The 55,299-nt window shown below is 40.5% G+C and carries 67 protein-coding genes and 1 pseudogene (2 of these 68 cut by a window edge); 50 read left to right on the forward strand and 18 right to left on the reverse strand.

Going from position 1 to position 55,299, the window contains the following annotated elements:
- The 3 genes from aroE to ribA form a co-directional block, all read right to left on the reverse strand.
- Positions 1-567, reverse strand: the 5' portion of a protein-coding gene (gene aroE / locus MKX14_RS08210) for a shikimate dehydrogenase (protein ID WP_240282239.1). 222 nt of this gene lie to the left of the window's left edge; the window shows 567 of its 789 coding nt (coding positions 1-567); the start codon lies at positions 565-567; its stop codon lies beyond the left edge, outside the window.
- Between the two features lie 179 nt (positions 568-746).
- Entirely contained in the window at positions 747-1,697 is a 951-nt protein-coding gene (gene hemF, locus MKX14_RS08215; RefSeq protein WP_005067232.1) for an oxygen-dependent coproporphyrinogen oxidase, read from the reverse strand.
- Between the two features lie 128 nt (positions 1,698-1,825).
- Entirely contained in the window at positions 1,826-2,428 is a 603-nt protein-coding gene (ribA, locus tag MKX14_RS08220; protein ID WP_002116908.1) for a GTP cyclohydrolase II, read from the reverse strand.
- 303 nt (positions 2,429-2,731) lie between these two features.
- Here ribA and dxs point away from each other — a divergent pair, with 303 nt between their 5' ends.
- From dxs to MKX14_RS08265, 9 genes are all read left to right on the forward strand, one after another.
- The gene (gene dxs / locus MKX14_RS08225; RefSeq protein WP_240282240.1) at positions 2,732-4,636 is read left to right on the forward strand and encodes a 1-deoxy-D-xylulose-5-phosphate synthase; all 1,905 of its coding nucleotides are present in this window, start codon (positions 2,732-2,734) and stop codon (positions 4,634-4,636) included.
- A 121-nt stretch (positions 4,637-4,757) separates the two neighbouring features.
- A complete protein-coding gene (gene suhB / locus MKX14_RS08230) occupies positions 4,758-5,588 on the forward strand; it encodes an inositol monophosphatase family protein (RefSeq protein WP_002117045.1) in 831 nt (276 codons plus the stop codon).
- A 406-nt stretch (positions 5,589-5,994) separates the two neighbouring features.
- Positions 5,995-7,857: a DEAD/DEAH box helicase gene (gene deaD / locus MKX14_RS08235; protein WP_108010020.1), complete on the forward strand. Its 1,863-nt coding sequence runs from the start codon at positions 5,995-5,997 to the stop codon at positions 7,855-7,857.
- Positions 7,858-7,963: 106 nt separating this feature from the next.
- A complete protein-coding gene (locus MKX14_RS08240) occupies positions 7,964-8,173 on the forward strand; it encodes a hypothetical protein (protein WP_086265766.1) in 210 nt (69 codons plus the stop codon).
- Between the two features lie 90 nt (positions 8,174-8,263).
- A complete protein-coding gene (locus tag MKX14_RS08245) occupies positions 8,264-9,082 on the forward strand; it encodes an ABC transporter ATP-binding protein (RefSeq protein WP_002116999.1) in 819 nt (272 codons plus the stop codon).
- Positions 9,079-9,855: a lipid asymmetry maintenance ABC transporter permease subunit MlaE gene (gene mlaE / locus MKX14_RS08250; protein ID WP_002117010.1), complete on the forward strand. Its 777-nt coding sequence runs from the start codon at positions 9,079-9,081 to the stop codon at positions 9,853-9,855. The genes MKX14_RS08245 and mlaE overlap by 4 nt, the downstream gene beginning before the upstream one ends.
- Positions 9,855-10,535 (forward strand): outer membrane lipid asymmetry maintenance protein MlaD, encoded by a 681-nt coding sequence (locus MKX14_RS08255; RefSeq protein WP_005067241.1) that lies wholly within the window; start codon positions 9,855-9,857, stop codon positions 10,533-10,535. The genes mlaE and MKX14_RS08255 overlap by 1 nt, the downstream gene beginning before the upstream one ends.
- A gap of 26 nt (positions 10,536-10,561) precedes the next feature.
- Complete coding sequence (locus tag MKX14_RS08260) at positions 10,562-11,203, forward strand: MlaC/ttg2D family ABC transporter substrate-binding protein (protein WP_002116826.1); 642 nt, start codon at positions 10,562-10,564, stop codon at positions 11,201-11,203.
- Between the two features lie 11 nt (positions 11,204-11,214).
- The gene (locus MKX14_RS08265) at positions 11,215-11,502 is read left to right on the forward strand and encodes an STAS domain-containing protein (protein WP_057074645.1); all 288 of its coding nucleotides are present in this window, start codon (positions 11,215-11,217) and stop codon (positions 11,500-11,502) included.
- A gap of 73 nt (positions 11,503-11,575) precedes the next feature.
- Here MKX14_RS08265 and MKX14_RS08270 read toward each other — a convergent pair whose 3' ends face one another.
- Positions 11,576-12,589 (reverse strand): magnesium and cobalt transport protein CorA, encoded by a 1,014-nt coding sequence (locus MKX14_RS08270; protein WP_002116978.1) that lies wholly within the window; start codon positions 12,587-12,589, stop codon positions 11,576-11,578.
- A gap of 158 nt (positions 12,590-12,747) precedes the next feature.
- Between MKX14_RS08270 and MKX14_RS08275 the strand changes: the two genes are divergently transcribed.
- The gene (locus MKX14_RS08275) at positions 12,748-13,329 is read left to right on the forward strand and encodes a TIGR00730 family Rossman fold protein (RefSeq protein WP_005067248.1); all 582 of its coding nucleotides are present in this window, start codon (positions 12,748-12,750) and stop codon (positions 13,327-13,329) included.
- Positions 13,330-13,343: 14 nt separating this feature from the next.
- Positions 13,344-13,745, forward strand: coding sequence for an NUDIX hydrolase (mutT, locus tag MKX14_RS08280; RefSeq protein WP_002116701.1), 402 nt, complete (start codon positions 13,344-13,346; stop codon positions 13,743-13,745).
- 1 nt (position 13,746) lies between these two features.
- On the opposite strand, the gene comF is transcribed toward mutT, so the two are convergent.
- Together comF and recG are read right to left on the reverse strand one after the other, a co-directional pair.
- Positions 13,747-14,376, reverse strand: coding sequence for a ComF family protein (comF, locus tag MKX14_RS08285; RefSeq protein ID WP_046811836.1), 630 nt, complete (start codon positions 14,374-14,376; stop codon positions 13,747-13,749).
- Positions 14,369-16,414: an ATP-dependent DNA helicase RecG gene (gene recG / locus MKX14_RS08290; protein ID WP_240282241.1), complete on the reverse strand. Its 2,046-nt coding sequence runs from the start codon at positions 16,412-16,414 to the stop codon at positions 14,369-14,371. The genes comF and recG overlap by 8 nt, the downstream gene beginning before the upstream one ends.
- A gap of 20 nt (positions 16,415-16,434) precedes the next feature.
- On the opposite strand from recG, the gene MKX14_RS08295 reads away from it, so the two are divergent.
- Both MKX14_RS08295 and MKX14_RS08300 read left to right on the forward strand, forming a co-directional pair.
- Positions 16,435-17,250 (forward strand): NAD-dependent epimerase/dehydratase family protein, encoded by an 816-nt coding sequence (locus MKX14_RS08295; RefSeq protein ID WP_108010028.1) that lies wholly within the window; start codon positions 16,435-16,437, stop codon positions 17,248-17,250.
- Between the two features lie 79 nt (positions 17,251-17,329).
- Positions 17,330-18,313: a putative solute-binding protein gene (locus MKX14_RS08300; RefSeq protein WP_046811887.1), complete on the forward strand. Its 984-nt coding sequence runs from the start codon at positions 17,330-17,332 to the stop codon at positions 18,311-18,313.
- Positions 18,314-18,359: 46 nt separating this feature from the next.
- Here the strand turns inward: MKX14_RS08300 and plsB are convergent, their stop codons facing one another.
- A complete protein-coding gene (gene plsB / locus MKX14_RS08305; RefSeq protein WP_240282242.1) occupies positions 18,360-20,933 on the reverse strand; it encodes a glycerol-3-phosphate 1-O-acyltransferase PlsB in 2,574 nt (857 codons plus the stop codon).
- Between the two features lie 276 nt (positions 20,934-21,209).
- On the opposite strand from plsB, the gene tesB reads away from it, so the two are divergent.
- Positions 21,210-22,082 carry an acyl-CoA thioesterase gene (tesB, locus tag MKX14_RS08310; RefSeq protein WP_002116924.1) on the forward strand — a complete coding sequence of 291 codons (873 nt, stop codon included), beginning with the start codon at positions 21,210-21,212 and terminating at the stop codon, positions 22,080-22,082.
- 109 nt (positions 22,083-22,191) lie between these two features.
- Positions 22,192-23,457, forward strand: coding sequence for a dicarboxylate/amino acid:cation symporter (locus MKX14_RS08315; RefSeq protein ID WP_240282256.1), 1,266 nt, complete (start codon positions 22,192-22,194; stop codon positions 23,455-23,457).
- Positions 23,458-23,502: 45 nt separating this feature from the next.
- Here the strand turns inward: MKX14_RS08315 and MKX14_RS08320 are convergent, their stop codons facing one another.
- The 7 genes from MKX14_RS08320 to metC form a co-directional block, all read right to left on the reverse strand.
- On the reverse strand, positions 23,503-24,453 hold the full coding sequence (locus MKX14_RS08320; protein WP_240282243.1) for a metal-dependent hydrolase: 951 nt from the start codon (positions 24,451-24,453) through the stop codon (positions 23,503-23,505).
- A 124-nt stretch (positions 24,454-24,577) separates the two neighbouring features.
- Positions 24,578-25,354, reverse strand: coding sequence for a ribosome biogenesis GTP-binding protein YihA/YsxC (yihA, locus tag MKX14_RS08325; protein ID WP_240282244.1), 777 nt, complete (start codon positions 25,352-25,354; stop codon positions 24,578-24,580).
- 100 nt (positions 25,355-25,454) lie between these two features.
- A complete protein-coding gene (locus MKX14_RS08330; RefSeq protein ID WP_002116968.1) occupies positions 25,455-25,892 on the reverse strand; it encodes an RrF2 family transcriptional regulator in 438 nt (145 codons plus the stop codon).
- An 87-nt stretch (positions 25,893-25,979) separates the two neighbouring features.
- On the reverse strand, positions 25,980-26,744 hold the full coding sequence (locus MKX14_RS08335; RefSeq protein WP_014207751.1) for a globin domain-containing protein: 765 nt from the start codon (positions 26,742-26,744) through the stop codon (positions 25,980-25,982).
- A gap of 2 nt (positions 26,745-26,746) precedes the next feature.
- A complete protein-coding gene (locus MKX14_RS08340; RefSeq protein ID WP_014207750.1) occupies positions 26,747-26,899 on the reverse strand; it encodes a hypothetical protein in 153 nt (50 codons plus the stop codon).
- Positions 26,889-28,424, reverse strand: a complete 1,536-nt coding sequence (yjgR, locus tag MKX14_RS08345; RefSeq protein ID WP_240282245.1) for a helicase HerA-like domain-containing protein — start codon at positions 28,422-28,424, stop codon at positions 26,889-26,891. Before yjgR ends, MKX14_RS08340 begins: the two co-directional genes overlap by 11 nt.
- A 42-nt stretch (positions 28,425-28,466) precedes the next feature.
- On the reverse strand, positions 28,467-29,657 hold the full coding sequence (metC, locus tag MKX14_RS08350; RefSeq protein WP_240282246.1) for a PLP-dependent transferase: 1,191 nt from the start codon (positions 29,655-29,657) through the stop codon (positions 28,467-28,469).
- Positions 29,658-29,825: 168 nt separating this feature from the next.
- Here metC and yfeJ point away from each other — a divergent pair, with 168 nt between their 5' ends.
- The 30 genes and pseudogenes from yfeJ to hapE all read left to right on the forward strand — a co-directional run bounded on the left by yfeJ (position 29,826) and on the right by hapE (position 46,039).
- Entirely contained in the window at positions 29,826-30,554 is a 729-nt protein-coding gene (gene yfeJ / locus MKX14_RS08355; RefSeq protein ID WP_002116949.1) for a type 1 glutamine amidotransferase, read from the forward strand.
- 253 nt (positions 30,555-30,807) lie between these two features.
- Positions 30,808-31,119, forward strand: a complete 312-nt coding sequence (rpsJ, locus tag MKX14_RS08360; RefSeq protein ID WP_000070912.1) for a 30S ribosomal protein S10 — start codon at positions 30,808-30,810, stop codon at positions 31,117-31,119.
- A 58-nt stretch (positions 31,120-31,177) separates the two neighbouring features.
- Entirely contained in the window at positions 31,178-31,816 is a 639-nt protein-coding gene (gene rplC / locus MKX14_RS08365) for a 50S ribosomal protein L3 (protein ID WP_014207747.1), read from the forward strand.
- Between the two features lie 11 nt (positions 31,817-31,827).
- Positions 31,828-32,430: a 50S ribosomal protein L4 gene (rplD, locus tag MKX14_RS08370; RefSeq protein ID WP_002049755.1), complete on the forward strand. Its 603-nt coding sequence runs from the start codon at positions 31,828-31,830 to the stop codon at positions 32,428-32,430.
- Entirely contained in the window at positions 32,427-32,747 is a 321-nt protein-coding gene (rplW, locus tag MKX14_RS08375; protein ID WP_002049693.1) for a 50S ribosomal protein L23, read from the forward strand. The genes rplD and rplW overlap by 4 nt, the downstream gene beginning before the upstream one ends.
- Positions 32,748-32,758: 11 nt before the next feature.
- Entirely contained in the window at positions 32,759-33,583 is an 825-nt protein-coding gene (gene rplB, locus MKX14_RS08380; protein WP_002049686.1) for a 50S ribosomal protein L2, read from the forward strand.
- A gap of 13 nt (positions 33,584-33,596) precedes the next feature.
- Positions 33,597-33,872 (forward strand): 30S ribosomal protein S19, encoded by a 276-nt coding sequence (gene rpsS / locus MKX14_RS08385; RefSeq protein WP_001138119.1) that lies wholly within the window; start codon positions 33,597-33,599, stop codon positions 33,870-33,872.
- Between the two features lie 11 nt (positions 33,873-33,883).
- Entirely contained in the window at positions 33,884-34,213 is a 330-nt protein-coding gene (rplV, locus tag MKX14_RS08390) for a 50S ribosomal protein L22 (protein ID WP_001982638.1), read from the forward strand.
- A 1-nt stretch (position 34,214) separates the two neighbouring features.
- A pseudogene (gene rpsC / locus MKX14_RS08395) lies at positions 34,215-35,031 on the forward strand (30S ribosomal protein S3).
- Entirely contained in the window at positions 34,971-35,384 is a 414-nt protein-coding gene (gene rplP / locus MKX14_RS08400; RefSeq protein ID WP_002049688.1) for a 50S ribosomal protein L16, read from the forward strand. The pseudogene rpsC and the gene rplP overlap by 61 nt, the downstream one beginning before the upstream one ends.
- Complete coding sequence (gene rpmC, locus MKX14_RS08405; protein WP_000849928.1) at positions 35,384-35,581, forward strand: 50S ribosomal protein L29; 198 nt, start codon at positions 35,384-35,386, stop codon at positions 35,579-35,581. The genes rplP and rpmC overlap by 1 nt, the downstream gene beginning before the upstream one ends.
- Entirely contained in the window at positions 35,578-35,835 is a 258-nt protein-coding gene (rpsQ, locus tag MKX14_RS08410; RefSeq protein WP_002116661.1) for a 30S ribosomal protein S17, read from the forward strand. The genes rpmC and rpsQ overlap by 4 nt, the downstream gene beginning before the upstream one ends.
- 92 nt (positions 35,836-35,927) lie before the next feature.
- Positions 35,928-36,296: a 50S ribosomal protein L14 gene (rplN, locus tag MKX14_RS08415; protein WP_001982634.1), complete on the forward strand. Its 369-nt coding sequence runs from the start codon at positions 35,928-35,930 to the stop codon at positions 36,294-36,296.
- 9 nt (positions 36,297-36,305) lie between these two features.
- Positions 36,306-36,623, forward strand: a complete 318-nt coding sequence (gene rplX, locus MKX14_RS08420) for a 50S ribosomal protein L24 (protein WP_002116820.1) — start codon at positions 36,306-36,308, stop codon at positions 36,621-36,623.
- A 15-nt stretch (positions 36,624-36,638) separates the two neighbouring features.
- Positions 36,639-37,175, forward strand: coding sequence for a 50S ribosomal protein L5 (rplE, locus tag MKX14_RS08425; protein WP_002116961.1), 537 nt, complete (start codon positions 36,639-36,641; stop codon positions 37,173-37,175).
- A gap of 9 nt (positions 37,176-37,184) precedes the next feature.
- Complete coding sequence (rpsN, locus tag MKX14_RS08430; protein ID WP_002049689.1) at positions 37,185-37,490, forward strand: 30S ribosomal protein S14; 306 nt, start codon at positions 37,185-37,187, stop codon at positions 37,488-37,490.
- 11 nt (positions 37,491-37,501) lie between these two features.
- Entirely contained in the window at positions 37,502-37,897 is a 396-nt protein-coding gene (gene rpsH / locus MKX14_RS08435; protein ID WP_002049732.1) for a 30S ribosomal protein S8, read from the forward strand.
- Positions 37,898-37,910: 13 nt separating this feature from the next.
- Positions 37,911-38,444, forward strand: a complete 534-nt coding sequence (gene rplF / locus MKX14_RS08440; RefSeq protein WP_002116801.1) for a 50S ribosomal protein L6 — start codon at positions 37,911-37,913, stop codon at positions 38,442-38,444.
- 14 nt (positions 38,445-38,458) lie between these two features.
- The gene (gene rplR / locus MKX14_RS08445; RefSeq protein ID WP_002049741.1) at positions 38,459-38,809 is read left to right on the forward strand and encodes a 50S ribosomal protein L18; all 351 of its coding nucleotides are present in this window, start codon (positions 38,459-38,461) and stop codon (positions 38,807-38,809) included.
- A 2-nt stretch (positions 38,810-38,811) separates the two neighbouring features.
- Entirely contained in the window at positions 38,812-39,309 is a 498-nt protein-coding gene (gene rpsE / locus MKX14_RS08450) for a 30S ribosomal protein S5 (protein WP_001141025.1), read from the forward strand.
- Between the two features lie 6 nt (positions 39,310-39,315).
- Complete coding sequence (gene rpmD / locus MKX14_RS08455; RefSeq protein WP_000849088.1) at positions 39,316-39,492, forward strand: 50S ribosomal protein L30; 177 nt, start codon at positions 39,316-39,318, stop codon at positions 39,490-39,492.
- 3 nt (positions 39,493-39,495) lie between these two features.
- Positions 39,496-39,936 (forward strand): 50S ribosomal protein L15, encoded by a 441-nt coding sequence (gene rplO, locus MKX14_RS08460; protein WP_002116985.1) that lies wholly within the window; start codon positions 39,496-39,498, stop codon positions 39,934-39,936.
- Positions 39,937-39,981: 45 nt separating this feature from the next.
- Positions 39,982-41,301 carry a preprotein translocase subunit SecY gene (gene secY, locus MKX14_RS08465; RefSeq protein ID WP_170249219.1) on the forward strand — a complete coding sequence of 440 codons (1,320 nt, stop codon included), beginning with the start codon at positions 39,982-39,984 and terminating at the stop codon, positions 41,299-41,301.
- A gap of 20 nt (positions 41,302-41,321) precedes the next feature.
- A complete protein-coding gene (gene rpmJ / locus MKX14_RS08470; protein WP_000867907.1) occupies positions 41,322-41,438 on the forward strand; it encodes a 50S ribosomal protein L36 in 117 nt (38 codons plus the stop codon).
- A 106-nt stretch (positions 41,439-41,544) separates the two neighbouring features.
- A complete protein-coding gene (gene rpsM, locus MKX14_RS08475) occupies positions 41,545-41,901 on the forward strand; it encodes a 30S ribosomal protein S13 (RefSeq protein ID WP_000090816.1) in 357 nt (118 codons plus the stop codon).
- A gap of 19 nt (positions 41,902-41,920) precedes the next feature.
- Positions 41,921-42,307 (forward strand): 30S ribosomal protein S11, encoded by a 387-nt coding sequence (gene rpsK / locus MKX14_RS08480; protein WP_001040166.1) that lies wholly within the window; start codon positions 41,921-41,923, stop codon positions 42,305-42,307.
- A 12-nt stretch (positions 42,308-42,319) separates the two neighbouring features.
- Positions 42,320-42,946, forward strand: coding sequence for a 30S ribosomal protein S4 (gene rpsD / locus MKX14_RS08485; protein ID WP_000135204.1), 627 nt, complete (start codon positions 42,320-42,322; stop codon positions 42,944-42,946).
- Between the two features lie 17 nt (positions 42,947-42,963).
- A complete protein-coding gene (gene rpoA, locus MKX14_RS08490) occupies positions 42,964-43,971 on the forward strand; it encodes a DNA-directed RNA polymerase subunit alpha (RefSeq protein WP_002116730.1) in 1,008 nt (335 codons plus the stop codon).
- Positions 43,972-43,989: 18 nt separating this feature from the next.
- Positions 43,990-44,367: a 50S ribosomal protein L17 gene (gene rplQ, locus MKX14_RS08495; protein ID WP_002049717.1), complete on the forward strand. Its 378-nt coding sequence runs from the start codon at positions 43,990-43,992 to the stop codon at positions 44,365-44,367.
- A 181-nt stretch (positions 44,368-44,548) separates the two neighbouring features.
- A complete protein-coding gene (gene hapE, locus MKX14_RS08500; protein ID WP_032057377.1) occupies positions 44,549-46,039 on the forward strand; it encodes a flavin-containing monooxygenase in 1,491 nt (496 codons plus the stop codon).
- Between the two features lie 50 nt (positions 46,040-46,089).
- Here the strand turns inward: hapE and MKX14_RS08505 are convergent, their stop codons facing one another.
- Positions 46,090-47,262 carry an acyl-CoA dehydrogenase family protein gene (locus tag MKX14_RS08505; RefSeq protein WP_046811827.1) on the reverse strand — a complete coding sequence of 391 codons (1,173 nt, stop codon included), beginning with the start codon at positions 47,260-47,262 and terminating at the stop codon, positions 46,090-46,092.
- A gap of 188 nt (positions 47,263-47,450) precedes the next feature.
- On the opposite strand from MKX14_RS08505, the gene MKX14_RS08510 reads away from it, so the two are divergent.
- The 5 genes from MKX14_RS08510 to MKX14_RS08530 all read left to right on the forward strand — a co-directional run bounded on the left by MKX14_RS08510 (position 47,451) and on the right by MKX14_RS08530 (position 53,013).
- Entirely contained in the window at positions 47,451-47,708 is a 258-nt protein-coding gene (locus MKX14_RS08510; RefSeq protein ID WP_002117064.1) for a succinate dehydrogenase assembly factor 2, read from the forward strand.
- Positions 47,709-47,714: 6 nt separating this feature from the next.
- On the forward strand, positions 47,715-48,104 hold the full coding sequence (locus MKX14_RS08515) for a hypothetical protein (protein WP_046811826.1): 390 nt from the start codon (positions 47,715-47,717) through the stop codon (positions 48,102-48,104).
- A 770-nt stretch (positions 48,105-48,874) separates the two neighbouring features.
- Entirely contained in the window at positions 48,875-49,963 is a 1,089-nt protein-coding gene (locus MKX14_RS08520; RefSeq protein WP_014207738.1) for a hypothetical protein, read from the forward strand.
- Positions 49,964-50,047: 84 nt separating this feature from the next.
- A complete protein-coding gene (rrtA, locus tag MKX14_RS08525) occupies positions 50,048-50,623 on the forward strand; it encodes a rhombosortase (RefSeq protein ID WP_046813602.1) in 576 nt (191 codons plus the stop codon).
- A gap of 179 nt (positions 50,624-50,802) precedes the next feature.
- Entirely contained in the window at positions 50,803-53,013 is a 2,211-nt protein-coding gene (locus MKX14_RS08530; protein ID WP_046813601.1) for a TRAP transporter large permease subunit, read from the forward strand.
- Positions 53,014-53,183: 170 nt separating this feature from the next.
- Here MKX14_RS08530 and MKX14_RS08535 read toward each other — a convergent pair whose 3' ends face one another.
- The 3 genes in view from MKX14_RS08535 to prlC are tightly spaced (at most 40 nt apart) and all read right to left on the reverse strand, a layout consistent with a single transcriptional unit that may run on beyond the window.
- Complete coding sequence (locus tag MKX14_RS08535; RefSeq protein WP_240282247.1) at positions 53,184-53,615, reverse strand: hypothetical protein; 432 nt, start codon at positions 53,613-53,615, stop codon at positions 53,184-53,186.
- A gap of 11 nt (positions 53,616-53,626) precedes the next feature.
- A complete protein-coding gene (locus MKX14_RS08540) occupies positions 53,627-53,836 on the reverse strand; it encodes a YheV family putative zinc ribbon protein (RefSeq protein ID WP_002117042.1) in 210 nt (69 codons plus the stop codon).
- A gap of 40 nt (positions 53,837-53,876) precedes the next feature.
- Positions 53,877-55,299, reverse strand: the 3' portion of a protein-coding gene (gene prlC / locus MKX14_RS08545; RefSeq protein WP_240282248.1) for a M3 family metallopeptidase. Its footprint extends 632 nt past the window's final position; the window shows 1,423 of its 2,055 coding nt (coding positions 633-2,055); its start codon lies off the right edge, out of view; its stop codon occupies positions 53,877-53,879.

Raw genomic sequence — 55,299 nt, forward strand, 5'->3', positions numbered from 1 at the left:
ATTAATTACAATATCAAATTTCCCTTCTAGCTCATTTAGAGAAATGGCTTGTAATTGAGCTTGCGGAACTGTCGCTTTTAGGTCATCTACAAGTTGTCCAGCACGAGCAAGAGTTCGGTTTGCAATCACAATCTTTTTAGCACCAGCCTGCACAAGCGGGTAAATAACACCACGAGTTGCACCACCAGCTCCTAAAATTAAAATGGTTGTATTTTCTAAGTTCCAATCTAAAGCTTGAATTGCGGCAACTAAGCCTTGGCCATCTGTATTGTCACCATGCAATTTGCCATCTTCCATCCAAAGTGTATTTACAGCTTTGGCAATTTGAGCACGTTCAGTCAGCACATCACACAAAGCAAAAGCCTGTTCTTTAAATGGTACGGTAACGTTCATGCCACTCCCGCCATTTTCAAAAAAACTACGCATACTCGGCTCAAAACCATCAAGAGGGGCAAGACGTTTTTGATAGTCGAGATCGACACCTGTTTTTTGAGCGAAAGCATGATGCAATTCAGGAGAGCGTGATTGTTCGATGGGGTTGCCAATTACTGCAAACTGTTTGGTCATTCTTATATCCAAAATTTTAAAATGGCATGAGGCAGATAAAGTCTGTACTGAATTTTCAGCAGGTCTCACTATAAGTCAAATTTTAATAAGAAAAAATATTTGAATGAGATTCAGAAAAGTGAAAATAAAAAAGGAGATTCTTTAGGGTGGAAGCCAAAGAATCTCCAAAAAGCAAAAAATTAAGCGACTTTTTCTTTTAGGTTTAACCAATCACGTGGTTTTAAGTAATAATCGGTTAAACGTTTCTCTGGTGAGTCTTCATCCCATTCTGGACGATATGACCAAGCTGCAAGATTAGGCAGGCTGACTAAAATAGATTCGATCCGTCCACCTGTTTGTAAGCCAAACAATGTTCCGCGGTCATAGACTAAATTATATTCGACATAGCGACCACGACGGTAAAGCTGGAACTCTCGTTGAGCTTCGGTATAAGGCTGTTCACGATGTTTTTCAAAAATTGGCAGAATGGCATTTAAATAACCATTACCTACAGCTTGAATATATTTAAAGCAGGTTTCGAAATCCCAGCAATTTAAATCATCAAAGAATAAACCACCGACACCACGCTGTTCATCTCGATGTTTTAGATAGAAGTAATCATCACACCATTTTTTATGTTCAGCGTAGACATTGTCGCCAAAAGGCTGGCATAGGTCATGTGCGGCTTGATGCCAATCGATAACGTCTTGTTCATCTGGATAGAACGGGGTTAAGTCAAAACCACCGCCAAACCACCAAATTGGATCTTGTCCTTCAGGTTCTGCAACAAATAAACGTACATTGGCATGGGAGGTTGGAATGTTTGGATTTTTGGGATGAATGACTAATGACACACCAAGCGCTTGTGCTTTAGCACCAGCAATTTGAGGATGTCTTTCTGTAGCAGAAGCGGGCAGTTTACTAATGTTGATGTGAGAAAACATCACACCACCTTTTTCAATCACGGTGCCATTTTGTAAAACTCGTGAACGACCACCACCACCTTCTGGACGTTCCCAATCATCAATAATGAATTCACCCGTACCACCGCCAGCTTTTTCTTGTTGTTCTAAACCAGCACAAATACGGGCTTGTAAATCGAGGAGAAATTCGCGGACACGTTGAATATCTGTTGAAGTCGGATGTTGCATAGTGACCCTCAAAGATGATTGAGATAGGAGATAGATACATCAAAACACAAAACCATAAAAAAAGTAAGGGATTTTTAAGAAATGTCTTAAGAATCCCTTCCAATTATTTTTAAGTTTATAATTTTGTTTTAGAAATCATCTTTTTGATAAAGGTGATCCATGCGTTCACGTTTAGTTTTTAAATATTGTTCATTAAAAGGATTACGTCCAACCGTTAACGGAACACGACCAACCACATTAATACCTTGATCCTTGAGTGCCTGAATTTTCAAAGGATTGTTAGTAATTAACTTAACTTCTTTTACTTTTAAGTGATCGAGCATAATGCTACACATGTCATAACGGCGCGCATCAGCTGGCAAATTTAAAAGTAAATTTGCATCTACCGTGTCATGACCTTGATCTTGTAAGGCATACGCACGAATTTTATTCGTAAGCCCAATACCACGGCCTTCTTGGCGTAAATATAAAATAACGCCTTGACCTGCTTCGTTAATGAGCTTTTGAGTTGCCTGTAATTGAGGGCCGCAGTCACATTTTAATGACGCAAAAGCATCACCTGTTAAGCATTCTGAATGAACACGTACTAAAACAGGGCCTGTGGGTGGATTTTCTAACCCTTTAGACAGTGCCACATGTTCTTCACCTGATACTGGATCTTGAAACACAGAAATATTGAATTCACCAAAAGCGGTCGGGAGTTTTGATGTTGCAATGAACTCTATAGGCACAGATTAACTCATCTTTTAACCGAAAACGGTTTAAAGTATAGCGTAATGCTGGGAGATTGGTCGAATTGTCATAATCATTTTGAGCACTAAGGTTTTCTTTTTTGTATAAAGAAGACGATAATAGTTGATAAATAGTCAGATTATTCAGGATAATCTGCCAACCATACCCATACTGTATGAGAGACTGCTTTGCATGACCTCGTTCGCAAATGTGGCTGATTGAAGGTGACTTCATTCGATTGTATGATCGACCCATTTTGACCCAGCTTAGGATTTGCCAGGCTTATAAAGGCTTTGCCACATATGTTGTATACCGAAATTCCAACTCAACGCCCTGTTACGCCATTGTTAGATGCAATTGATCATCCTCAACAATTACGTCAGCTCGAGCATAGCCAATTGGTTCAAGTGGCTGATGAGTTGCGTCAATATATTTTATATGCAGCAGGCCAGAGTGGTGGCCATTTCGGTGCTAACCTCGGCGTGGTTGAGCTGACGGTTGCGCTGCATTATTGCTTTAATACTCCAAATGACCGATTAGTTTGGGATGTAGGACATCAGGCGTATCCACACAAAGTCTTGACTGGTCGCCGTGAGCAAATGACAACAATCCGTGCTAAGAACGGTTTAGCAGCATTTCCAGCTAGAGAAGAATCAGTTTTTGATACTTTTGGTGTAGGGCATTCATCAACTGCAATTTCAGCAGGTTTAGGAATGTCTTTAGCTCGTCGCTATCAAAATGACCCATGTGAAGTGGTTTGTATTGTGGGTGATGGCGCAATGACAGCAGGTATGGCATTTGAAGCCATGAACGATGCTGTGGCACACGATGCCGATTTAATTGTTGTACTTAATGACAATGACATGTCGATTTCTTGCAGTACAGGTGGTTTTGCTAAGCATTTAGCTGCAATTTGGGAAAAAGGCCATTTAGTTAACGTCGATGAACATGGAGAGGCTTATGTACAGCCACATCCGAAATGGACGTACAACTCTCGTTTACATCAATCGGCAACAGATGCGGCCGATAATTTATTTAAAGCGATTGGTTTTGACTACTTCGGTCCTTTCGATGGACATGATGTAAATCAACTCGTTCAAGTATTTAACGCATTAAAAAAACGTAAAGGTCCACGCTTAGTCCACGTCTATACTAAAAAAGGTAAAGGCTTTACTCCGGCAGAAGCTGACCCAATTACCTATCATGCAATTGGCAAAATTAATGCGACTTCAGCAGGTAAAACGCCACCAAAATATTCTGATGTATTTGGTCAATGGTTGTGTGATGAAGCTGCACAGGATGAACGTTTATTAGCGATTACTCCAGCCATGTGTGAGGGCTCGGGCATGGTTAAGTTTGCTAAAGAATTTCCAAAACGTTTCTTCGATGTTGCAATTGCCGAACAGCATGCAGTAACACTTGCAGCAGGAATGGCGTGTGAAGGGTTAAAACCTGTTGTTGCAATCTATTCAACATTCTTGCAACGTGGTTACGACCAACTTATTCATGATGTTGCATTACAAAATCTTGATGTAACTTTCGGTATTGACCGTGCTGGTTTGGTTGGTGAAGATGGTCCGACCCATGCTGGTGCATATGACTATGCATATATGCGGACAGTTCCGAACATGGTCATCATGGCACCAAAAGATGAAAATGAATGCCGCCAGATGTTGCATACTGCCTATGCTTATAATGGGCCAGCAGCAGTACGTTACCCTCGTGGTGCGGGGGTAGGCGTTGAAATTCAGCAAGAGCTAACTGCTATTGAATTAGGTAAGGCAGAAATAGTCGCTGAAATTAAACCTGCTTGTGATGAGCAGATTACGATTTTAGCGTTTGGTAGTCGCGTTATGGTTGCGATAGAAGCTGCTGAGCAGTTTGCACAAAAACATGATGTTGGTGTGCGTGTTGTAAATATGCGTTTTGTGAAACCACTTGATGAAAAAATTATTCGTGATTTGGCTGAACATACACAATTATTTGTAACTGTTGAAGAACACGCGATTATGGGTGGTGCAGGCAGTGCAGTAAATGAGTTCATGGCACAAGAACAAATTGTTAAACCTATCATTAATTTAGGTCTGCCAGATTTGTTCTTACAACAGGCATCACATGGTCAAATGCTACAAGATTGTGGGCTAGATGCTAAAGGTATTTTGAGCTCAATTGAACGAGCTTGGCTTAAGCTAAATCAGGTGGTTTAAGCCTTTAATAAAATTTTTGAAACATTTTTTCCCATAAAGCGCATTCATTTGCTAAAATGTATGCGCTTTTATGCATTATTCTTTGTCAAAATCTTCAAATTTGTATTGTAGTGGGTGTTCAATGGAACCTATGGTGGTTATGGCTGCGCGTGCGGCTCAAACAGTTGGTCAAGAGCTTTTAAAAGCGCATCAAAATCGTCATAAACTCGATTTGCAAGTTGAAGAGAAAGGCATTGATGGCCCAGTAACACGTGTAGATCGTTATTTGGAACAATTGACGATTGATACATTACGTAAAAGTTATAAAAACCATAGCTTCTTAGGTGAAGAGTTCGGTTTGCAAGAAGGCAAAGGCCACGATGCAGACTGGTGCTGGGTAATCGACCCACTTGATGGCACGCAAAACTTTATTAATGGTTTCCCTCATTTCTGTATTTCTATTGCAGTTCAGCATAAAGGCGTTACTCAACACGGCGTAATCTACGACCCAGTACGTGACGAATTATTCTCTGCAAGTCGCGGTCGCGGTGCGGTGATGAACCAACGCCGTATTCGTGTAAATGTAAAAGATACTTTAGAAAATACATTCTTGGCAGTAGGCCATCCATACCGTGCTAAACGTGCTGGTGAGATCGTGTCTTATGCAGAACAACACTTTGCTTCGTTATTAGCTGTTACTCAAGCAGGCGCACAAATTCGTCGTGGTGGTTCAGCTGCCCTAGATTTAGCATATGTTGCTGCTGGTCGTTTTGATGGTTTCTTTGAACTTGGTTTAAAACCATGGGATATCGCTGCTGGTGAGCTTATTATTAAAGAAGCGGGCGGTGTAGTGGTTGACGCACGTGGTGGTAATGAGTCTCTTGAAAACGGTCAAGTGCTTGCAAGTTCACTCAAAATGCTAAAACCTTTAATGCAAACTGTAGTTCCAGCTTGGGGTCAAGCTGCAAAATAATTTAATTATTTATAAATAAAACCCTCTATTATCAGAGGGTTTTATTTTTTAAGTAATTGGTAAATTTTAGTTAGTTCAATAAATATAAAGAAAGTTGATTAAAACACATGACTTTTAATTTCTTTCTGCTATAATCCGCCCACGCACTTAAATTTCCGTTCATTACCTGAACATTCTGTTCTATTCATTGTAAGCGCACGCTGTCCATAGAGAGGACCATTTCTTGCGCCCCGATCGCTCAGCGATTCTTCAGGTTCGGCCGTAATCAAGCGTGCGTTTAGTCCACATCGTCGTTACTCGGATTGCTGCTGAAAAAAACGTTTCAGCTAACTTTGCTTTGCCGCTTTGTGCCGATGTCTATTTTGTATTTATTAAAAATGGAGCACCCACTAGGGTGAAACTCTCTATGAGCAAAACTTTTGCCGAATTTTCTTTGCATGAAACCTTACAACAAGCGCTTGAAGGTTTAGGTTTTACTACCCCGACTCCTGTGCAAGAACAATCTATTCCTGCAGCTTTAGAAGGAAAAGACCTTCTAGTATCTAGCCAGACTGGTTCTGGTAAAACTGCGGCATTTTTATTACCGACATTACATAATTTAGCTGGTCAAGAAACTTTTGTTCCGTTCAAAGAACGTATGAAAGCTGTGACCCAACCTAACATTTTAGTTTTATGCCCAACACGTGAATTGGCTCAACAAGTTAGCCAAGATGCGATTGCTTTCGTACGTCACATGAAAGGTGTTCGTATTGCTGCAATCATGGGTGGTATGCCTTTTGGTAAGCAAATCCAACAGCTTAAAGGCGCGCAAGTTATTGTTGCGACTCCTGGTCGTTTATTAGATTTAGTTAACCGTCGTCAATTAAAGTTAGACAAAGTTGAAGCTTTAATCGTTGACGAAGCTGACCGTATGTTAGACCTCGGCTTTTCTGAAGATTTAGAAGCGATCAGCGATTTAGCTGGTAACCGCCGTCAAACATTAATGTTCTCTGCAACTTTCGCTGACCGTATTATTCGTCTTGCTGAGCGCATGATGAATGAACCTGAGCGTATTGCAATTGAAACAGGTCACAGTACAAACACTGACATCACCCAAACTTTACACTGGACAGATGGTTTCGAACACAAGAAGAAACTTCTGACTCATTGGTTGGCTGATGAAACTCTTGATCAAGCGGTTGTATTCGCGAGCACTCAAGAAGATACAGATATGTTGGCTGAAGAACTTGCAGAAGCAGGTCACTCTGTAGTTGCACTTCACGGTGCAATGCCACAAACAGTTCGTAACCGTCGTTTACGTAGTATTCGTGAAGGTCGTGCAAAAATCTTGGTAGCAACTGACGTTGCTGCACGTGGTCTTGACGTACCGACAATTTCACACGTAATTAACTTCGGTTTACCAATGAAACATGAAGACTATGTACACCGTATTGGTCGTACAGGTCGTGCTGGTCGTACAGGTCAAGCAATTACTTTAGCGACTTATCGTGAACGCGGTAAAATCCGTGCGCTTGAAGACTATTTAGATGCACGTTTAAGTGTTTCTGAAATTGAAGGCTTAGAGCCATCTCCACCTCCTGCTCGTTCAGGTCGTGATGGCGGTGGTCGTGGTCGTGGCGGCAACGGTGGTCGTGATGGTCGTCGTGGTGGCGGTTTTGGCGGTGGTCGTCGTTTTGAAGGCGAAAGCAACTTCAAACGCCGTGAAGGTGGTCGTGATGACCGTCCACGTCGTAGCTTTGATGACAAACCACGTGGTGAACGTCCATTCGGTGGTGAAGATCGTCCACGTCGCGAGTTCAATTCAGATCGCCCACGTCGTGAAGGTGGTTTTGAAGATCGTCCACGTCGTGAGTTCAACTCAGATCGTCCACGTCGCGAAGGTGGTTTCAACGATAAACCGCGTTTTGACTCAAATGATGACAACCGTGGTAACCGCGTAGATTACAAACCACGTCGTGAAAATGGTTTTGGTGATCGTCCAAAACGTAATTTCGGTGGTGAAGATCGTCCACGTCGTAGTTTTGATGACAAACCTCGTGGCGAGCGTCCATCATTTGGTGGCGAAGATCGTCCACGTCGTGAGTTCAACTCAGATCGTCCACGTCGCGAAGGTGGTTTTAACGATAAACCGCGTCGTAGCTTTGATGATAAACCACGTGGTGAGCGTCCAGCGTTTGGTGGCGAAGATCGTCCAAAACGTAGCTTCGGTGGTGAAGATCGTCCACGTCGTAGTTTTGATGATAAACCGCGTCGTAAATTCGACCGTTAATCAAAAGTTCGTTTAAAGAAGGGCCAGTAGAAATACTGGCCTTTTTTATTTTTCAGTTTTGTTATAAAATAACAAAGTGTGAATTGGTTCAATTTTTTATTAAATAATGAGTAAAAGTAAGCGAAAACAAACAATAATGGCACAGTTGAAGAACTTATTAGTTCAGCACGGCTTGCCTTATCTTTTTATTGCACTTGTTTTGTGTAATGGGGTTTATTTTGCCTATGCTTTTATAACTGGAAGTTCTATTGAGCAGTTTCAAATTTCTGAATTAACCTCTTTTTACGAACATACCTCTTCTATTTCTACCAATTAAGTCAGTTTTGCTTTTGTCAAAATAACAACAAGTTTGCCAATTTTCAGTGTTATAGTATGCGTGCATAAAAGTGCAGGAACGATTGCCATTATGAATAATAAAACTCCTCTCTCGACTCAACCACTTATTGAAGTGAAAAATTTGAGTTTTAATCGAGGGGAACGCGTCATTTATGACAATATTAGTTTAAATATACGTCGTGGCCAGATTACGGCTATTATGGGACCTTCTGGTACAGGTAAAACAACATTATTACGTCTGATCGGTGGACAGTTAGTTCCTGATCAGGGCGAAGTTTTGCTCGACGGTAAAGATATTGCAAAAATGTCTCGTCAGGAACTTTTTTCAGCCCGTGCACGTATGGGAATGTTATTTCAGAGCGGTGCTTTATTTACGGATATGTCTGTCTATGAAAATGTAGCATTTCCAATTCGAGCACATACCAAGCTTCCTGAAAATCTAATTGCTGAACTGGTTGCATTAAAACTGGAATCAGTTGGTTTGCGTGGTTCTGAGCAATTAATGCCTACAGAACTCTCAGGCGGTATGAACCGTCGTGTCGCTTTGGCACGTGCGATCGCGCTTGACCCCGATTTAATCATGTACGATGAACCGTTTGCAGGGCAAGACCCTATTGTAAAAGGTGTTTTGACACGTTTAATCCGTTCATTGCGAGAAGCTTTAGATTTAACCACAATTATTGTTTCGCATGACGTTCCCGAAACCCTTTCTATTGCTGACTACATTTATGTTGTAGCAGAAGGAAAAATTCAGGGGGAAGGAACACCAGAAGAATTACAGGCATATGCTTCTCCATTTGTGCGCCAATTCTTAACAGGTTCGGCAGAAGGACCAGTTGAATACCAATTTAGTCATCAAGCCTATTTAGATAACGAGGTTCGTCCATGAATACGATTGCCTGGTTAGGTAGACTCGTTATTGAGCGGATTCGAGGGATTGGTGTTGCGGCACTAATGCTCTTACAAATTGTTTTTTCTTTTCCTTCATCTGGTGGTTTTGGACGATTTATTTACCAAATGCATCGGGTAGGGGTGATGTCTTTGTTAATTATCACTGTGTCGGGCCTATTCATTGGTTTGGTACTGGGTTTACAAGGATACTCAATTTTAGTGAACGTCGGCAGTGAATCAATGCTAGGCACAATGGTGTCTTTAACATTGCTGCGTGAATTGGCACCTGTGGTTGCTGCTTTATTATTTGCTGGTCGAGCAGGTTCTGCATTAACAGCAGAAATTGGTTCAATGAAGCAAAGTGAACAACTTGCCAGCATGGAAATGATCGGGGTTGACCCCTTAAAACAAATCGTATCACCACGTCTTTGGGCGGGAGTGGTCAGTTTACCGATGCTAACTGTCATTTTTGCTGCGATTGGTATTGTGGGCGGTAAAATGGTAGGTGTCGATTTTCTTGGCGTCGATGAAGGCTCATTCTGGAGCGGAATGCAAAACAACGTGCAATTTGGGCATGATGTCGTAAATGGCATTATCAAAAGTATTGTGTTTGCTTTGTTATGTACATGGATTGCGGTATATCAAGGATATGCGTGTGATCCGACTCCAGAAGGAATCGCAACTGCAATGACGAGAACAGTTGTATATTCTTCATTATGTGTTTTAGGTTTTGATTTCGTGTTGACTGCGGTCATGTTCGGAGGGATTTAATGAAATCACGTAGTAGTGAGCTGGCCGTAGGTATCTTTGTTATTATCTTCGGTATTGCCTTGTTCTTTTTAGCCATGAAAGTTAGTGGTCTTGTTGGTACTAACTTAAATGATAGTTATACCATGAAGGCTCAGTTTGATAACGTCAATGGTTTAAAGCCTCGTGCTAAAGTAACGATGAGCGGTGTCACAATTGGCCGTGTTGATTCAATTACCCTTGATCCAGTTACGCGTTTGGCTACAGTAACCTTTGGTTTAGATGGAAAATTGACAAGTTTTAATGCTGAGCAACTAAAAGAAGTTCAAAAAAATGCTTTAGATGAACTACGTTATAGTTCTGATTATACGCAGGCTTCTCCAGAGCAACAAAAAGCAATGGAACAGCAACTGATCAGTAACATGTCCTCCATCACCAGTATTGATGAAGATGCTTATATAATGGTTGCAACCAATGGTTTGTTGGGTGAGAAATATTTGAAAGTCGTTCCAGGTGGTGGTTTAAACTATCTTAAACGTGGCGATACAATTTCAAATACCCAAGGAACTATGGATTTAGAAGATTTAATTAGTAAATTTATTACTGGTGGTGGCGCAGGTAAAGTTGCCGCTGGTTCATCCTCAGCAGAAGAAAAAGCTCCTGCAAGTACCGACAGCAGTGCACAGCCGTCATTTGTTGAGTAAGAGTTTATTTGAAGGAGTGGTTCCAGGTGAATACGTTGTTTAAACAAACCCTGACAGCAAGTCTTTTGTCTACTATGATTGCAGGTACAGCTTTTGCTGCACCTTCAGAAGCACCACCTGATTTTATCAAGCGTGTTGCTGATGGCTTGATCGCTCGTTTAAAAGCAGATCATGCTAAGTTGCAGAACAATCCTGCTTTAGTAAAATCAATTGTACGTCAGAACTTAGACCCGTATGTTGATTCACAAGCGTTCACTCGTATTGTGATGGGTACTTATGCGACGAATCAGTATAGTACAGCTGCACAGCGTGCTCAGTTTGAAACAAACTTCCGTAATACATTAATTGAAAATTACGGTAGCGCATTTGCTAAATATACAAATCAAAGCTATACCATGCGTCCTTACAAGGCAACTGCGGGTAAAAACCCTGTAGTGACATTGGACTTTAATCACAATGGTGAAAAAATTCCTGTTTCTTTCCAGTTAGCTGACAAAGGTACTCAATGGAAAATCCGTAATATCAATGTCTCTGGTATTGATCTAGGATTACAGTTCCGTAATCAGTTCGCTGCAACAGTGAAACGCAATGGCGGTGATTTAAATAAAGCAATTGCTACGTTCCAACCTGATGCAGACGCGGCTGTTAATCAAAACAAAAAGAAATAAGTAGGTGACGTGTGGTTCAGTATCTCAACCAACAATTGGTTGTTTCGGGAAAAATTGATTTTGAAAATGCGGAACAACAGTATCAAGCAGGTTTGGCCATCATAAAGAAGCAGCAAAGCTTCCCACTTGTGGTGGATTTAACTGAACTTGAGCATGGTAGTACTTTGGCATTGGCTGTTTTAGTTCAATGGTTACGAGAGACTCCAAAAAATACTGGTTTGCATTTTAAAAATGTTCCTGAAAAAATGCTGAAGATCATTCAAGCCTGTCATTTGCAGGAAGACCTGCAAATAATCTGATGTTTTTGATGTAAAAAAAGCACCTATATTTAGGTGCTTTTTTATGCTCGAAACTAGCATTTTATTACAAAGCTTAGATCCATTTTTTCCAGCGGAAATAAATGATCGGCCCAATAAAGAAACCCATAATAATCAGCAAAACAACGAAGAAACTGGTCGTACCATGTGCAAAAGGTAATACGTCTGTGTTCATACCGTAAATACTGGCAATAAGCATTGGAGGAGCTAACATACTTGGTAAGATCGAGAATCGACGAATCGTGTCATTCTGTTCGGTGTTAATGAATCCGGACGTCGTATCAAGTAAGAATCGTACTTTTTGGAATAAGAACGCATCATGTTCTACCAGTGAGCGCACATCTTCACTGAGCTCTCGAATGTCTGCATCATAAATATGACTGCCTAATGCACGTGGACGCGATAAAAAAGTAAGTACACGTCGTAAGTCAATGAGACAAAGCTGTGCTTTTCCTAGCATGTCTTCTTGTTGAGCTAGGCGCGTAATCATGTCATCGAGATCTAGAATTTTTTCACGTTGGTGGTTATTAAGAACCTCTGTGGAGTATTTTTCTAAATCTTTGTGGATATCTTCTAAGATATCCGCAAGCTCATCGAGTTTTGCTTCAAGAAGGCCTAATAAGATCCAGGTAGGATCTTTATAGTCCATGTCATAGTCATTTCGGCGAGCACGGGCACGAAAGGCACGAAACGCAACTAGTTTTTCTCCGCGCATCGTAAAGAGGCGGTCTTTATGTAAAATGAAAGCTACGGTTTGCACCATGGCAAGCATATGTGATGACTCTTCAGCGTCTCCATCCACCTGATAATTTTTATTTTTCGTTAAAAAATAAGTACTGATGTGCAAAATACCATCATCATCACGGTAAAATCGTGCAGAAGATGAAATGTCTTCAAGCGACTTTAGTGTTGGTAAATTTTGGTCATAGGCATCTAATACCCATTGTTGCTCTTCTTGCGAGGGTGCAATAAGATCAAGCCAGACTAATTCGGGATGTAGATCAAATCCACCATTGATGGTGGCATCTTCCAGACTTCCGCGTTCTGTGGCATAAAAGGCTTCAAGCATGTGTCTTTTTTCCTCACGCAGTCTGATGGAAATGGATGGGTGTATTTTAGACAAGGATTTGCCGAAAAACACTTGCCAATACGCTATTTTGCAAAAAAAAACTCTATCGATAGTTTAGTTTGTCAGCATGACAGTTCAATAAAACGGTTTTTTACACTATGAAATCAATTTGTATTTTCTGTGGTTCATCTCTTGGTTCAAACCCAATTTTCCAAAAAATTGCCCAAGCTACAGGCGAGGCTATTGCAAAACAAGGGAAGACCTTGGTTTATGGTGGTGGTCGCTCAGGCCTAATGGGTGTAGTTGCCGATAGCGCCTTACAAGCAGGTGGACAAGTCATTGGCGTGATCCCTCGTGCTTTAGTTGATCGTGAGTTAGCTCATCCGGGCCTAACCAGATTATATGTGGTTGAAAATATGCATGAGCGTAAAACCAAGATGGCGGATCTTTCAGATGGCTTTATTGCTTTGCCGGGTGGCGCTGGTACATTGGAAGAAATCTTTGAACAATGGACGTGGGCGCAATTAGGGATTCATCAAAAGCCATGTGCTTTCTTAAATGTAGCGGGCTTTTATGAAGATTTACTTAAAATGATTCAAGGAACGGTGGATAATGGATTCAGCCAAGCACGGTTCGTTGATAAATTGATCGCATCAGACAAAATTGAAGATATTCTTCAACAGTTTGAGCAATATCAGGCTCCTGCTCCAAAATGGACAAATGCAGATGTTCAACCATAAACGAGGTTAAATAGGTGAAAACAATTACGGTCGCTGCCGCAGTGATCTTAAATGAGCAAAATCAGTTGTTGCTTGTAAGAAAGCGTAATACACATGCTTTTATGCAAGTGGGTGGCAAGCTGGAACCTAATGAGGCACCAGAGATCACCATGCAACGCGAAATTTTAGAAGAAGTCGGAAGCTCTTGTGTGATTGAGCAATTTATTGGTCATTTCGAAACAGCAGCTGCGAATGAGCCAGATCATATTTTGGTGAGTCATTTATATCTAGTTCAGCTCGACCAAGCACCTAAAATTGCAGCCGAAATTGCAGAAATGAAGTGGATAGATTTAAATGATTCGGAAACTCAACTTGCACCATTGACCCGAGAAATTGTCATTCCTTGGTGTGAAGAGTATTTATCTACGGTGCAATAGCTTAACTCTTTAGTGTTGCCGCTAGGCACGCCGTATGAATGGATGTGCAGCCTAATTGTTTAAGGGCTTGACTGAGCGCATGAACAGAGCTTCCTGTGGTTATCACGTCATCAATAATGAGAACGCGGCGATAACGTCGTTTCTCTTGATGATGGGGTAAAAATTGTTGTTCTATATTTTCAAAGCGTTCTAGCCGAGTAAGTCCTTTTTGAGAGTGCTCATTTAAGCGTTGAATTGGTTGCCAAACAGGTATTTTTAAGTGTTTGCTTAAGATATTGGCGAGTACTAAGGATTGATTGAAACCACGCTCGATTAAACGTTGATTGGAAATGGGCATAGGTACGATCGCTTGTACCTTGGGAAATTTTAATTGTTTTAAAATTTCCCCTAATAAGATTTGATAATGTAATTTTTGTTCATATTTAAACTGCTGAATAATACGGTTAATTGGATAAGCATAGTCACAGGCTACAAGGACAGATTGATTATTACGTTGAATCGTTTGTTTAAGCCAAGGCAGCTGTTCCCAACAGTCTTTACAAAGTGAATATTTTTCTCGCGTACCTAACTCGCACAATGAGCAAGGTGAAAATAACTGAATAAGAGGTTGGAAGTTTAAAAAACTAAACATACGCGTAGCGAGGCGCCTCAGGAAGCCAACGTTTTAATAGAGCATCTGCCTGTTCTGGATAATCTTTTAAAACTTGCTGTGCCACATAGTGGGCTTGACTCAGTAGATGATCATCTCGCTCTAATCGGGCCACCCTAAATCCCATATCCCCAGTTTGTTTAGTTCCTAGTAATTCACCCGGCCCACGTAATTCCAGATCTTTTTCCGCAATCACAAAGCCATCATTACTTTCTCTTAAAATAGAAAGTCTCTCTTGTCCATTTTGAGAGAGAGGCGTTTTATATAAAAGTACGCAAAAACTAGCTTGAGCACCTCGACCTACGCGACCTCGTAATTGGTGTAGCTGAGAAAGCCCTAAACGCTCGGCATTTTCAATCACCATAATGGAAGAGTTAGGAACGTCTACTCCAACTTCAATCACTGTTGTTGCGATAAGAAGTTGTAATTCATTATTTTTAAATGCTTGCATGACGGCTTGCTTTTCATCAGCTTTCATTTTGCCGTGTACCAAACCAATATTGAGTTCAGGAAAGCGTTCTTTCATCTCTTGGTAAGTTGCTTCTGCTGCTTGAGCATCTAAAGTCTCAGACTGCTCAACCAATGTGCATACCCAATAGGCCTGTTTCCCATCTCTGCAATTTGAAGCAATACGTTGAAGCACTTCCTCTCGACGATCAAGAGGAATCGTAACTGTTTGAATTGGGGTACGGCCTGGAGGTAACTCATCAATTATGGATGTGTCTAAATCACCATAAGCACTCATTGCTAGAGTTCTTGGAATCGGAGTGGCTGTCATCACGAGTTGATGTGGAGTGAACTGCTCAGCACCTTTATTACGTAGAGCTAAGCGTTGATCGACACCAAAGCGATGTTGTTCATCAATAATCACTAGCCCCAATTTAGCGAAGCCAACATTGTCTTGAAATAAGGCATGGGTACCCACAATAAGTTCCGCGTGGCCTTCTTTAATTTGTTGTTCTGCTTGGGCACGGGCTTTACCTTTTTGTTTACCAGATAGCCATGCCACGGTTACACCTAATGGTTCAAACCAACGTTTAAAGTTTAAATAATGTTGTTCTGCAAGAATTTCAGTCGGAGCCATTAATGCAACCTGCCAATCTGCTTCTAAAGCATGGCAAGCAGCTACAGCGGCAACAAGGGTTTTTCCAGCACCTACGTCGCCTTGTACTAAACGTAGCATAGGTTGGTGTTGTTTTAAGTCATTTAAAATTTCTTTAGATACACGTTTTTGTGCATTGGTCATTTGAAATGGTAAAGCTTCTAATAGTTTTTTAGCTAATACTTGACTGCTTGAAAATGCAGGTGACGCAATTTGTCGAATATAAGCACGGCGATTAAGTAAACTAATTTGGTGCGCAACCAACTCTTCAAAAATAAGCCGTTGCTGTGCAGGGTGCGAGCCTTGAGCCAATTGCAGCATGTTGGCATCCACAGGAGGCTCATGAATGTAATACAAAGCCTCTTTAAGCGCATAGCCATTGGTATATTGCTTTGGGAGTAGCTCTGGTAAGGCATCACTATGATGCTTTAAAGCTTGTTTAACGTATTCGCGTAATTTGGGTTGAGTTAATCCATCCGTACTTGGATAAATTGCTGTCAGCTGAGTTTTTGGAAGGGGTGTATGTTCATGAATGAGCTGAATTTCAGGATGATACATCTCAAGGCCGCGAGCACCTACACGGACTTCACCAAAAATACGTAAGCGATGATCGGGTTTTATTTTATCAGTCAGGTTTTTATAAATATGATAAAAGCGTAAGGTGACTTTACCGAATTCATCTTGCACCAAGGCTGCCATAGATTTTCGCTTTCCGGGAGGGAAATCAATTGATTTGACTTCTCCTTCGAGTAAATAGCTCCGCCCAACCACCAGTTGATTCATTGGAATAATCGTACTGCGGTCTTCATAATCACGTGGCAGATGAAACAGTAAATCATCTGTGGTAAAAATATTTAGTTTTTCGAGTAGGGCTGCTGAAGCCGATCCAACGCCTTGTAACTGATGGACTGAAGTCATGTCCCCTCAACGAGTTTTCTATGCATATATTATTTATCGGTTATGGTAAAACATCTCAGCGTGTTGCTAAACAACTATTTGAGAAAGAACATCAAATTACCACAATCAGCCGTAGTGTAAAAACGGATAGTTACGCAACACATCTTGTTCAAGATATTTTTTCGCTCGATTTAAGTAAAATTGAACCTGTGGATGTCGTATATATTTTACTTTCTCCAAATGAGAGTACGGTTGAGGGCTATCAACATACTTATGTAGATAGTATTGAACCGATTCGAGAAGCATTAAAAATACATCCAGTAAAAAAAATAATTGTTGTCTCTTCTACGCGGGTGTATGGTGAAAATGCAGGGGAGATCATTGATGATTTTAGTGAAATTCATCCAAATGATGCACAAGGCCATATATTGCGTAATATGGAGTTACTCTGGCAAAAATATTATCCAACTCAATCTGTAATTGTTCGTCCTACAGGTATTTATGGAACTTCCATTGCCCGCTTAAAGAAAATGGCTGAAAATAATCAAAGTTATCCAAATATACATTATAGCAATCGAATACATATTGATGATTTAGCAAGATTTTTGGCTTTTATGGCTGATTACGAAAGTCATCAAGCAAGCTATATTGTGACTAATAATCAACCATTGCCTTTGCATGAAATTATTGTGTGGTTTCAAAAACAATTGGGATTGCCAGAATTAACTTTAGAATCAAACCAAATTTCAGGTAAAAGAATTTATGCAAAACATTTATCTACAACAGGTTTTCAGTTGGAACATCCAATTTGCTTTAATGACTATTTATTATGTTTAAATGTTCATAGCACTAAATGAAATTTTGATTAAACTTTAAATAAGAACATAAATACCTGATGAGGCAGTCAAATTGCCGATAAAGATAAAAAGGTTGAAAGTGAAAAAAATTTGTTTAGCTCTTATCTTGAGCGTAACAGCTGTTGCGAGTTGGGCTGAGGATCAGGTGTGGTGTGCCTATGATCCTATCGGGTCCCAAGGGGATATTACTCGCCGTTTAAATGACATTCGACTTTATGCCCAGCAATACCAAGTCAAATTTAAAGTGGTTACCTATCAAAAAGAACAGCAGGCCATACAAGCTTTTGATGATGGAAAATGTTCAGGTTTAGCTGCATCCAATTTCAATACTTATCGTTATAACCAATTTATGGGAAGTACTGCGGGTATAGGGCTTATTCCTAATAACCGTACGGCCAAAAGCTTTTTGCAGCTTTTAAATCATCCTACAATCGAGAAAAGGTTAGTTTCTAAGAATTATGAAGCTATAGGAATGATTCCAATTGGAACTGCTTACATGGTTCTAAAAAATAAGAACCTCTCTAGAGTCGCTCAATTAAGAAATCAGCGTATTGGGGTGCTACCTAACAATCCACCACAACAAGCACTGGTACGGAGTGTAGGTGCTCTGCCAGTTTATGTTGATTTATCTAACGCGATTGCGCAGTTTAAGCAAAATAAAATCGATATTATTGCTGCTCCCGTGTATGGTTTATTGCCATATAACTTACAAAAAGAATTTGGGCCGGATACTCAAGTCATCAATTTTCCGTTGGCATATTTCGGCGTCAATTTAATTATTAAGCCGCAAGCTTATCCTGCTAATTTTGGCCGGAAAATTCGAGGATGGTTTGTTCAAAATAGCCAATTGCTGACGAATCGTGCGACACAATGGGAAAATCATTTACCTGCTTATTATTGGGTAGATGTCTCTTTTTATGAGAAGCAAAGTTATGACGTGATGGTTGCCAAAATACGTAATCAGTACGTTCTTTCAGGTTATTACGATGCTTATTTCGTTCAGCTTATGAAGCGCTTACGTTGTATGGACGATCCACGTTATTTTGAATGTCCAATTCGCTAATAAAATAAAAGGCAACCGAAGTTGCCTTTTATTTTGAGTGAAGAATTTAAGCTTTTTTGCGTTTTAAACGACGTTTAGCTTGTTGAGATGCCATTGCTTCAAGAGCATCTTTCAATTCTTCGTCAGTAAAGGTGGTGATGTGCTGCAACATTTGCAAGGTTACTTCATCAAGCACCAACTGTGCGCCAGCAGCCATTTGACGGAAATTATCATCAAACTCAATTTGTCCTTGGTCATTGGTGCGAATGTAATTTTGTTGTGTAAGTACTTTTAAGAAGCTTTGGAATAAAGCTTTATCGAAGAACTCTGGCGAATTAAATTCATAGAGAACTGATAAACGTTGTCCAAGTAAATGACTTAATTCTTCAACTTGTTTAGCAGAGATATTACCTGAACCACGTTGGGTAATGAGCGCAAGCGTCATGTAGTAACGCTCAAGACTTTGCTTAACAGGAGTAGCTAAAACAACAAGCTGATTATGCTCTTCAGTATTTGGCGCAGAGCTAATCAAGTTACCTTCATCATCTTGTTGAATAAGGTTAGATTGAACTAGAGCATCTGCATATTGCTCAACTTGTGCCTTAAGCTCGCTACTCTTCCATTTAAGGAATAACTCAGCTTTCAAGAATGGATAGAGCGTATAGATGACATTGGTTAAATCTGAACGACTGATTTTTCCATTATGCTCAACAAGTGATGCTACTAGAGAAGGTAAAACAAAGGCGTGCAAGATATTATTACGGAAGTAAGTCAGAAGAACAGCTTGGTTATCTTCAATCGCAATAATATCGCCCAGTGCATGCTGAACGCGTTTAATGAGTTTAAGCTTTAAACCATACGCAATAATTTCTTTACCAGAAAGTGGTGTTACTTCCATACGTTGGTCATATGGGAAGTTTGATGCCAAGTTGCGGTAAGCTTCAAGTTGCTTAATACAAATTTCTTCATCAAGCGTATGCTTTGGAGTTGCAAGCAAAATAATAGAAAGTAAAGAAACAGGGTTTATCACCACAGCTCGGTTAATATTTTCTAAAATTGCATGTGCAGAGCTATTTACTGCATCTGAAACAGCTTGAGGAATTGGGTCGTCATTTTTCTCGATATAAACGTTTTCTGCATTATGTTGCTTAAGCAGATCATCAAGGAAAACGGGTTCACCAAAGTTCACGTGGACTTTACCAAAGATACGTTCAATTTTTCGTAAGGTTTTCACAATACCAAAAATAGATTCGGCTTCTTTTGGCTTACCTTGCATTTCGCCTACGTAAGTTGAGCCTTCCATAAGTCGTTCATAACCAATATAAGTTGGTAAGAAAACGATAGGTTTAGCACGGCCACGTAAATGGCTGTGAACTGTCATGGCAAGCATACCGGTTTTAGGCGGTAATAAACGTCCAGTACGTGAACGTCCACCTTCAATAAAGTATTCAAGAGGCGTGTTGCGTGACAAAATACTATATAGATATTCTTTAAATACAGTAGTGTAGAGTCCATTTCCACGGAAAGAGCGGCGAATGAAGAATGCACCGCCACCACGTAGAAGCTGTCCAACAAAAGGTAAGTTTAAGTTATCGCCCGCAGCAATATACGGAACCATTAAGCCACGTTTATAGATGACATATGACAATAGTAAATAGTCAATGTGACTACGATGGCACGGTGTATAGACAACTTCATAGTCTTTCGCTAGTTCACGAACCGTACTAAAGTTATGTACTTCTACGCCGTCATAAAGCTGGGTCCATAGGCGTGTTAAGGCAAGATCGGCAAAGCGCACTGCTGAGTGCGAATAATCCGATACGATTTCATTCACATAGCCAATCGCACGGCGTTCAGCTTCAAGCATGCTCACTTTTCCGCGAATACTTTCACGGCGGATTGCTTCTTGCACATCACGAGATTTAACAACCGATTGCATGACATTGCGGCGATCCGACAAATCGGGGCCTAACACGACTTCACGCTGACGGTCTAAATAATCATTTAACGTACTTACAATATAAGTTGCTGGTGAAAGATTTGGATAATGCTGCTGTGCATATTCAACCAATTCACGTAGCGATTGTGGTTCATGAAATTCTAAATAAGACTGACGGCCATGCAAACCAATATTAACCAGCTGCTTAACTGTGCTTGGTGTTGCCCATGTGTCTGAAAATAATAATTTAAACCAAGAATCTTCTTTATCTGGCGAACGGCCCCATAAAACTGTAACCGGAACAAGCTCTATATCAAGTTCAGGGTTTTCTTGTAAAACTTCAATCAGTTTTATTAAACGCGGTGGAAAAGCATGAGGAGGCGGATTCAGTAAATTATTTTCATCATTGTGCTGTAAAAATAAAACTGATGCTTTTTCCTGATGAGTACCCACAATGAGTGGGTCTAACGCAGGTTTTAAATTTAAACGACGCGTTTCTCCATCAACCACTAAAGCATTGCTTCGAGAGTGGTTTTGTAAGACGTAACAAACCACTTTTTGGCGGTTAGTTTTTGCTTCTGTTTCTGTTGTTTCTGATACTGGTTCAGTAGGAACTTCCCCAAGAACATGTGGTGTTACCACGAGGTCAAGTAGTTTACTCGAAAGCCGACGATACATTTGACCAAACCCACTCTTGGACATAAGAACTCCTACTTCTTAAAGACAAATCCCAGCACCAAATGCAGAGGGTAATTATTTTGCGGCATTTATTAAAAAAAACAATATGCTACTTTCTTATAAATTATAATGCTTTTGGCATATTTTATCGTTAAAAATCGTATTTTTAGCTGTTATATGAGCAATCTTCGTCAGAAGTTGACTGATTGTTCCATGTTCAAATAGTTTTTTATGGCACAATAGATTCTACACATCTGTACTTTAATACGATTTTTTACCTGAAATATGAAGGTATCTCTCATGAATGCGTTAACCCAAGAACTTGTCGATCTTCTTACTTTAGAAAAGCTAGAAGAAAATATTTACCGTGGCATAAGCCGTAATCTCGTCGGTAAACGTGTCTTTGGTGGACAGGTTTTGGGTCAGGCTTTACGTGCAGCATCTTATACAACCGATCGTCCAGCGCATTCTTTGCATGCATATTTTTTATATGGCGGCGATATTAATGCCCCAATTATCTATGAAGTAGACCGTTTACGTGATGGGAAGAGTTTCGTAAGCCGTCAGGTTCGTGCTATTCAACACGGACGAGTTATCTTTTCGGCGATGGTTTCTTTTGCTAACCCCGAAGAAGGCTTGAACTATCAACATCAAGAACCAGAGTACCCTGCACCAGAGACTCTTAAATCTGAAAATGAGCTCAAAGAAGGTATTTTAAACTTCGTACCTGAAAATGTTCGTGCTAGTTTTATGCGTGAGCGCCATGTAGAAATCCGCCCAATTGATCCGGTAAATCCGTTTCAACCGCAACCTGAAGCGCCGTATAATGCGCACTATATCCGCACACATGACCGTATTCCAAAACAATTAGATGATATTGCTTTGCATCAAGCAATTGTTGCGTTTTATTCAGACTTTACCTTAATGACAACTGCTTTAAGACCGCATGGGCTTAGCTATATTTCTCCAAGTTTGCAGTGTGCGAGTATTGATCATGCCATTTATTTCCATCGCCCGCTGCGTGCTGATGAATGGATGCTTTACGATATGGAAGCCACGGTCAGCGCAGCTTCTCGCGGCTTAAACTTTGGACGTATGTGGCAAAATGGTCAGTTGGTATGCAGTACCGTACAAGAGGGTTTAATTCGTTTGCGGGAAATTGAAACGCAATAAGCTTATTTATAAAGCCATCTGATTAGATGGCTTTTTTATTTTTAATTGAAATGATGTGACAAAAAATTGCTCGTATGAAAAGCGCGCTCATGTCATATTTGCAAAAGGATTGCCAACTGAAAAAAATAATGCTGATATGAACTTAAACACACAAATTCTTATTGCGGCCATTTTAGGCTTAGCCTTTGGTTTTATATTAACGTTGTATCCTGATACTGCGTTTGTAAAACATAGTTTATATGGGCTGGGCATATTAAGTAGTGTCTTTATTGGTCTGCTTAAAATGTTGTTGGTGCCTTTGATTTTTAGCTCGATTGTTGTGGGTGTCTCTAATTTGCAGGCTGGTGGGCAGTTAGGTCCAGTCTGGAAAATTACCTTTTTATGTTGTTTGACCACAACAACATTGGCTTTAATTTTAGGTATAAGTTGTGCTCATCTATTTGAAGTAGGGCGGGGTATAGATATCTCTATTTTTCAGTCATCTATGCAGAATTTTCAGACACCAGATAGTTTGAATCCTGCAAGTTTTTTCACTAATTTTATTCAAAATACATTAATCAACCCATTTAAAGCATTTAGCGATGGTAACGTTTTAGCTGTTGTGGTGTTTGCACTATTTGTTGGTGTTGCTTTAGTCCATGGCGGTGAGCGTTTTAAAAGTATTCGCGTATTGAGTCATCAATTTTTTGAAATGATGATGATGCTAGTCGGCTGGGTAATGAAGCTAGCACCTTTGGGTATTTTTGCTTTATTAGCAAAGTTAATGGCAACGGAAGATATTTCGGTACTAAGTCGTTTGGCTGAGTTTGCTGTTGTAGTGACAGGGACTACCATTTTTCATGGTGCTGTTGTTTTACCATTACTACTTTGGATTTTTGGCCGCATGAGTCCTTGGACTTTTTTCAAAGGAACACGTACAGCGCTAATTACAGCATTTGCAACCAGCTCTAGTTCTGCCACGATGCCACTTAGTATGAAATGCGCACAGGAAAACTTAGGCGTTCGTCCGCAAACAGCTGGTTTTGTGATTCCTTTAGGTACACAGCTTAATATGGATGGCACTGCACTATATGAAGCAGCCGCTGCATTGTTTGTCGCAAATTTGGTAGGGCTAGACTTAAACCTGACACAACAAATTATTGTGTGTTTAACAGCAATGATTGCATCACTAGGGGCCCCTGGAATTCCAAGTGCTGGTATGGTTACCATGATTATGGTTTTACAGTCTGTAGGTTTGCCGGCTGAAGCAATTGCAATTTTACTTCCGATTGACCGCCTATTGGATACGGTAAGAACAGTGGTAAATGTGCAGGGTGATATGATGATTAGTGTGGTTGTAGATCGATATACCAAAGATAAAGATATCAGTGTCTAATCTCCTAAATAAAAAAGCAGGATTTTAAATCCTGCTTTTTTATTTTTAAGCTGCTTGTAACTCGGCTCTTTTTGCTGCTGGAGATTGCGATAAATAACTTACCGCATCTTCAGTGCTGCCTTCCTTGACTGGATCATACCAAGGCATGAGGTAATCAATTTGTTGGGCAATCAGCCAAAATGGATTTGGTAAAACCTGATTATCTTTTCTGCTAATTTTATACCACTCTACAGCAACCCATACTGGGAAAAATCTAGATTTAGCCGCGTCTGCAAAACGTGGATCTTGTTTCATAATATGTGCAGCACCATCTACCCATAATCCAAGTACCAGTACAATCACTGCGAGGCTTAAATAGTAGCGTGGAATATATCCACCACCCAAATGGCGATATAAATCAAAAGCAACGGTACGGTGTTCAATTTCTTCTGAACCATGCCATTTAACCAGATCGACCATTTCAGGGTCAGCACCTAATTCTTCCCAACGCTTGTTATAGAGTGCATATTTCCCTAATACACAGGTCATATGCTCAACAGTTGCAATAACGCCTAAACGGAAAAGGTCCCATTGTCCTTGTAGAAATTGAGGGACTTCTTTATCAAATGGTTTATCTGCTAAGGCAGTAGTAAATAGATAATTCATAATGTCCAGATTTCGCTGGATATCAATATTACGTCCACTTAAATATTCTTTATTAGCAGACGTATGGGCGTTGGCGTGCATAGCTTCCTGACGGATAAATGCTTGCACATCCTGTTTAAGTTTTTCGTCTTTAATTTGCGGTAAAACTTTATTGTACAAACGACAAAACCAGAACTCTCCGGCAGGCAAGATGTTATTAATTTCATTAATAAAATAACTTGCGAAAGGCTGATTTGGAATCCAGTCAACAGGGGTATCTTTCCAGTCAAATTTTACTTTACGTGGAAGAATTTTATAGTTAATAGAAGAACCTAAAGCCTTGTTCTTCAAAAAAGATAACAATTTCATCATTTAGTCCTGATTTTTAACTCGATGAAGTTATAACGAGTATAAAAAAAGCCCCTACATTTGTGTTTAGCAATAGGGGCCAATTTGAAAATAAATTTAATAAAGAAATTGTATCTGTTTTGACGATTTACTCTTCAGTATCCTCATCTGATGCTTCAGGGATCGCGTCAACGTCAAATTCCGGCTCTTGATCAAGCGTAAAATGCAGGCGTCCAGCCATAACACTTGCTAGCTCTTCTAAACCTAATTTATTAAGTGATGAGAAAAGTTGAATCGAGAAATCAAGCTTCATTTTTTTCAGTTGTTGCTTAACTTCTAATAGCACTTTGTTTGCAGGGCCACGATTAAGTTTGTCTGCTTTCGTTAAGAGAATATGAACAAAGAGATGACGTGAATAAGCCCACTCTAGCATCATCATGTCGAAATGCTGTAGGGGATGGCGAATATCCATAAGTAATACTAAGCCTTGTAAGCTTTTACGATGGATTAAATAGTTCTCTAATTCTTTTTGCCACACCTTTTTCATATCTTCAGGTACAGCTGCATAACCGTAACCTGGAAGATCGACTAAACGCTGATCAGGATTACCTAGACTAAAGAAGTTAATCATCTGCGTACGACCAGGTTTTTTAGAGGCGCGCGCTAACTGTTTTTTATTGGTTAATGCATTGATAGCACTAGACTTACCGGCATTTGAGCGCCCTGCAAAAGCGATCTCGTAGCCACTATCTTCAACACAAAGTGCCAATTTAGGTGCACTCATTAGAAACTCAGCTTGGCGTAACCAGTTGAGTGATTGCACAGCATATGCCGTGATCGCTGGATCTGGTTTCTTTTCATAGCTGATCTTTTGCTTGGGTGCGAGTCTGGCTTTGGTGTCTTTCGATTTTTCACTACGACGCATAAAAAATAACTTTTTAAATGAGAGGGCTCGCGCCTAGTATAAAGGAGCTTGGGTATTCTTGCTAATTTTCAATAAGTCGACTTATCAAAATCAGTAGAGCTTAGATTTGTAAAAATGCAATAGGGGAGTTGGCAGGAGCGGATTTTGATTGCTGCAAAACTTCTCCGAGTGTGTATTGATCTAGGCTTTGATAAAAGCTTTCTAAAGCCTGATCTAAAATACCTTTTAAACCACAGTGACTACGTAATACGCAAGGTGGCGTATTACATTCAACGATTTGATTGTCGCCCTGTAATATTCGAACAATTGAACCTAAATTTGAGTTAAGTGCATCTGGATTTAAGCGAATTCCTCCACCTTTTCCACGAATGGTAATAATCCATTCCTGCTTGCCCATGAAGTGAACAACTTTAACTAGATGGTTTTGTGAAACATGCAAATCTTTCGCGATTTCTGCAATCGTGTAGGGTGCATCACTTGGGCGTGCAACATACATTAAGAGACGTAATGCATAATCGGTAAATTTATTAAGCTGCATGATCACCAAAAATGGAAGAGATTAAAAGGATGATCATCTTAGCCTGAAAGTCTAAATAAGAAAACTTTCAGGCAAGAGGTTTTTACATTACAGCGTTAAAGGGGCTGAAACCTGTACTTGATCACCCACTCTATAATGCTCAAGTAAAATATTAGCAACCGAAAACTCAGTATGATTTTCTTCAGGCTGCACTTCAAAATGATATGAGTTATCTTCTTGAGCTTCAGTAAATTTAAAAGCTTTCGGTTGTTCAAGTTGTTGTTCTGGAACTTGTACTTTAACTGAAATAAAAGCGTTTGCAGGACTGGTTAGTACGTCCTCATGATCAGTTGCTTTTAAAGTGAAGCGTTTGCCAGATTCCAGAGGATCAATTTGAGTAATTTCAAATGAACGCCAGCCAGCCCATCCACCTTTTAAACTTTCAAGTTGTTCGTATTTTTGTTTTTCAACACCAATCAAGATATCAGCCAACTGTAAGTATGCTTGTTTCCACGCTTCAATAAGCTCTGATTCGAATGGTACGTTGAGTACTTCACTAATTGAATGAAGCAAGTTGTCCCCAACAATTGCATATTGGTCTGGTTGAATATCTAAGCTCACGTGTTTAGTGGTGATGCGTTCTACCGCTTTAGCTAGAACAGTAGGGTTCTCAATATTTTCTGCATAAGCAAGCACAGCAGCTGCAAGAGCACGTGGCTGACGTAAGCTGGTTTGGTCATCTAAATTAAAAACATTTTTTAATTCGGGGTTGTTATTAAGCATGCGCTTATAAAAGTATGTAGTCAGCGTAACGCCGTGTTCACGTAAAACCGGTACAGTAGATTTAACAAGTTCAATTTGTTGTGGAGTCATGGCTAGACCTTATTTATCTGGCTATATAAGATGTATTTAAAATACATCTTTAAAAAATTAATGGCAATAACTTTTTTATAAAAAACCATAAAAAAATTAGGGGATATAAAATCCCCTAAAATTAACGCAATTTTTTTAATATTTTTATTTACCAAATAAAGAGCCGAGCAAGCCCCTTACGAGTTTTTGGCCGGTACTTCCTCCTAAACTGCGTGCAGCACTTTTGGCAAAAGTTCCCACAATGTCTTGTGTAAGTTTAGCTCGTTCACGGGCTGCTCTTTCTTCCTCTTTTAATTGCTCACGTGCCAAACGTTCCTGCTCTTTAGCTTGCTGTTTTGCTAAAGTTTCTTGTTGTTTTGCAAGTTCGGCGTCTTGCTGCTGTTGTTCGCGTTCAGCAACTTTATTCTGTAGCATTTCATAGGCACTATCACGATCTACAGCTTGTTCATAAACCCCAGCAATAATACTTTGCGAGATTAAGGCCTGACGCTCTTCTGGAGTGATCGGTGTAAATGCAGAGTACGGAGGCATAACCCAACCACGTTCTACAATCTGTGGTGTACCTTGCTCATCTAGACAGCTAATTAATGCCTCACCAATACCAAGTTGGGTAATAGCTTCATCAACTTTAAACTCGGGATTAGCACGGAAAGTGTCTGCTGCGGTTTTTACAGCTTTTTGATCTTTAGGGGTGAATGCACGTAATGCATGTTGAACGCGATTACCAAGTTGACCAAGAACGCTTTCGGGTAAATCGAGTGGGTTTTGAGTAATAAAGTAGATACCCACCCCTTTGGAGCGGATTAAACGTACCACTTGTTCAATTTTGTCTTGTAGAGCTTGGCTGGCATTATCAAATAACAAGTGAGCTTCATCAAAGAAAAACACGAGTTTAGGCTTATCCATATCACCCACTTCTGGTAGCTGTTCAAATAACTCTGAAAGCATCCATAAGAGGAAAGTGGCGTATAACTTAGGCGTATTCATGAGCTTGTCAGCAGCAAGAATATTGATATAACCGTGACCGTTTGCATCGGTTTGGATAAAATCCAGAATATTTAAAGCTGGTTCCCCAAAGAACTGTTCTCCACCTTGGTCGGCAAGAGCGAGTAAGTTGCGCTGAATGGCACCTAGGCTGGCTGGAGATAAATTGCCATATTCAGCTTTAAATTCGGCTGCATGTTCACTCACAAAAGTGATCATGGCTTTTAAATCTTTAAAGTCGACTAAAAGTAAACCTTGGTCATCTGCAATACGGAATACAGCAGATAAAACACCTTCTTGGGTATCATTTAAGTTGAGTATGCGAGCCAATAAAATTGGCCCAATTTCAGAAATAGTGGTTCGGATAGGATGGCCTTGCTGACCAAATAAATCCCAAAAAACAACTGGGCTTGCTGCAAATGGAACATTATCAATTTGTAAAAGTTTTAAGCGTTCATTAAATTTATCCGAAGCTTCACCAGCTTTTGCGAGGCTCGAAACATCGCCTTTAGCATCGGCAAGAAATACCGGCACACCGATTCGAGAGAAACTCTCTGCTAAAACTTTTAACGTAACTGTTTTACCTGTACCTGTGGCGCCTGCAATAAGTCCATGACGGTTAGCAAACTGGGGAAGTAAAACAATTTCTTTTGATGTGTCCTTAATATTTTTAGCAATAACAATCGGTGTACCCATATATTTTTATCCTATGGCTTGAGTCACTATAATGTTGTCGTTTTACAGTTGTTTCAGTGCATTTTCGATATCTTGTATCAAATCTTGCGGATCTTCTAGTCCTATACAGAATCGAACCAATAATCCTTGTTGTAAATGTGTATTCTCAAGTTTTCTCATCATTTTTAAATCATAAAGCATAATCAGGCTAACGGGTCCACCCCAGCTAAAACCGAGCTTAAATAACTCTAATGCATCGCAGAAACGACGTACTGCTGTAATGTCATATTCAGGTTTAAAAATAACACTCACTAAACCTGCACTTTGATCAGTTGTGCATATTTCTTGCCAGTATTGATGGCCTGGTGAGGATTCATCACTTGGGTGTAGAACTTGTGTAAATTGGCGTTGGTCCTTTAGCCACTTAAGTAAAGTTTGAGCATTGGCTGACTGTTGTGCATAGCGTAAAGACATATGAGCAAGGCTGCGTTGAACTTGAGCCGCATCATCTCCTGAAACTGCAATACCTAAAATGGCATGTGTGCGGAATAGGCGGTGATGAAGTTTCTCATCACGAGTTACAATGCTGCCCATTAAAATGTCACCACCACCACTTGGATATTTTGTTAGTGCGTGAACGGTTAAATCGACTGATAGATGTTCATCAGAAAAATTAAAAGCATTAAACGCAAGCCCAGCTCCCCAAGTATTATCTAGAGCAGTCAATACACCATGTTTCTTAGCTTTTTTGACTAGATTTTTAAGATCAGGAAACTCTAAAGTAACCGAACCTGCAGCTTCTAACCATAATAGTTTACTTCTTTCGGTGGGTTGAAAACTTGCAGCGTCAATGGGGTTATATACTTTAACAATAATGCCATATTGACTTTGTAGATAAGTTAAATGTTCTAGATTTGGCCCGTAAATATTGTCTGGAACCCATACTTCATCATTAGTGCTTAAAAATGCTGAGTTCACAATATTAATTGCGGATAGGCCACTCGGTGCAAGCAAACAATGCAAACCACCTTCAATTTGCGCAATATTGTCGCCTAAGGTGAATGTAGTAGGGGTGCCATGTGTTCCATAGCTATAGTCATACTTATCCGTCCAGTGACGATCAAAAAGGTGCGAAGTTGATTTGAAAATAATAGTTGATGCGCGAAATAAGGGAGGTTGCACTGTTTCAATGAATTGCGGAGCCTTTCTTGGGGCATGAATGAGACGAGTCTGGAAATCGTTATGCTTTTTCATAGTGCGTTATGTTTTAAATGATAAAGTTAGATTAAGAGAAATTTAAATTCTTCGCTAGATTTATAAAGTTTTGTAAGACGTTTCGTTACAGTAGACCTATAAAACAAAAACTTGGCTTTATTTTTGCAAAGACCACTACAACATTCTAACAACAATAGGTTTAAGCGCATGAAGTCGCATTTAAGAGTTCATTATTTTCAACATATCGCGGGTGAGGGTTTTGGGAGTTGTTATTCATTTTTAAAAGCTCACCACGCGACTATTAGTTCTACGGAGTTTTTTGCACTTCCGGTTGATCGGTCACTTGAAATAGAAGCTTTACCACAAATTGATGAGGTTGACTTATTATTAGTCATGGGTGGCACCATGAGTGTAAATGATGAAGCGAATTATCCATGGCTTAAGATAGAGAAAAGATGGTTGCGTCGTTACTTAGCAGCTGGAAAGCCTGCAATAGGTCTCTGTTTGGGTGGGCAGCTAATTGCTAATGCACTAGGCGCCGCAGTCAGTCGAAACCGCTATCAGGAACTTGGCTGGTCGACAGTTCAGAGGGTGGCAAATTTACCTCAAGACAGCTTTCCTTTACCTGAAAAGATAAAGGTGATGCAGTGGCATAGTGAAACATTTGAAATACCCAAAGGTGCTATACACTTAGCTGAGAATATAGCTTGTCGTAATCAGATGTATCAAATTGGAAAAAATGTGCTTGGTTTTCAATTTCATCCAGAAATGACACCAGCAACGTTAGAACTCTTGCTTGAAAATGAAGAAGAGCTATCTATTTTTAATGGGGAATATGTTCAGCCTGTGAGTGAACTACAATATTCAGAAGCACAAAAATTTGAACAAGGTAATCAACTCTTAAATAAAGCGATTGAGTTTGTCATAAATGCCTAGAGTGAGTTGAGAATACTAGGTTAAAGTGCGTTTTGAACAAAAAATAGAAAAAGAGAATTGCATAAGACTTAAACAATCGTTATAATGGGCGACCCTCAAAAGGAGGGGCATTTACTGCGAAGAAAGTAGTAAATGTGCATTACAGTCGTGGCATCGATCATGACCTTAGTGATTTTCACTGCCTTTGACACTTACCAATGGGTGAGATGCGTCAAGGGTGATTCTTTATATGTTTGGCTTGGAGTTTACTGGTATGTCTAACCAGAGAATTCGTATCCGTTTGAAGTCTTTTGATCATCGTCTGATTGATCAATCTGCTCAAGAGATCGTAGAAACCGCTAAGCGTACTGGCGCACAAGTTTGTGGTCCAATTCCGATGCCTACTCGCATCGAACGCTTCAACGTTCTTACTTCACCGCACGTTAACAAAGATGCGCGTGACCAGTACGAAATCCGCACCTATAAACGTTTGATCGACATCGTTCAACCTACAGATAAAACTGTTGATGCATTGATGAAATTAGATCTTGCGGCTGGTGTTGATGTTCAGATCGCTTTGGGTTAAGGCTTTCGGTTGATTAACTTCTAAGTTAATTAGGCCGCTTTTTTAGAGGTTTATGCACATGGCTATTGGTTTAGTCGGTCGCAAATGTGGTATGACTCGCATCTTTACAGATGCAGGTGTTTCTGTACCTGTTACAGTCATCGAAGTCGATCCAAACCGCATTACGCAAATCAAAACACTTGAAACTGATGGTTATCAAGCTGTTCAAGTAACTACTGGTGAACGTCGCGAATCTCGCGTAACTAACGCTCAGAAAGGTCACTTCGCGAAAGCTGGTGTTGCTGCTGGTCGTTTAGTTAAAGAGTTCCGTGTTACTGAAGCTGAGCTTGAAGGCCGTGAAGTTGGCGGTACTATTGGCGTTGATTTGTTCGCAGTTGGTCAAATTGTTGACGTAACTGGTCAATCAAAAGGTAAAGGTTTCCAAGGTGGTGTTAAACGTTGGAACTTCCGTACTCAAGACGCTACTCACGGTAACTCAGTTTCTCACCGTGTATTAGGTTCTACAGGTCAAAACCAGACTCCTGGACGCGTGTTCAAAGGCAAGAAAATGGCTGGTCACTTAGGTGATGAACGCGTAACAGTACAAGGTCTTGAAATCGTATCTATTGACGCTGAACGTTCTGTTTTAGTTGTTAAAGGTGCAATTCCTGGTGCAACTGGCGGTGACGTGATTGTACGTCCTACCATCAAGGCCTGAGGGGAAATACCGTGAATTTGAAAACTGTTTCCGGCTCTGCTGTTGAATTGTCTGAAGTTGCTTTCGGACGTGAATTTAACGAAGCTCTTGTACACCAAGTTGTTACTGCTTACTTAGCAGGTGGTCGTCAAGGTACTCGTGCTCAGAAATCACGTGCAGACGTTTCTGGCGGTGGTAAAAAGCCATTCCGTCAAAAAGGTACTGGTCGTGCTCGTGCGGGTTCTATTCGTAGCCCTATCTGGGTTGGTGGTGGTAAAACTTTTGCTGCTCGTCCACAAGATTGGTCTCAAAAAGTAAACCGTAAGATGTACCGCGGTGCAATGCAATGTATCTTAGCTGAACTTGTTCGCCAAGATCGTCTTGTATTAGTTGAAGAGTTTGCTGTTGCAGCTCCAAAAACTAAAGAATTGCTTGCAAAGCTTAACGACTTAAATGCTGCTCGTGCATTAATCGTTACTGACGCTGTAGATGAGAACTTATATCTTGCAGCACGCAACCTTCCGCATGTAGATGTGGTGGATGCAACTGCAATCGATCCTGTAAGCTTGATCGCGTTTGATAAAGTTGTGATGTCTGTAGCTGCTGCTAAGAAAATTGAGGTAGAACTCGGATGAACAACGAACGTATCTATCAAGTCCTAAAAGGACCAGTCTTCTCAGAAAAGGCACAAGTATTAGGTGATACTGTTGGTGTTCAAGTATTTAAAGTAGACATCAATGCTACTAAACTTGAAATCAAAAAAGCAGTTGAAAAACTTTTTGGTGTAGAAGTTGTTAAAGTTAACACAACTATTACTAAAGGTAAGACTAAGCGCTTTGGTCGTACATTGGGACGCCGTTCTGATGTTAAAAAAGCATACGTCACCCTGAAAGCTGGCCAAGATGTTGAAATGGCTGACTTGGGCGATACCGCTGAAAGCGCAGCGGAATAAGGACGAAAATTATGCCGATTCAAAAATGTAAGCCAACGTCTCCAGGACGTCGCTTTGTAGAGAAAGTGGTTCATGACCATCTTCACAAAGGCGCTCCTTACGCACCGTTGGTTGAAGCTAAAAAACGTACTGGTGGTCGTAATAACAACGGTCACATTACTACTCGTCACGTTGGTGGTGGTCATAAACAACACTACCGTATCGTTGACTTTAAACGTAACAAAGACAGCATCCCAGCTGTTGTAGAGCGTATTGAATACGATCCAAACCGTACAGCACATATTGCTTTGTTGAAATATGCTGATGGTGAGCGTCGTTATATCATCGCACCTAAAGGCTTACGTGCTGGCGATAAAGTACAATCTGGTAACGATGCTCCAATTCGTCCAGGTAACTGCTTGCCACTTCGTAATATGCCGATCGGTTCTACACTTCATAACGTTGAACTTAAAATTGGTAAGGGTGCGCAATTAGCGCGTTCTGCTGGTGCTTCTGTTCAGTTGTTGGGTCGTGATGGTTCTTACGCAATTATTCGTCTTCGTTCAGGCGAAATGCGTAAAGTACATGTTGAATGCCGCGCTGTAATTGGTGAAGTTTCTAACCAAGAAAACAACCTTCGTTCATTGGGTAAAGCTGGTGCTTCGCGCTGGCGTGGTGTTCGTCCTACCGTACGTGGTATGGCGATGAACCCGATTGATCACCCGCACGGTGGTGGTGAAGGGCGTAACAAAGGTATTCAACCTGTAAGCCCATGGGGTCAAAAAGCTAAAGGGTACAAGACACGTACCAATAAGCGTACGACTAAGATGATTATTCGCGACCGTCGCGTCAAGTAAAGGAATCTGACTAATGCCTCGTTCTCTGAAAAAAGGCCCATTCGTCGATGCGCACTTGTTCGCTAAGGTTGAAGCGGCTGTTGCTAGTAACTCTCGCAAGCCGATTAAAACTTGGTCTCGTCGTTCGATGATCCTTCCAGATTTTGTTGGTTTAACAATTTCTGTTCATAATGGTCGTAACCACGTTCCAGTAATTGTTACTGAGCATATGGTTGGTCATAAACTCGGTGAATTCGCGCCAACTCGTACCTATCGTGGTCACGGTGTTGACAAGAAATCTAAACGTTAATAGGTGTCATGATGGAAGTAACTGCTAAATTACGCGGTGCCGCTATCTCGGCACAGAAAGCACGTTTGGTTGCAGATCTTATTCGCGGCAAATCTGTTGCGCATGCTTTAAATATCTTAAACTTCAGCAATAAAAAAGCTGCTGTTTTAGTAAAAAAAGCATTGGAATCTGCGATTGCAAACGCTGAACACAATAACAGTTTAGATGTTGACGATCTTAAAGTATCTACGATTTACGTTGACGAAGGCATGAGCCTTAAACGTATTATGCCACGTGCTAAAGGCCGTGCAGATCGTATTACTAAGCGTACTTGTCACATCACCGTTAAGGTAGGGGTTTGATATGGGTCAGAAGGTTCATCCAATCGGTATCCGCCTAGGTGTTGTGAAACGTCATAACGCTAACTGGTATGCGAATCCGAAACAATACGCTGAATACTTGCTTAAAGATCTTCAAGTTCGTGAGTTTTTAACTAAAAAACTTAAGAATGCGATGGTAAGCAACATTCTTATCGAACGTCCATCAGGCGCTGCTAAAGTAACTATTAGCACAGCTCGTCCTGGTATCGTAATCGGTAAAAAAGGCGAAGATATTGAGAAATTACAGCGCGAACTTACCAGCATTATGGGTGTTCCAGCGCAAGTAAGTATCAACGAAATTGATCGCCCAGACTTAGATGCGCGTTTAGTTGCTGAAGCAATCGCTTCTCAATTAGAAAAGCGTGTAATGTTCCGTCGTGCTATGAAGCGTGCGGTTCAAAACACTATGCGTGCTGGTGCTAAAGGTATCAAAGTTGAAGTGTCTGGCCGTTTAGGTGGTGCAGAGATTGCTCGTACAGAATGGTATCGTGAAGGTCGTGTACCTTTACATACGCTACGTGCAGACATTGACTATGCAACTATGCGTGCAGAAACAACTTACGGTACGATTGGTGTTAAAGTTTGGATTTTCCGTGGCGAGATTTTAGGTGGCATGAAACAAGTCATGAACCCTGCTCCTGCTGAAGATCGTCCAGCTAAACGTGGTCGTGGTCGTGGTGAAGGTCAAGAGCGTCGTGGTCGTCGCGGTGACCGTGCTGCTGACAAGGGAGAATAATCCATGTTGCAACCTAAACGTACCAAATTCCGTAAGGTGCACAAAGGCCGTAATACTGGTCTAGCGCATCGTGGTAGTACAGTATCATTTGGTTCGATTGCAATCAAAGCAACTGAACGTGGTCGTATGACTGCTCGTCAGATTGAAGCTGCACGTCGTACTATTAGCCGCCGTATTAAGCGTGGTGGTAAAATCTTTATTCGCGTATTCCCGGATAAACCAATTACTCAAAAGCCTCTTGAAGTGCGTATGGGTAAAGGTAAGGGTAGCGTGGAGTACTGGGTTTGCCAGATCCAACCAGGTAAGATCCTGTACGAAATTGAAGGTGTGAACGAAGAATTAGCGCGTGAAGCATTTGCTTTAGCTGCTGCTAAACTTCCGTTTAAAACCACTATCGTGACTCGGACGGTAATGTAATGAAAACTAAAGATCTACGTGAAAAATCGGTAGAAGAGTTGAAAGCTTTGCTTGATGAGCAACAGCTTAATCAATTCCGTCTTCGTATGGCGAAAGCAACTGGTCAGTTGGGTAAATCGCATGAAGTGCAAGTTGCTCGTAAGACAATTGCTCGTATTAAGACACTCCTTACCGAAAAACAGGGGAACGGACAATGAGTGAAAAAACAGTCCGCACGTTAACCGGCAAAGTAGTAAGCGACAAAATGGACAAGTCTATTGTTGTTCTTATCGAACGCCGCGTTCAACACCCGTTGTATGGCAAATCAATTCGCCGTTCAACTAAGTTACACGCTCATGATGAGAACAATGTTGCTAAACTTGGCGATGTTGTGACCATTAAAGAAAGCCGCCCAATTTCTAAAACTAAAGCTTGGACTTTAGTGGAAGTAGTTGAAGCAGCTGCTGAGTAATTCGACGTTCTTGTTGCATCATCGGTCAATTTCGAGTACTCTTTGAGCCTTTCGAAATTGTGACCGGTGATGCTCGGTTTTGGAGTAGGGCAATGATTCAAACCGAAACTATGCTCGACGTAGCAGACAACAGTGGTGCTCGCCGCGTACAATGTATTAAAGTACTTGGTGGTTCACATCGTCGTTATGCTTCTGTTGGCGACATTATTAAAGTTACTGTAAAAGAAGCAATCCCACGCGCACGTGTTAAAAAAGGTGACGTGATGAATGCGGTTGTAGTTCGTACTAAATTCGGCATTCGTCGTCCAGATGGTTCTGTGATCCGTTTTGATGATAATGCTGCAGTTATCCTGAACAACAACAAAGCTCCGATTGCTACTCGTATCTTCGGACCAGTGACTCGTGAACTTCGTACTGAACAGTTCATGAAAATCATTTCATTGGCTCCTGAAGTTCTATAAGAGGCAATCATGGCTAAGATTAAAAAAGGCGATCAAGTTATCGTGATCGCAGGTAAAGAAAAAGGCAAACAGGGTACTGTATTGTCTGTTTCTGAAGACCGCGTTAAGGTTGAAGGCCTTAACTTAGTGAAGAAGCATCAAAAGCCGAATCGTGTAACTGGCGCTGAAGGCGGTATCGTTACTCAAGAAGCTTCGCTTCATATTTCAAACGTGGCAATTTTAAATGCTACAACCCAGAAGGCTGACCGTGTTGGTTACCAAGTGATTGATGGCGTGAAAACTCGCGTTTATAAATCAAATGGTGAATCAGTGGCGGTAGCGAAGTAATAGGTTGAAAAGGCAATGGCCAGACTTAAAGCACGTTACAACGAAGAACTTAAAGCGAAGTTACAAGAAGAACTTAGCATTAAGAACGTGATGGAAATTCCACGCATCACAAAAATTACCCTAAACATGGGTGTAGGCGCAGCTGCAACTGATAAGAAATTATTAGATGGCGCTGTAGTCGACATGCAATTAATTGCTGGTCAAAAACCAGTAATTACACTTGCTCGTAAATCTATCGCTGGTTTCAAAATCCGTGATGGTTGGCCGATTGGTTGTAAAGTTACTTTACGTGGCGACCAAATGTACGAATTCTTGGATCGTTTGATCTCAATCGCAATCCCTCGTATCCGTGACTTCCGTGGTTTCTCTTCGAAATCATTTGATGGTCGTGGTAACTACTCAATGGGTTTGAAAGAGCAAATCGTTTTCCCTGAAATCGATTTCGATAAGATTGATCGTATTCGTGGTATGGATATTACTATTACTACGACTGCTCGCACCGATGACGAAGGCCGTGCGCTTATGCGTGCATTCGGCTTCCCGTTCAAATAAGAGGTCGATATGGCTAAGAAAGGTATGATTAATCGCGAATTGAAACGCGAAAAAACAGTTGCTAAATACGCTGCAAAACGTGCTGAATTAAAAGCTACGATTGCAAACGTAAATGCAAGTGAAGAAGAGCGTTTCGAAGCGATGTTAAAGTTACAAGCATTGCCACGTAATGCATCTCCGGTACGTCTTCGTAACCGTTGTGGTTTAACTGGTCGTCCTCATGGTTACTTCCGTAAGTTCGGTTTAAGCCGTAACAAATTACGTGACACAGTAATGCAGGGTGATGTACCAGGCGTTGTTAAGGCAAGCTGGTAAGGAGCGACTAAATGAGTATGCAAGATACCGTTGCCGACATGCTAACACGTGTTCGTAACGCACAAATGGCTAAGAAACAAACTGTTTCTATGCCTTCTTCTAAGTTGAAAGTTGCAATTGCAAACGTACTTCAACAAGAAGGTTATATTTCAAATGTAGAAGTTGCTCAAGAAGAGACAAAATCTACTTTGACAATTACTTTAAAATATTTCGAAGGCAAACCAGTTATCGAAATGGTTAAACGCGTAAGCCGTCCAGGTCTTCGCCAATACCGTGGTAAAGATAAACTTCCAAGCGTTAAGCAAGGTTTAGGTATTGCAATTGTTTCTACAAGCAAAGGCATCATGACTGATCGCGCTGCACGTGCTGCGGGCGTTGGTGGTGAAGTTATTGCTTTTGTTTCTTAATAGGTGATTCCTCATGTCTCGTGTGGCTAAAGCCCCAGTAACTGTACCTAATGGTGTAGCAGTTACTCAGAACGGCCGGCAGGTCGAAGTGAAAGGCAGCAAAGGTACATTGTCTTTCAACCTGCATGCGCTGGTCGAGCTAAAACAGGAAGAAGGTAAACTTCAACTTGCTCCAGTTAAAGAATCGAAAGATGCTTGGATGCAAGCTGGTACTGCTCGCGCTGTATTGAATAACCTTGTTAAAGGGGTTAGTGAAGGCTTCGAACGTAAGTTGCAGCTAGTTGGTGTTGGTTATAAAGCTGCGGTTAAAGGTACTGTTGTAAACCTTAACCTTGGTTTTTCACACCCAATTGACTACGCTTTACCTGAAGGTGTAACAGCGGAAACTCCAACTGCTACTGAAATCATTTTGAAATCAGCAAACAAGCAGTTGTTAGGTCAAGTAGCGGCAGAAATCCGTGCATATCGTTCTCCTGAACCATATAAAGGTAAAGGTGTTCGTTATTCGGATGAAGTCATTCTTCGTAAAGAAGCTAAGAAGAAATAAGGCGCGAGGTTCTTATGAACGAAAAGAAACAATCCCGTTTGCGTCGTGCGAAAAGCACACGCTTGCACATTCGTGCATTGGGTGCGACTCGTTTGTGTGTAAACCGCACTCCGCGTCACATCTATGCTCAAGTTATTTCAGCAGATGGTGGCAAAGTTTTAGCGCAAGCTTCAACTTTGGATGCATCTTTACGTAGCGGTACTACAGGTAATGTAGATGCGGCTACTAAAGTAGGCGCTTTAATCGCAGAGCGTGCGAAAGCAGCTGGTGTAACTAAAGTTGCATTTGACCGTTCTGGTTTTAAATATCATGGTCGTATCAAAGCCTTGGCTGATGCTGCTCGTGAAAACGGCTTGGAGTTCTAATCATGGCTAAAGTTGAACAAAACGAAGGTCTTGTTGAAAAGCTGGTTGCCGTTGATCGTGTAGCCAAAGTTGTTAAGGGTGGTCGTATCTTCTCTTTCACAGCATTAACTGTTGTGGGTGATGGTAATGGTCGTGTTGGTTTTGGTCGTGGTAAAGCTCGTGAAGTTCCAGCTGCTATTTCTAAAGCGCTTGAAGCTGCACGTCGCAACATGATTACTGTAGACCTTGCAGGTACTACTTTACAACACCCTGTGAATGCTCGTCATGGTGCAAGCCGTGTATATATGCAACCTGCTTCTGAAGGTACTGGCGTAATCGCTGGTGGCGCTATGCGTGCCGTTCTAGAAGCTGCAGGTGTACATAACGTACTTGCTAAATGTTATGGTTCTACTAATGCTGCAAACGTAGTAAACGCAACTTTCAAAGGTTTGCGTGATATGACTTCTCCTGAGAAAGTCGCTGCGAAACGTGGTAAATCAGTAGAAGAAATTCAAGGGTAATCAATCATGAAAACGATTAAAGTTACCCAGACTAAATCTTCTTCACATCGCTTGAAAAATCACAAGCTTTGCTTACAAGGTTTAGGTCTGCGTCGTATTGGTCATACTGTAGAAGTGCAAGATACGCCTTCTAACCGCGGTATGATCAACAAAGTCTACTATATGGTTAGTGTAGAGGAATAAGCCATGACTCTGCGTTTAAATGAACTTGCGCCTGCAGAAGGTGCAAAACGTGAACACCGTCGTTTAGGCCGTGGTATTGGTTCTGGCGTTGGTAAGACTGGTGGCCGTGGTGTCAAAGGTCAAAAATCACGTAAAAGTGGTGGCGTTCGTCCAGGCTTTGAAGGCGGTCAAACTGCGATTTATCGTCGTTTACCTAAATTCGGTTTCACTAGCCAAATCGCTTTAAAAACTGCTGAAGTACGTTTATCTGAGTTAAGCAAAGTTGAAGGCGACATCGTTAGCCTAGAAACTTTGAAAGCTGCGAATGTTGTTCGTCGTGACCAAATTCGTGCTCGTATCGTACTTTCTGGTGAAATCACTCGTGCATTCACTGTTCAAGGTGTTGCATTGACTAAAGGCGCTAAAGCTGCGATTGAAGCGGCTGGCGGTAAAGTCGAGGAGTAATCTCGAGTGTCTATGTCTCCTAGTTCTTCAGGTCATGTCAACATGATGAAAGGTCAGCCATTTCACGTGAAATACCGTGAAATTATTCGCCGGATGAGTTTTCTAATCGGTGCATTGCTGGTCTTTCGACTAGGAGCGCATATTCCAGTACCAGGCATTAATAATGCTGCGTTAGAAAATTTATTTCATGCGAACCAAGGAACTATTCTTGGGCTATTCAATATGTTTTCTGGCGGTGCTTTAGAGCGAATGTCTATTCTTGCTTTAGGGATTATGCCGTACATTTCTGCGTCAATTATTGTGCAGTTAATGTCTACTGTAATTCCATCACTTGAAGCCTTGAAAAAGGAAGGTGAGCAAGGTAAGCGTAAAATTAATCAGTATACGCGTCAAGGTACATTACTACTTGCTGTGGTTCAGGCTGTTGGTATGTGTGCTGGCTTAATTGGTCAAGGTATTACTTTGACAAATGGCCTCGCATTTTACGTACCAGCTGTTACTTCTTTGGTTGCGGGAACAATGTTCCTAATGTGGCTAGGTGAACAGATCACAGAAAGAGGTATTGGTAACGGTATCTCAATGATTATTTTTGCAGGTATTGTTGCTGGTTTGCCTAATTTAATTATGCAATCTATCTCTTCTGTAGATAATGGTCAGACAAGTTTGATTGGTCTTGTAATCTTTGGTCTTTTGTCTCTAGGTGTATTGGCAGCTATTGTGTTTATTGAAAAAGCACAACGTCGCATTCCAGTAAACTATGCGCAAAAGCAACAGGGGCGTCGTATATTTACAGCACAGCAGACGCATTTGCCATTAAAAATTAATATGGCTGGTGTTATTCCTGCGATTTTTGCAAGTTCTTTACTCTTGTTCCCAGCAAGTCTTGGTCAATGGGTGGGAAGTGCAGATCCAAATGCTGGTTTTATTAAAAGCAGCTTACAAGATTTAGCTTTAGTATTGTCGCCTGGACAGCCTTTGTATTTGGTGCTCTTTGGTGCGTTAATTATCTTTTTCTGTTACTTTTATACGGCTTTAGTATTTAGCCCTAAGGAAGTATCAGAAAATCTAAAACGCAGCGGAGCTTATGTGCCTGGTATTCGCCCAGGTGAGCAAACTGCTCGTTACTTAGATCATATTCTTAATCGTTTGACGTTTATTGGTGCGATTTATATTACGGTCATTTGTTTAATGCCAATGATTCTACAAAGCTCTTTTGGGATTCCATTCTATTTGGGTGGTACCTCATTATTGATCGTAGTTGTCGTGGTTATGGACTTTATGGCTCAGCTACAAGCGCATTTAACATCTCATCAATATGATAATCAAACATTAATGAGAAAAACGACTGCTCATCCTAAGGGATAAGCGCACTTAGAGGTTTCATCATGAAAGTACAAGCTTCTGTAAAGAAAATTTGTGGTAGCTGTAAAGTTATCCGTCGTAATGGGGTTATTCGCGTAATTTGTAGCGCAGAACCTCGTCATAAGCAGCGTCAAGGTTAATCTAATCAAGACCTGTTGATTTCAGTAGGCGAATTGGGTTAATATCCGCCCCTCAAGATTTTTGTGGGGCGGTTGATTATCTCTACTGCCTTTTTGGAGAAAGTGAATGGCTCGTATTGCCGGTGTAAACATTCCGGATAACAAGCATGCTGTTATCTCCCTCACTTACATCTTTGGTATCGGTCGCCACACTGCTAAGAATATCTTAGCTACAGTTGGTATTACTGAAACTACTAAGATCCGTGAGTTGGACGATGCTCAGCTTGATGCGATTCGTGCAGAAGTTGCTAAGGTTCCTACCGAAGGTGACTTACGTCGCGAAATTTCCATGAACATTAAACGTTTAATGGATTTGGGTTGCTACCGCGGCCTTCGCCATCGTCGCAGCTTGCCTGTCCGTGGTCAACGCACCAAAACTAACGCACGTACCCGTAAAGGTCCGCGCAAACCGATTAAAAAGTAAGATTTCTGGAAGCTAAAAGATGGCTAAAGATACTCGCACACGCAAGAAGGTCACTCGTACCGTCTCTGAAGGTGTTGCACACATTCACGCGTCTTTTAATAACACCATTGTTACGATTACTGATCGTCAAGGTAATGCATTGGCTTGGGCCACCTCAGGTGGACAAGGCTTCCGTGGTTCACGTAAATCAACTCCGTTTGCTGCTCAGGTAGCTGCTGAAGTTGCTGGTAAAGCAGCTTTAGATTACGGTTTGAAAAATCTGGACGTCCTTGTAAAAGGTCCTGGTCCAGGTCGTGAGTCTGCGGTTCGTGCATTAGGCGCAGTGGGTTATAAGATTAACAGCATTACCGATGTGACTCCAATTCCTCACAACGGTTGCCGTCCACCTAAAAAACGTCGCGTGTAAGGAGAAACATTCATGGCTCGTTATATTGGTCCAAAATGCAAACTCTCTCGCCGCGAAGGGACAGACCTGCAACTTAAATCTGGCGTTAAACCATTTGACGTCAAAACTAAAAAAGCTAACAAAGCACCTGGTCAACATGGTCAGGCACGCGGTGGTAAGCAATCTGAGTATTCACTACAATTACGTGAAAAACAAAAAGTCCGTCGTATTTACGGTGTGTTAGAACGTCAATTTAGTAACTACTATAAAGAAGCAGCTCGTGTTAAAGGCGCAACAGGTGAGAACTTGTTGAAATTGCTTGAAAGCCGTCTTGATAACGTTGTTTATCGCATGGGTTTTGGTTCTACACGTGCAGAAGCTCGTCAGTTAGTAAGTCACCGTAGTATTACTTTGAATGGTCGTCGTGTAAACATCGCATCTATTCAAGTTAAAGCTGGTGATGTAATTGCGGTTCACGAAGGTGCTAAACAACAATTGCGTATTAAAAACGCAATTGAGTTAGCTGCACAACGTGGTATTCCAGCTTGGATCGAAGTTGATCATTCTAAGCTTGAAGGTACGTTTAAAGCTGCACCAGATCGTTCTGATTTACCTGCTGAAATCAACGAAAGCTTGATTGTAGAATTGTATTCTAAATAATCCTTGAGGTAGCAATAATGACGCGTACTGCAAACGAGTTTCTAACTCCGCAAGCGATCAAGGTCGAAGCGGTAAGCGGGACCTCGGCAAAAGTGATTCTAGAACCTTTAGAGCGTGGTTTTGGCCATACTCTAGGTAATGCTTTACGTCGCATTCTATTGTCTTCTTTACCTGGCGCTGCTGTGGTTGAAGTGGAAATAGAAGGTGTCGAGCACGAGTACAGTACTTTAGAAGGCTTGCAGCAGGACATCGTCGAGCTCTTGCTGAACCTAAAAGGATTGTCTATTAAGCTGTTCGATCAAAATGAAGCATATTTAACATTAGAAAAACAAGGTCCTGGCGATATTACTGCTGCTGACCTTCGTTTACCTCATAATGTTGAAGTGGTTAACCCAGAACATTTAATCGGTACTTTAAGTGCTTCAGGCTCATTAAAAATGCGCTTGAAAGTTGCTCAAGGTCGTGGTTATGAAACATCTGATTCTCGTTTCCCTGAAGGTGAAACACGTCCTGTTGGTCGTTTGCAATTAGATGCTTCTTATAGCCCGATTAAGCGTGTTTCTTACACCGTTGAAAATGCGCGTGTAGAACAACGTACCGATTTAGATAAACTGGTAATCGACCTCGAAACAAATGGAACGGTTGATCCTGAAGAAGCAATCCGCAAAGCGGCAACAATCTTGCAACAACAAATTGCAATTTTTGTTGATCTTCAGAAAGACCAAACTCCAGTTGCTCAAGAGCCTCGTGAAGAAGTTGACCCAATCTTGCTTCGTCCAGTAGATGATCTAGAGCTTACTGTTCGTTCTGCTAACTGTTTGAAAGCAGAAAATATTTACTACATTGGTGATCTTGTTCAACGTACTGAAGTTGAGTTGTTAAAAACTCCTAACCTTGGTAAAAAATCGTTAACAGAGATCAAAGATGTTTTGGCATCGAAAGGTTTACAACTCGGTATGCGTCTTGAAAACTGGCCACCAGCTAGTCTTCGTATGGATGACCGTTTTGCCTATCGTAGCCGTTAATTAAGTAGGACTATCACCATGCGTCATCGTAATAGTGGTGTGAAATTAGGCCGTACAAGCAGCCATCGTAAAGCGATGTTCCAAAACTTGGCTAATTCTTTATTTGAACACGAGTTGATCAAAACAACTGTGCCTAAAGCTAAAGAATTACGTCGTGTTGCTGAGCCTTTAATCACTCTAGCAAAAAACGATACTGTAGCAAATCGTCGTTTAGCATTTGCTCGTACTCGTAATGCTGCAACTGTTGGTAAATTATTTACCGTACTCGGCCCTCGTTACAAAGAACGTAACGGCGGTTATCTACGTGTTCTTAAAGCGGGCTTCCGTGCTGGTGATGCAGCACCGATGGCTTACGTTGAGCTTGTAGATCGTGAAGTAAACACTTCAGCTGAATAATTGATTTTATTCAAAAAAAGACCGGTTTTATACCGGTCTTTTTTATTTCTAGTCATAAAATAAATTATAAAATGTCCTCAAGTGACATAAAAAAGTAGATAAACGGTCAAACTTGACATTGTGTATTGTCAAAATTGTGTTTTAATAAACTTATATTCTCAACCATGGGTATAAAAATAAAATGGAAAAGCAAGTTGATATTTTAATCATTGGCGCAGGTATTTCAGGAATCGGAATCGCTGCCCATTTGTCAAAAAATTCACCACAACGACAATTCGAGATTTTAGAACGTCGTGAGTCTTTTGGTGGAACATGGGATCTTTTCCGTTATCCTGGTATCCGTTCAGATTCAGATATGTCTACCTTTGGTTTTAACTTTAAACCATGGTGTAAAGCGAATGTATTAGCTGATGGTGCTTCTATTAAAGGATATTTAGGTGAAGTAATTAATGATTTTAAATTAAAAGAAAAAATTCATTTTGGTCATCGCGTACTTTCTGCTAATTATGATTCGGCTTCAAAAAAATGGCAGGTTGTAGTCGAAGATAGCAATAAAAAACAGCAGACTTGGATTGCTAACTTTGTTGTCGGTTGTACAGGTTACTATAATTATGATCAGGGTTATGCGCCTTCTTTCCCAAATCAAGAAGCATTTAAAGGGCAACTCATTCACCCACAGCATTGGCCTGAAAACTTAGATTATGCAGGTAAAAAGGTGGTTATTATTGGTAGTGGTGCAACAGCGATTACTTTAGTACCAGCAATGGCTAAAGGTGGGGCTGGTCATGTGACGATGTTGCAACGTTCACCAACGTATATTGCTAGCGTTCCTTCTATCGATTTCATCTATGAAAAAACGCGTAAATTTATGTCTGAAGAGGCAGCTTATAAATTTACCCGTGCCCGCAACATTGGTATGCAGCGCGCTATTTATGCGTTGTCTCAGAAACATCCTAAAACTGTACGTCGCTTACTTTTAAAAGCAATTGAAGTACAGCTTAAAGGTAAGGTTGATATGAAGCATTTTACGCCTTCATACAATCCTTGGGATCAGCGTTTATGTGTAGTGCCAGATGGGGACTTATTTAAGATTTTACGTGAAGGCAAAGCGAGTGTAGAAACTGATCAGATCGAGAAATTTACTGAAAAAGGTATTTTACTTAAATCTGGCAAACATCTGGATGCGGATATCGTTGTTTCTGCAACAGGACTACAAGTTCAGATTATGGGCGGAGTTCAGGCAACTCTTGATGGGAAACCAATCAACTCATCTGAACATATGCTTTATAACGGCATAATGCTAAGTGATGTTCCGAATATGGCTATGATTATTGGCTATGTGAATGCCTCATGGACACTCAAAGTGGATATCGCTGCCGAATATATTTGTCGCTTATTAAACTATATGGACAAAAATAGTTATGATGAAGTGATTCCATCGGGCGATAAGACTGTGATGGAAGAAGATACCGTAATGGGCAAACTATCTTCAGGTTATATTAACCGTGCAGCACATGAACTTCCTAAACAAGGTAAGCGTGCTCCATGGCAGGTGACTAATAACTATTTAGAAGATAGAAAGTCTTTGAAAAATGCAAAATTCGAAGATGGCATTCTTCATTTTCATAAGCGTTCTGAAGCAAATGAGCGTAAACCAAAATTAGTATCTTAATTCGTATGAAATAAGAAAAGGGGCGTAATGCCCCTTTTTTTATGAAACTATTAAAGTGTTCTTGAAATTAATTCTTTCATGATTTCATTTGTACCTGCATAAATTCGATTTGCTCGATGATCAATGTATGCACGTGCAATTGGATATTCAAGCATATAGCCATAACCACCATGCAATTGAAGGCACTCATCTACAATCTTCGAGAACATATCAGAAATTTTATATTTAGCAGCAGCTGCAGCTTCTACACTTAATTTTTCTTCAAGTTGTAATTCCATACAACGATCTAAATATGTCCGGCAGAAATCGATTTCTGTTCTGAGTTCAGCAAGTTTAAAACGCGTATTTTGAAATGCACTAATAGGTTTACCAAAAGCCTTACGATCTTTTGTATATTGAACGGTATGTGCAAATGCTGCTTCAGCACCTGCTTGACAAATAATAGCAACTAACATTCGTTCCCATGCTAATTCTTTCATGAGCATGATAAAACCCATACCTTCCATGCCTAAAAGATTTTCTTTAGGAACTCGAACGTTATCAAAGAAGAGTTCGCAGGTATCTTGGCCTTTCATACCAATTTTGTTTAGAGGTTTACCTTTACTAAAACCAGCACGATTTGCTTCTACAATAATTAAGGATAAGTTCGCCGAACCTTTATCACTATTGCCAGTCTTACAAACGACTACGGCCATATCGCATAAGTAGCCATTTGTAATAAAAATTTTGGAACCATTAATGACATATTCGTCACCATCAAGTACGGCGGTTGTTCTTACCGCTTGTAAATCTGAACCAGTACCTGGTTCTGTCATTGCAATAGCAGTAACAACTTCTCCAGTTGCCATTTTGGGTAACCATTTTTGTTTTTGCTCTTCATTACCAAAATTATTAACGTAATTAGCAACAATATCGGAATGTAGAGAAAAACCAGTACTTGAGTCCATCGCATACGCTTGTTCTTCTATAAGAATCATACTGTATAGGCGATCTACCCCAGAGCCACCATATTCCTCTGGCATTGTGGTGCAAAGAAGACCTAGTTCTCCAGCTTTATTCCAAAGATCTCGGTCAACATGTTGCTGCTTTTCATATTTTTCTATATTGGGAACGACTTCCTTTTCATAGAATTTACGCACTGTCTCACGGAAGGCTTCGTGTTCTTCATTGAATAATTGTCTTGGTAACATATTTGGAATAGGACGGATGGCACCAGATTGCATTTGTATTTCTTCCTTGGTTCAGGTGTGATGTTATGCCCTAAACATACGTAAGCATTTCATGCCCCACAATGTGATGAATGCTCAATTATGCAGACAAGATGATAAATTTGGTCAATTTGATATTTTTAGCGATCTTTAGGATGTGATCAGGTAAACTAGGCGCACTATCAACGCAGATGGGGACGTAAATGTCTGACGAAATGACCTTGGAAGAACGTAAAGTAATTTATCGAGCACGCCGCGGCTTAAAAGAAATTGACGTCTATTTTGACCCGTATGTAAAAAATTATTATTTAAAAGCTGATCCAGCAGAAAAAGCATTATTTGCGGAGCTAGTTGATCAAGAAGATCCAGATTTATTAGATTGGTTCATGGAAGTTTCTGAACCTCCACGTACTGAATTACGTGAATTTATTTATAAACTAAAACAGTATGTGCATGGCTAAACTGTTTTGATAAAAGAATTAAATTTTGAGCTGAAATATAGCCGTGTCTCGGTAATATTTCAGCTTTTTGTTGGTTTGGGTTTAGCAATTTTGCTTTATCAGTTATTAACGCCGATATGGTGGCTATGTGCTGTCATTCTTCTATTTATTGGTTTTATTTTCTTTTTAAAGCAAGCACAAATATCTCAAATTGAATATTTAGATCAAAAATTATGGTCGGTTGCATATTTCTCGAAAAAAGAAATTTACCGCGCGGAAATTACTAAAATAATTGATTATCAGTTATTTGTGGTTATTTATCTTGAAGAAACTCCTACGAACATAGCTATTGTTTGGTTCGATCAGCTTCCTATTCAGCAGTGGAAAAGATTAAAAGTTTTAGAAAAGCTCTATTAATTGTTAGACAATTCTACAATTGTATATTTATTTAAAAATTATAAAAAACAAAAACTTAATAATTGCTTTCTTCATTAAACTTCGGATTGTCTAATTAAAATATAGAAAAAAGCCAAGGAAATATGATTGTCTGACAATTTCGCGTATGGGTAGCTATTTGATCGGTTAAAGTACAAACACCAACGTAAAGTGTGTCGGAGGTCTCAAAATGGAGATGCCAACATGGTCGTTCTTGGTCATTGCCATAATTCTGGCAGTGGTGATAGGAAGAGCAGGAACTTTACTCAGGGAACATCTTAACAAAGTTAGTTTTAACAAGGTTAAGAGACAGAGGATGCGAGGTCGTCGATCAGTCAATTATTAAAATTGGTTAATCGATTAATTTCATCAAGTGTCCAGTTTATAACTGGGTGCGATTGTAGTAAGGAGGTCTCTCATGGAGATTTCAATGTGGATGTTTCTGTTAATTGCAGTCGTTATGGCTGTAGTAGTAGGAAGAGCAGGAACTTTACTTAAGGATTATATAGAACAAAAATAATATAAGCCGTTAAAAGCTTATCCCAGTTAATAAGTAGCATGTGCTGAACCGTCGCAATGCTACTTTTTTTTGCCTAAAATTTCTGTTTCCTCGAAAAACTGTCAATTTTATCTGCTGTGAAGTGTGTCAAAGTATAAGCGCTACAATTAGAGTAATTACTCTTTTATTCAAGATATGCATCTGCTAATGTACATCTGAAAAGGAAAAAACAAATTACATAGAGGACAGGAAGATGTCTAAAGTCCAAAAAATAAGCCAAGGTTTGGCGGTGAGTTTTCTTGCAGCTTCAGTTTTATCAGGTTGTTCATACGTCGTGAAAACCGGAGCAAATGTTGCTCTAGGTTTTACGGAAAAGCACGTCGTTCCACCTATTTTGGCAATGCAAGATGCTGAAATGGTATGTAATACCGGTAGTGCGTTAACACCTGCAATCATGTCTACTAAAGGGATGGGTGCAGATCCGACACGTGTTGCAGTATTAATGTATGCAGCATCAGGTGTATGTGCGGAAAATCAAGCTTTAGAACAAGAATTGCGTTATTTACGTGCTTCAAAAGCAGGGCAGGTAACTGAAGCCCAAGATGCACGTATTGCACAGAAGCGTTGGGCAGCAATTGCAGCTGAACGTCAGTATACCGGCTATAAGTTATTTGCCGATCGTTGGGAATCTAAATATAAATATCACTTAGGTGATTCTTGCCCAACGATGCGTAATGATACTGATCAAACCGTTTATTTACTTGGCATGATCAGTGGTCTTCAGGCTGTGACCAACGATATTAACTCAGGTGGTGCAGTCAATGTTCCTAAAGATATCGCTGCTATCGTAGAGCGTGGCATGGTTTGTCTAGATAATGAAAAATTCTGGGGCGCCCCTAACGCAACGCGTGCCGTTATCTGGACTTTATTGCCAGGTGCTGATGAAGGGAAGCCTGATCCATACCAAACTTTAAAACAGTCAATTCAGATTGGTGAGAAAAAAGGTGTTCGCCTATCTCATGCCTTATATGCCGTAGCTGCTCAAGCAAGCGGTGATGATGCAAAAATCCGTGATGCATTAAGATCTTATGCAGCGTCTCAAGCTGATGACAAACCTGTTAATCCTAACTTTAAGTTAATCGATAGTATGGCTGGCCTTATTGTACGTGGTATCTCTGACCGTTACTGGACTGAACATACTGGTGTACGTACCGGAGATGATGGCATGTCTCATTTCTGGGATGATAAGAATGAAGGTGCAGCAGAGCTAGATGAGTTGTTTGATGGGGGAGCCGCTTCTGAAGTTCCTGCTGATTCATCTGCTCCACCAGCAGCGCAGTAAAGAATATTTGAAAGGCTAACTTCTTGCGAGTCTATTGTTAAGTTCTACAATAATCGTAAGAAGTTTAATTTCAAGGAGTGTGCCATGAAGGATCATGTACTGAATAGTAAAGTGCTTTTGGTCGCAGTGTGCATTTCCATATCTGCTTGTCTACAGGTGTTTCCTGATACTTTTATTTATTGGCGCGAAAGTTTACTTGGCGAATTCTGGCGTTTATGGACTGCACATTGGGTACACGTTGGATGGGTTCATTTCCTTTTAAATATGATGGCATTCGCCTGTTTACCCTTTATCTTTCCACATACAAAAGCATGGCATCTTCTAAGTCTACTTTTGCTATTGCCACCCTTTATTAGTTTGGTGTTCTACTTTTATTTACCTTATATCGAAGCTTATGCGGGCCTGTCTGGCATCTTACATGGGCTCTATACAGCGGTTGCTTTAGTCTATCTGCAATATCGTAAAGAGCGAAATTTTGCTCTGCTGGTTTTAGGGTTAATTATTGCCAAACTTATATGGGAAAACACTTTTGGGCAAACAGGGACTGCTCAGTTAATAGGGAGTCCAGTTTTAACTGAGGCTCACCTATATGGAGCAATTGGTGGCGCAATCTTTGGAGGATGCTATTGGCTTTTCCAGAGATTAAAAAAGAAACATTGACAATACAAACTGTTAAAAAAGAGATTTTAGTCATTCTTTATTAATAAAGTTTGATGCAAATTTGATCGTTGAATAAAGGGATTGGTAGAAGGGGGATGGATTTAACCCCTGACCAAGAAAAATTGCATGACTCAATTCTTTAATTTTTAGGGACTTGAGAGAACAAAATTGGAATATTTATGCAAGAACATCAAGAAAAAAGATCTGGATTAGGTCTGCTGGGTTATATCTGGAACGAATGGATCTCAACATTCGTCATCCTCATTCTGCTATTAATGACGCTAATTATTGGTACCGGGGAAATGATCCACGGACAATTATTACGTATCGGGGAACGTCTATATGGCGACCCTGCTACAGGTATGCAATATTCTTTTTTGCGTGCTGAGCCTGAAAAACCAACTTGTGATCGACATCCAAATATCGAGGCTCAAGTAAAAGAACAAATGAAAGCGAATGCGTCTGATGATTTCGCGAGTTTCTTTGGAGCTGCATCGGAAAGTGATGTCCGTGCATCACTACTCGCAGCGCAGCAACAATGTGATGAAAAATATCAGTTCTATGATAAAGCTATCGCTTATATGGATGAACATCCAAGTATCCGTACGTATCGAACAATAGAAACCTCTTTTTTTGGTCTCTTTAAATTTGGTACTGAAAATAGGGCAATGCTTTTAGTTGTGATGGTTGTTTTGGCCGCGATAACTGCGACATTGAAGACACATCATATCGGTTTACGTAGCCCAGCAACGAAAATTGATTTTCGTGTATATTCAATTGCGATGTTATTTGCTAATGGCCTTTTAACATCATCAACGATTAGCCAATACCGTTCGGTAACGGGTTCGGGGGTACCTGTAGCAATTGAAATGCAAGTGATTTACTGGTTATGGATTACGTTATTTGCGATTTTGACATTAATCAGTTTATTTCAGTTGATTAAATCTCCAACCCCGACGAAAGAAGGGGGAAATCTTGGGCTTGCTTTCTTAAGTGTGCCGCTCTATGCCTATATGGCAATTATCACTGGTGTGGCGTTTACTTTCTTTATGGATTATCCAATGGGCCAAGGGATTTACCTTGGGCAATTGGTTGAATTCTCAAGTATCTTTTTAAATCTTGCCCTATTTATCTGGGCAGGTATGTTACTTAAACAAACACGTATAGTTGATTTATTTCTCAATATATTACGACCTTGGAATCTAGCACCTGAAACTTTAACTTGGTTAATTCTAATTGCAGCAGCTTTACCTACAGCTTACACAGGAGCTTCAGGTATTTTCGTTATTGCTGCTGGGGCGATTATTTATAAAGAAGTCTGGAATGCAGGTGGGCGCCGTCAATTTGCATTGGCAGCCACAGCCATGTCTGGTTCACTAGGTGTTGTTTTACGACCATGTTTGCTGATAGTTGTTGTTGCATCTTTGAATAAAGAAGTCACAACAGATATGTTATACCACTATGGGGTATATACATTTTTATTATCATCAACTTTATTTTTGATAGTTTCTTTATTTTTTGCTGAGCAAAAATTCCGTATCGCACCAGTAAAAATCGCTTTTCCAAAATCTTTACGTGCTTTTGTTCCAGTATCTCCATATATCGTTATTTTTATCCTAATCTGGTTGTTTTATAAGCATGCTTTGGCAACAGATTTAAATGAGTTCACTGCACCAGTGATGATGCCTGTGATTTTATTATTAATGGTGTTATTTGATAAGTTACGTAGGGAGCCTGCTCCGCTAGCACCAGTTGGACATTGGGATAGTACTCTTAATGTTTATACTGCTCCAACAGATGGCTCTCAACCTGTACCTCAAGTAAAGTCCACAGATGATCCACGTAATCCTGAGCGTAGAGTTTCTTTCCGATCAGCTTTACATACAGCAACAAGTGAAACTGTTGGACATATTGGTGCACTAGTTATCCTAATGGCATTGTCTGTAAGTGTCGGTGGATTCTTAGAGCGGATTGAAATTATGGAGGCTTTCCCAACAGATATTAATAGTTTATTTGTTGTAATTTCTCTTATTGTCGTTCTGATGGTCTTTGTGGGTATGATTATGGACCCATTTGGTGCTGTTATTTTAATTTCAGCAACAGTGGCACCAGTCGCATACAAATATGGAATCGATCCTGTTCATTTCTGGATGATTGCCTTAATTGGTTTTGAGCTAGGTTATATTACACCACCTGTTGCTCTGAATCATTTATTGGCAAGACAGGCGATTGGTGATGATGAGGTAGCTAGTGCTGATGCAGAAGTTCGCCATAAATCATTCTTCTACCGCTTCGAGCGATGGGTACTTCCACTAATTGTAATGGTGCCTGCAATGCTTATCATTGCTTATGCACCTTACTTCTTTAAATTATTCGGTTGGTATCACTAATTTAATGATTTGAAGTAAATTTCTTGATTAGAAAAACACCCTCTTTAAGAGGGTGTTTTTCTGGATGATACAATATGAGTATTTTGCATTCGATAACAATCTAATTTTCTTCTTAAAATTAGAAAGCTAAAGATGTATAGCTTTAGTTTTTTTAAGAGCCCATTAAAAAACTATTGCTGTTTAAGCTGAGCTTCCAGCAATTTAACTTGTTCTTCCTTGAGTTTAGTTAATTGATCCGCATCTGCATGCTGAGCTTTTAAGGTTGCTTCCTGATCTTTTAGCTGCTGATGAATATCTTCAAGTTTAGATACTTCTTCTTTTGCTAAAGACTCTTGGGCAGGGACAGGCTCTTTAAGCACATTTTCACTAACAAGTTGCTGAGAACTTGCATTTTCAGCTAAAGGTTCAGAACTTGGTAATGGCTCAGCTGGTTTCGGTTTAGCAGGAGCAGGAGTCGAGACAGGTTGTGGATCAACCAGTGGTGCTGACGACTCGGTTTTTTTAAAAAACCATTGCGCTGCAAAAAAAAGCACTACGAGAATGCTTAAGCCCCCAATTAAAATCCATAATAATTTTGAGTTTTGTTTTCTTTGTAGTGACATGTTTAAGACCTTTAGTCGGGACGACGTGGCTTGAACTGTATTACTCCAATTTCATCCGGTTCAGCAGGTGTTTCAGGCTCATCAACATGAGTCGGACGATTTTCGCTATAACCGCATTCGATACATTCAATCCATTCGTCTTCTGCGGTGGTTAGCATGATAATCCGATCCATGGCTTCACATTTTGGACATTTTGCTCCAGCAATGAAACGTTTTTTCATCTTTATCACCCTAACCACACGATCAATTTAGGCCCATAGTTTAAGCGGTTTTGTTATCATTCGTCCAACCTTGATGACGTAACAATGCGTCAATTTTAGGCTCGCGCCCACGGAAATTCACAAATGCCTCAAGCGCAGTGTCTTTTCCACCCACAGCTAGAATTGCCTGACGGAATTCTTTACCCGTTTGAGTGTTAAAAATGCCTTCATTTTCAAAACGATCAAATGCATCGCTCGCTAAAACTTCTGCCCATTTGTAAGAGTAATAACCTGCGGCATAACCGCCAGCAAAAATATGACTAAAACTATGTTGGAAACGGTTGTAGTCGACAGTAGGAACGACCGCATATTGCTTACGAATATCGTTTAAGGTTTGCTGAATTTGCTCACTGTTTAGTGCAGGTGTTTTTGTGTGAATGGTCAAGTCAAACAACGCAAATTCAAGCTGACGCAAAGTTTGCATACCAGATTGGAAGAATCGAGCATTTAATAAAGCATCTAGTAATTCTTGTGGCAAAGTCTGTTTACTATCGATGTGTTCACTTAATACGTCTAGACTTTCTTTATCCCATGACCAGAATTCCATAAACTGGCTTGGTAGTTCTACTGCATCCCAAGCAACGCCATGAGTTCCTGCAACCGAGATATTATCTACTTCGGTCAACATATGATGTAAACCATGTCCGAACTCATGGAACAAAGTAATGACTTCATCATGAGTCAATAAAGCAGGTTGGTCACCTACTGGAGGAGTAAAGTTACACACCATATAGCAAATTGGTTTTTGTAAGCCATGAAGTGTTTGCATGCGCGAGCGGAAGCCATTCATCCATGCGCCACCACGTTTGCCTGTACGTGCATAGATGTCAAAGAAGAAACCACCAATCACTTGGCCTTGGTCTTCTAATTCAAAATAACGTGCATCTGGATGCCAGACAGGTGCTTGTCTTTCAATAATGTTAATGCCGTATAGACGCTGCACAATCTGGAATAATCCCTGAATAACTTTAGGTGCAGGGAAATAAGGTTTTAATGCTTCTTGAGATAAGTTGAATTGTTGCTGTTTAAGCTTTTCAGAATAGTAAGTTGTATCCCAAGGTTTAAGCTCATCCACACCATTTTGTTTAGCAATATCTTGAAGTTCGGCAACTTCTTGAAGCGCAGGAGCACGCGCATGCTCTGCTAGGTCAACCAAAAACTCATGTACTGTTTTTACGTCTGGTGCCATTTTACTTGCAAGAGAATATTCAGCATAGTTATTGAAACCAAGTAGTTTCGCCATTTCCTGACGAAGACTCAAAATTTCTTCCATAATTTTGCTGTTATCAAACTCAGTTTGTTCAGACTGATCAGATGCGCGAGTCACATAAGCTCTATAAAGCTCTTCACGCAATTCACGGTCATCTGCATAAGTCATGATTGCAAAATATGCTGGGAAATCTAGAGTTGCGACAGCTTGGTCA

The sequence above is a fragment of the Acinetobacter pittii genome, assembly GCF_022449185.1.
GTDB lineage: Bacteria > Pseudomonadota > Gammaproteobacteria > Pseudomonadales > Moraxellaceae > Acinetobacter > Acinetobacter pittii_I.

What these genes read in the sequence shown, in the direction of transcription:
- hemF (WP_005067232.1), bottom strand. Translation starts at nt 1,697, where the DNA reads ATGCAACATCCGACTTCAACAGATATTCAACGTGTCCGCGAATTTCTC.
- dxs (WP_240282240.1), top strand. Translation starts at nt 2,732, where the DNA reads ATGTTGTATACCGAAATTCCAACTCAACGCCCTGTTACGCCATTGTTA.
- suhB (WP_002117045.1), top strand. Translation starts at nt 4,758, where the DNA reads ATGGAACCTATGGTGGTTATGGCTGCGCGTGCGGCTCAAACAGTTGGT.
- deaD (WP_108010020.1), top strand. Translation starts at nt 5,995, where the DNA reads ATGAGCAAAACTTTTGCCGAATTTTCTTTGCATGAAACCTTACAACAA.
- MKX14_RS08240 (WP_086265766.1), top strand. Translation starts at nt 7,964, where the DNA reads ATGAGTAAAAGTAAGCGAAAACAAACAATAATGGCACAGTTGAAGAAC.
- MKX14_RS08245 (WP_002116999.1), top strand. Translation starts at nt 8,264, where the DNA reads ATGAATAATAAAACTCCTCTCTCGACTCAACCACTTATTGAAGTGAAA.
- mlaE (WP_002117010.1), top strand. Translation starts at nt 9,079, where the DNA reads ATGAATACGATTGCCTGGTTAGGTAGACTCGTTATTGAGCGGATTCGA.
- MKX14_RS08255 (WP_005067241.1), top strand. Translation starts at nt 9,855, where the DNA reads ATGAAATCACGTAGTAGTGAGCTGGCCGTAGGTATCTTTGTTATTATC.
- MKX14_RS08270 (WP_002116978.1), bottom strand. Translation starts at nt 12,589, where the DNA reads ATGCTTGAAGCCTTTTATGCCACAGAACGCGGAAGTCTGGAAGATGCC.
- MKX14_RS08275 (WP_005067248.1), top strand. Translation starts at nt 12,748, where the DNA reads ATGAAATCAATTTGTATTTTCTGTGGTTCATCTCTTGGTTCAAACCCA.
- comF (WP_046811836.1), bottom strand. Translation starts at nt 14,376, where the DNA reads ATGTTTAGTTTTTTAAACTTCCAACCTCTTATTCAGTTATTTTCACCT.
- recG (WP_240282241.1), bottom strand. Translation starts at nt 16,414, where the DNA reads ATGACTTCAGTCCATCAGTTACAAGGCGTTGGATCGGCTTCAGCAGCC.
- MKX14_RS08295 (WP_108010028.1), top strand. Translation starts at nt 16,435, where the DNA reads ATGCATATATTATTTATCGGTTATGGTAAAACATCTCAGCGTGTTGCT.
- plsB (WP_240282242.1), bottom strand. Translation starts at nt 20,933, where the DNA reads ATGTCCAAGAGTGGGTTTGGTCAAATGTATCGTCGGCTTTCGAGTAAA.
- tesB (WP_002116924.1), top strand. Translation starts at nt 21,210, where the DNA reads ATGAATGCGTTAACCCAAGAACTTGTCGATCTTCTTACTTTAGAAAAG.
- MKX14_RS08320 (WP_240282243.1), bottom strand. Translation starts at nt 24,453, where the DNA reads ATGATGAAATTGTTATCTTTTTTGAAGAACAAGGCTTTAGGTTCTTCT.
- yihA (WP_240282244.1), bottom strand. Translation starts at nt 25,354, where the DNA reads ATGCGTCGTAGTGAAAAATCGAAAGACACCAAAGCCAGACTCGCACCC.
- MKX14_RS08330 (WP_002116968.1), bottom strand. Translation starts at nt 25,892, where the DNA reads ATGCAGCTTAATAAATTTACCGATTATGCATTACGTCTCTTAATGTAT.
- MKX14_RS08335 (WP_014207751.1), bottom strand. Translation starts at nt 26,744, where the DNA reads ATGACTCCACAACAAATTGAACTTGTTAAATCTACTGTACCGGTTTTA.
- yjgR (WP_240282245.1), bottom strand. Translation starts at nt 28,424, where the DNA reads ATGGGTACACCGATTGTTATTGCTAAAAATATTAAGGACACATCAAAA.
- metC (WP_240282246.1), bottom strand. Translation starts at nt 29,657, where the DNA reads ATGAAAAAGCATAACGATTTCCAGACTCGTCTCATTCATGCCCCAAGA.
- yfeJ (WP_002116949.1), top strand. Translation starts at nt 29,826, where the DNA reads ATGAAGTCGCATTTAAGAGTTCATTATTTTCAACATATCGCGGGTGAG.
- rpsJ (WP_000070912.1), top strand. Translation starts at nt 30,808, where the DNA reads ATGTCTAACCAGAGAATTCGTATCCGTTTGAAGTCTTTTGATCATCGT.
- rplC (WP_014207747.1), top strand. Translation starts at nt 31,178, where the DNA reads ATGGCTATTGGTTTAGTCGGTCGCAAATGTGGTATGACTCGCATCTTT.
- rplW (WP_002049693.1), top strand. Translation starts at nt 32,427, where the DNA reads ATGAACAACGAACGTATCTATCAAGTCCTAAAAGGACCAGTCTTCTCA.
- rplB (WP_002049686.1), top strand. Translation starts at nt 32,759, where the DNA reads ATGCCGATTCAAAAATGTAAGCCAACGTCTCCAGGACGTCGCTTTGTA.
- rpsS (WP_001138119.1), top strand. Translation starts at nt 33,597, where the DNA reads ATGCCTCGTTCTCTGAAAAAAGGCCCATTCGTCGATGCGCACTTGTTC.
- rplV (WP_001982638.1), top strand. Translation starts at nt 33,884, where the DNA reads ATGGAAGTAACTGCTAAATTACGCGGTGCCGCTATCTCGGCACAGAAA.
- rplP (WP_002049688.1), top strand. Translation starts at nt 34,971, where the DNA reads ATGTTGCAACCTAAACGTACCAAATTCCGTAAGGTGCACAAAGGCCGT.
- rpmC (WP_000849928.1), top strand. Translation starts at nt 35,384, where the DNA reads ATGAAAACTAAAGATCTACGTGAAAAATCGGTAGAAGAGTTGAAAGCT.
- rpsQ (WP_002116661.1), top strand. Translation starts at nt 35,578, where the DNA reads ATGAGTGAAAAAACAGTCCGCACGTTAACCGGCAAAGTAGTAAGCGAC.
- rplN (WP_001982634.1), top strand. Translation starts at nt 35,928, where the DNA reads ATGATTCAAACCGAAACTATGCTCGACGTAGCAGACAACAGTGGTGCT.
- rplX (WP_002116820.1), top strand. Translation starts at nt 36,306, where the DNA reads ATGGCTAAGATTAAAAAAGGCGATCAAGTTATCGTGATCGCAGGTAAA.
- rplE (WP_002116961.1), top strand. Translation starts at nt 36,639, where the DNA reads ATGGCCAGACTTAAAGCACGTTACAACGAAGAACTTAAAGCGAAGTTA.
- rpsN (WP_002049689.1), top strand. Translation starts at nt 37,185, where the DNA reads ATGGCTAAGAAAGGTATGATTAATCGCGAATTGAAACGCGAAAAAACA.
- rpsH (WP_002049732.1), top strand. Translation starts at nt 37,502, where the DNA reads ATGAGTATGCAAGATACCGTTGCCGACATGCTAACACGTGTTCGTAAC.
- rplF (WP_002116801.1), top strand. Translation starts at nt 37,911, where the DNA reads ATGTCTCGTGTGGCTAAAGCCCCAGTAACTGTACCTAATGGTGTAGCA.
- rplR (WP_002049741.1), top strand. Translation starts at nt 38,459, where the DNA reads ATGAACGAAAAGAAACAATCCCGTTTGCGTCGTGCGAAAAGCACACGC.
- rpsE (WP_001141025.1), top strand. Translation starts at nt 38,812, where the DNA reads ATGGCTAAAGTTGAACAAAACGAAGGTCTTGTTGAAAAGCTGGTTGCC.
- rpmD (WP_000849088.1), top strand. Translation starts at nt 39,316, where the DNA reads ATGAAAACGATTAAAGTTACCCAGACTAAATCTTCTTCACATCGCTTG.
- rplO (WP_002116985.1), top strand. Translation starts at nt 39,496, where the DNA reads ATGACTCTGCGTTTAAATGAACTTGCGCCTGCAGAAGGTGCAAAACGT.
- secY (WP_170249219.1), top strand. Translation starts at nt 39,982, where the DNA reads ATGAAAGGTCAGCCATTTCACGTGAAATACCGTGAAATTATTCGCCGG.
- rpmJ (WP_000867907.1), top strand. Translation starts at nt 41,322, where the DNA reads ATGAAAGTACAAGCTTCTGTAAAGAAAATTTGTGGTAGCTGTAAAGTT.
- rpsM (WP_000090816.1), top strand. Translation starts at nt 41,545, where the DNA reads ATGGCTCGTATTGCCGGTGTAAACATTCCGGATAACAAGCATGCTGTT.
- rpsK (WP_001040166.1), top strand. Translation starts at nt 41,921, where the DNA reads ATGGCTAAAGATACTCGCACACGCAAGAAGGTCACTCGTACCGTCTCT.
- rpsD (WP_000135204.1), top strand. Translation starts at nt 42,320, where the DNA reads ATGGCTCGTTATATTGGTCCAAAATGCAAACTCTCTCGCCGCGAAGGG.
- rpoA (WP_002116730.1), top strand. Translation starts at nt 42,964, where the DNA reads ATGACGCGTACTGCAAACGAGTTTCTAACTCCGCAAGCGATCAAGGTC.
- rplQ (WP_002049717.1), top strand. Translation starts at nt 43,990, where the DNA reads ATGCGTCATCGTAATAGTGGTGTGAAATTAGGCCGTACAAGCAGCCAT.
- hapE (WP_032057377.1), top strand. Translation starts at nt 44,549, where the DNA reads ATGGAAAAGCAAGTTGATATTTTAATCATTGGCGCAGGTATTTCAGGA.
- MKX14_RS08505 (WP_046811827.1), bottom strand. Translation starts at nt 47,262, where the DNA reads ATGCAATCTGGTGCCATCCGTCCTATTCCAAATATGTTACCAAGACAA.
- MKX14_RS08510 (WP_002117064.1), top strand. Translation starts at nt 47,451, where the DNA reads ATGTCTGACGAAATGACCTTGGAAGAACGTAAAGTAATTTATCGAGCA.
- MKX14_RS08520 (WP_014207738.1), top strand. Translation starts at nt 48,875, where the DNA reads ATGTCTAAAGTCCAAAAAATAAGCCAAGGTTTGGCGGTGAGTTTTCTT.
- rrtA (WP_046813602.1), top strand. Translation starts at nt 50,048, where the DNA reads ATGAAGGATCATGTACTGAATAGTAAAGTGCTTTTGGTCGCAGTGTGC.
- MKX14_RS08530 (WP_046813601.1), top strand. Translation starts at nt 50,803, where the DNA reads ATGCAAGAACATCAAGAAAAAAGATCTGGATTAGGTCTGCTGGGTTAT.
- MKX14_RS08535 (WP_240282247.1), bottom strand. Translation starts at nt 53,615, where the DNA reads ATGTCACTACAAAGAAAACAAAACTCAAAATTATTATGGATTTTAATT.
- MKX14_RS08540 (WP_002117042.1), bottom strand. Translation starts at nt 53,836, where the DNA reads ATGAAAAAACGTTTCATTGCTGGAGCAAAATGTCCAAAATGTGAAGCC.